The sequence below is a fragment of the uncultured Hymenobacter sp. genome (assembly GCF_964243305.1).
Classification (GTDB): domain Bacteria; phylum Bacteroidota; class Bacteroidia; order Cytophagales; family Hymenobacteraceae; genus Hymenobacter.
In genome coordinates this window covers 171,607-226,846 of the sequence record NZ_CAXTEF010000003.1, presented here as the reverse complement: position 1 = coordinate 226,846, position 55,240 = coordinate 171,607, and the positions used below count along the sequence as shown (strand labels likewise).

General features: G+C 61.4%; 42 protein-coding genes (1 of these 42 cut by a window edge). 16 read left to right on the top strand and 26 right to left on the bottom strand.

Annotated features, from left to right (window positions below; genetic code table 11):
• The first annotated feature begins 574 nt into the window (after positions 1–574).
• The 3 genes from ACFE70_RS03790 to ACFE70_RS03780 all read left to right on the top strand — a co-directional run bounded on the left by ACFE70_RS03790 (position 575) and on the right by ACFE70_RS03780 (position 5,679).
• A complete protein-coding gene (locus tag ACFE70_RS03790; RefSeq protein WP_375416384.1) occupies positions 575–1,261 on the top strand; it encodes a hypothetical protein in 687 nt (228 codons plus the stop codon).
• A 112-nt stretch (positions 1,262–1,373) separates the two neighbouring features.
• The gene (locus tag ACFE70_RS03785; protein WP_375416383.1) at positions 1,374–3,329 is read left to right on the top strand and encodes a site-specific DNA-methyltransferase; all 1,956 of its coding nucleotides are present in this window, start codon (positions 1,374–1,376) and stop codon (positions 3,327–3,329) included.
• A gap of 10 nt (positions 3,330–3,339) precedes the next feature.
• Positions 3,340–5,679, top strand: a complete 2,340-nt coding sequence (locus tag ACFE70_RS03780) for a hypothetical protein (protein WP_375416382.1) — start codon at positions 3,340–3,342, stop codon at positions 5,677–5,679.
• A gap of 30 nt (positions 5,680–5,709) precedes the next feature.
• On the opposite strand, the gene ACFE70_RS03775 is transcribed toward ACFE70_RS03780, so the two are convergent.
• The gene (locus tag ACFE70_RS03775; RefSeq protein ID WP_375416381.1) at positions 5,710–6,342 is read right to left on the bottom strand and encodes a DUF1684 domain-containing protein; all 633 of its coding nucleotides are present in this window, start codon (positions 6,340–6,342) and stop codon (positions 5,710–5,712) included.
• A 237-nt stretch (positions 6,343–6,579) separates the two neighbouring features.
• Here ACFE70_RS03775 and ACFE70_RS03770 point away from each other — a divergent pair, with 237 nt between their 5' ends.
• Positions 6,580–7,179 (top strand): transposase, encoded by a 600-nt coding sequence (locus tag ACFE70_RS03770; RefSeq protein ID WP_375416380.1) that lies wholly within the window; start codon positions 6,580–6,582, stop codon positions 7,177–7,179.
• A gap of 103 nt (positions 7,180–7,282) precedes the next feature.
• On the opposite strand, the gene ACFE70_RS03765 is transcribed toward ACFE70_RS03770, so the two are convergent.
• The 4 genes from ACFE70_RS03765 to dusB form a co-directional block, all read right to left on the bottom strand.
• Entirely contained in the window at positions 7,283–8,296 is a 1,014-nt protein-coding gene (locus tag ACFE70_RS03765; RefSeq protein ID WP_375416379.1) for a DMT family transporter, read from the bottom strand.
• A gap of 77 nt (positions 8,297–8,373) precedes the next feature.
• Positions 8,374–8,706: a PIN domain-containing protein gene (locus ACFE70_RS03760; RefSeq protein WP_375416378.1), complete on the bottom strand. Its 333-nt coding sequence runs from the start codon at positions 8,704–8,706 to the stop codon at positions 8,374–8,376.
• Entirely contained in the window at positions 8,703–8,987 is a 285-nt protein-coding gene (locus ACFE70_RS03755; RefSeq protein ID WP_375416377.1) for a hypothetical protein, read from the bottom strand. Before ACFE70_RS03755 ends, ACFE70_RS03760 begins: the two co-directional genes overlap by 4 nt.
• 27 nt (positions 8,988–9,014) lie before the next feature.
• The gene (gene dusB / locus ACFE70_RS03750; RefSeq protein ID WP_375416376.1) at positions 9,015–10,004 is read right to left on the bottom strand and encodes a tRNA dihydrouridine synthase DusB; all 990 of its coding nucleotides are present in this window, start codon (positions 10,002–10,004) and stop codon (positions 9,015–9,017) included.
• Between the two features lie 160 nt (positions 10,005–10,164).
• On the opposite strand from dusB, the gene ACFE70_RS03745 reads away from it, so the two are divergent.
• The 4 genes from ACFE70_RS03745 to ACFE70_RS03730 all read left to right on the top strand — a co-directional run bounded on the left by ACFE70_RS03745 (position 10,165) and on the right by ACFE70_RS03730 (position 14,739).
• Positions 10,165–11,184: a lysostaphin resistance A-like protein gene (locus ACFE70_RS03745; protein WP_375416375.1), complete on the top strand. Its 1,020-nt coding sequence runs from the start codon at positions 10,165–10,167 to the stop codon at positions 11,182–11,184.
• A gap of 24 nt (positions 11,185–11,208) precedes the next feature.
• A complete protein-coding gene (locus ACFE70_RS03740; RefSeq protein ID WP_375416374.1) occupies positions 11,209–12,213 on the top strand; it encodes a phosphatidate cytidylyltransferase in 1,005 nt (334 codons plus the stop codon).
• 198 nt (positions 12,214–12,411) lie between these two features.
• Complete coding sequence (locus ACFE70_RS03735; RefSeq protein ID WP_375416373.1) at positions 12,412–13,704, top strand: Glu/Leu/Phe/Val dehydrogenase; 1,293 nt, start codon at positions 12,412–12,414, stop codon at positions 13,702–13,704.
• A gap of 375 nt (positions 13,705–14,079) precedes the next feature.
• Positions 14,080–14,739, top strand: coding sequence for a phosphatidylserine decarboxylase family protein (locus tag ACFE70_RS03730; protein WP_375416372.1), 660 nt, complete (start codon positions 14,080–14,082; stop codon positions 14,737–14,739).
• A gap of 180 nt (positions 14,740–14,919) precedes the next feature.
• On the opposite strand, the gene ACFE70_RS03725 is transcribed toward ACFE70_RS03730, so the two are convergent.
• From ACFE70_RS03725 to ribD, 4 genes are all read right to left on the bottom strand, one after another.
• Entirely contained in the window at positions 14,920–16,101 is a 1,182-nt protein-coding gene (locus ACFE70_RS03725; RefSeq protein WP_375416371.1) for a glutathionylspermidine synthase family protein, read from the bottom strand.
• Positions 16,102–16,330: 229 nt separating this feature from the next.
• Positions 16,331–17,038 carry a hypothetical protein gene (locus ACFE70_RS03720; RefSeq protein ID WP_375416370.1) on the bottom strand — a complete coding sequence of 236 codons (708 nt, stop codon included), beginning with the start codon at positions 17,036–17,038 and terminating at the stop codon, positions 16,331–16,333.
• 217 nt (positions 17,039–17,255) lie between these two features.
• Complete coding sequence (locus ACFE70_RS03715; protein ID WP_375416369.1) at positions 17,256–17,738, bottom strand: GAF domain-containing protein; 483 nt, start codon at positions 17,736–17,738, stop codon at positions 17,256–17,258.
• Between the two features lie 108 nt (positions 17,739–17,846).
• Positions 17,847–18,920 carry a bifunctional diaminohydroxyphosphoribosylaminopyrimidine deaminase/5-amino-6-(5-phosphoribosylamino)uracil reductase RibD gene (gene ribD, locus ACFE70_RS03710; protein WP_375416368.1) on the bottom strand — a complete coding sequence of 358 codons (1,074 nt, stop codon included), beginning with the start codon at positions 18,918–18,920 and terminating at the stop codon, positions 17,847–17,849.
• A 213-nt stretch (positions 18,921–19,133) separates the two neighbouring features.
• On the opposite strand from ribD, the gene prmC reads away from it, so the two are divergent.
• Together prmC and ACFE70_RS03700 are read left to right on the top strand one after the other, a co-directional pair.
• The gene (prmC, locus tag ACFE70_RS03705; RefSeq protein WP_375416367.1) at positions 19,134–19,991 is read left to right on the top strand and encodes a peptide chain release factor N(5)-glutamine methyltransferase; all 858 of its coding nucleotides are present in this window, start codon (positions 19,134–19,136) and stop codon (positions 19,989–19,991) included.
• A 21-nt stretch (positions 19,992–20,012) separates the two neighbouring features.
• On the top strand, positions 20,013–20,108 hold the full coding sequence (locus ACFE70_RS03700) for a hypothetical protein (RefSeq protein WP_375416366.1): 96 nt from the start codon (positions 20,013–20,015) through the stop codon (positions 20,106–20,108).
• A gap of 221 nt (positions 20,109–20,329) precedes the next feature.
• On the opposite strand, the gene ACFE70_RS03695 is transcribed toward ACFE70_RS03700, so the two are convergent.
• From ACFE70_RS03695 to ACFE70_RS03685, 3 genes are all read right to left on the bottom strand, one after another.
• Complete coding sequence (locus ACFE70_RS03695; RefSeq protein ID WP_375416365.1) at positions 20,330–21,124, bottom strand: hypothetical protein; 795 nt, start codon at positions 21,122–21,124, stop codon at positions 20,330–20,332.
• Between the two features lie 3 nt (positions 21,125–21,127).
• Complete coding sequence (locus ACFE70_RS03690) at positions 21,128–22,276, bottom strand: DUF3103 family protein (protein ID WP_375416364.1); 1,149 nt, start codon at positions 22,274–22,276, stop codon at positions 21,128–21,130.
• Between the two features lie 286 nt (positions 22,277–22,562).
• On the bottom strand, positions 22,563–24,785 hold the full coding sequence (locus tag ACFE70_RS03685; RefSeq protein WP_375416363.1) for a S9 family peptidase: 2,223 nt from the start codon (positions 24,783–24,785) through the stop codon (positions 22,563–22,565).
• Between the two features lie 222 nt (positions 24,786–25,007).
• Here ACFE70_RS03685 and ACFE70_RS03680 point away from each other — a divergent pair, with 222 nt between their 5' ends.
• A complete protein-coding gene (locus tag ACFE70_RS03680) occupies positions 25,008–25,919 on the top strand; it encodes a hypothetical protein (protein WP_375416362.1) in 912 nt (303 codons plus the stop codon).
• 184 nt (positions 25,920–26,103) lie between these two features.
• Here the strand turns inward: ACFE70_RS03680 and ACFE70_RS03675 are convergent, their stop codons facing one another.
• Positions 26,104–27,699 (bottom strand): hypothetical protein, encoded by a 1,596-nt coding sequence (locus ACFE70_RS03675; protein WP_375416361.1) that lies wholly within the window; start codon positions 27,697–27,699, stop codon positions 26,104–26,106.
• A gap of 119 nt (positions 27,700–27,818) precedes the next feature.
• Positions 27,819–29,318, bottom strand: a complete 1,500-nt coding sequence (locus ACFE70_RS03670; RefSeq protein WP_375416360.1) for a hypothetical protein — start codon at positions 29,316–29,318, stop codon at positions 27,819–27,821.
• A 443-nt stretch (positions 29,319–29,761) separates the two neighbouring features.
• Here ACFE70_RS03670 and proS point away from each other — a divergent pair, with 443 nt between their 5' ends.
• Entirely contained in the window at positions 29,762–31,237 is a 1,476-nt protein-coding gene (proS, locus tag ACFE70_RS03665) for a proline--tRNA ligase (protein WP_375416359.1), read from the top strand.
• A 139-nt stretch (positions 31,238–31,376) separates the two neighbouring features.
• Here proS and ACFE70_RS03660 read toward each other — a convergent pair whose 3' ends face one another.
• On the bottom strand, positions 31,377–33,443 hold the full coding sequence (locus ACFE70_RS03660) for an OmpA family protein (protein ID WP_375416358.1): 2,067 nt from the start codon (positions 33,441–33,443) through the stop codon (positions 31,377–31,379).
• A gap of 472 nt (positions 33,444–33,915) precedes the next feature.
• Complete coding sequence (locus ACFE70_RS03655) at positions 33,916–34,977, bottom strand: LacI family DNA-binding transcriptional regulator (RefSeq protein ID WP_375416357.1); 1,062 nt, start codon at positions 34,975–34,977, stop codon at positions 33,916–33,918.
• A gap of 192 nt (positions 34,978–35,169) precedes the next feature.
• Here ACFE70_RS03655 and ACFE70_RS03650 point away from each other — a divergent pair, with 192 nt between their 5' ends.
• The gene (locus ACFE70_RS03650) at positions 35,170–37,986 is read left to right on the top strand and encodes a bifunctional transaldolase/phosoglucose isomerase (protein ID WP_375416356.1); all 2,817 of its coding nucleotides are present in this window, start codon (positions 35,170–35,172) and stop codon (positions 37,984–37,986) included.
• Between the two features lie 335 nt (positions 37,987–38,321).
• Entirely contained in the window at positions 38,322–39,494 is a 1,173-nt protein-coding gene (locus ACFE70_RS03645) for an MFS transporter (RefSeq protein WP_375416355.1), read from the top strand.
• A 168-nt stretch (positions 39,495–39,662) separates the two neighbouring features.
• On the opposite strand, the gene araA is transcribed toward ACFE70_RS03645, so the two are convergent.
• From araA to ACFE70_RS03620, 5 genes are all read right to left on the bottom strand, one after another.
• Positions 39,663–41,147, bottom strand: coding sequence for an L-arabinose isomerase (araA, locus tag ACFE70_RS03640; protein WP_375416354.1), 1,485 nt, complete (start codon positions 41,145–41,147; stop codon positions 39,663–39,665).
• A gap of 135 nt (positions 41,148–41,282) precedes the next feature.
• The gene (locus tag ACFE70_RS03635) at positions 41,283–41,984 is read right to left on the bottom strand and encodes an L-ribulose-5-phosphate 4-epimerase (protein WP_375416353.1); all 702 of its coding nucleotides are present in this window, start codon (positions 41,982–41,984) and stop codon (positions 41,283–41,285) included.
• Positions 41,981–43,720, bottom strand: a complete 1,740-nt coding sequence (locus tag ACFE70_RS03630) for a ribulokinase (RefSeq protein WP_375416352.1) — start codon at positions 43,718–43,720, stop codon at positions 41,981–41,983. The genes ACFE70_RS03635 and ACFE70_RS03630 overlap by 4 nt, the downstream gene beginning before the upstream one ends.
• Positions 43,721–44,198: 478 nt before the next feature.
• Positions 44,199–44,942 carry a LytR/AlgR family response regulator transcription factor gene (locus ACFE70_RS03625; RefSeq protein ID WP_375416351.1) on the bottom strand — a complete coding sequence of 248 codons (744 nt, stop codon included), beginning with the start codon at positions 44,940–44,942 and terminating at the stop codon, positions 44,199–44,201.
• Between the two features lie 299 nt (positions 44,943–45,241).
• Positions 45,242–46,639 (bottom strand): FAD-dependent oxidoreductase, encoded by a 1,398-nt coding sequence (locus ACFE70_RS03620; RefSeq protein WP_375416350.1) that lies wholly within the window; start codon positions 46,637–46,639, stop codon positions 45,242–45,244.
• Positions 46,640–46,866: 227 nt separating this feature from the next.
• On the opposite strand from ACFE70_RS03620, the gene ACFE70_RS03615 reads away from it, so the two are divergent.
• Positions 46,867–47,325 (top strand): lipocalin family protein, encoded by a 459-nt coding sequence (locus tag ACFE70_RS03615; protein WP_375416349.1) that lies wholly within the window; start codon positions 46,867–46,869, stop codon positions 47,323–47,325.
• A gap of 96 nt (positions 47,326–47,421) precedes the next feature.
• Here the strand turns inward: ACFE70_RS03615 and ACFE70_RS03610 are convergent, their stop codons facing one another.
• The 5 genes from ACFE70_RS03610 to ACFE70_RS03590 all read right to left on the bottom strand — a co-directional run bounded on the left by ACFE70_RS03610 (position 47,422) and on the right by ACFE70_RS03590 (position 53,997).
• Positions 47,422–47,850, bottom strand: a complete 429-nt coding sequence (locus ACFE70_RS03610) for a T9SS type A sorting domain-containing protein (protein WP_375416348.1) — start codon at positions 47,848–47,850, stop codon at positions 47,422–47,424.
• Between the two features lie 1,531 nt (positions 47,851–49,381).
• Positions 49,382–50,248, bottom strand: a complete 867-nt coding sequence (locus ACFE70_RS03605) for a porin family protein (RefSeq protein ID WP_375416347.1) — start codon at positions 50,246–50,248, stop codon at positions 49,382–49,384.
• A gap of 744 nt (positions 50,249–50,992) precedes the next feature.
• Positions 50,993–51,691: a hypothetical protein gene (locus ACFE70_RS03600; RefSeq protein ID WP_375416346.1), complete on the bottom strand. Its 699-nt coding sequence runs from the start codon at positions 51,689–51,691 to the stop codon at positions 50,993–50,995.
• Between the two features lie 170 nt (positions 51,692–51,861).
• Positions 51,862–53,151, bottom strand: a complete 1,290-nt coding sequence (kynU, locus tag ACFE70_RS03595; protein ID WP_375416345.1) for a kynureninase — start codon at positions 53,149–53,151, stop codon at positions 51,862–51,864.
• Between the two features lie 324 nt (positions 53,152–53,475).
• Complete coding sequence (locus ACFE70_RS03590; RefSeq protein WP_375416344.1) at positions 53,476–53,997, bottom strand: 3-hydroxyanthranilate 3,4-dioxygenase; 522 nt, start codon at positions 53,995–53,997, stop codon at positions 53,476–53,478.
• Between the two features lie 662 nt (positions 53,998–54,659).
• On the opposite strand from ACFE70_RS03590, the gene ACFE70_RS03585 reads away from it, so the two are divergent.
• Positions 54,660–55,240 carry the 5' portion of a glycosyltransferase family 2 protein gene (locus tag ACFE70_RS03585; protein ID WP_375416343.1) on the top strand. It continues 145 nt past the right edge of the window, so 581 of the gene's 726 nt are visible here — the first part of the coding sequence; the start codon lies at positions 54,660–54,662; the stop codon falls past the right edge of the window.

The window sequence follows — 55,240 nt, the reverse complement described above, 5'->3', positions numbered from 1 at the left end:
CGGACTTGGAAACGCTAGGCATTCTGCGCGAGATAACGGGGTATAAGCGCAACCGCATGTTTGTGTTTTCGGAGTATTTGGCCCTGTTTCAGGAGTAAGCGCAAGGATTTGCTGGCCTGAGTGGGGGCTGGGCCTGCTGCTCGGCTGCTTGGGCTAGGTTTGGGTAGGGCTACGCCAACTCCAAGCTGAACCGGGCCATAGGGTGCGGGGCTTGTCCTCGCCCAGCGTCGAACAGTGGTCGTCGAATTGGCGCGGATGCCGGGTGGGGGTGAGCCCCGCACCCTACGTCGCTGGGAAAGGCTGGTTGGTAAGGCGAAAATACCCCTTCGCCCCACGCAACCCCTTCTTCGCTCCGCGAAATTCATACGCGCTCTGGCGAAATTTATACTTTGGGCGCCGAAACCGCCCGCCGACCCGCCCGCCAGCGGGCGCGGGGCCGCGAAACGGCTCTCAACTGCTCCGAAACCGCCATTGAGCTTCCCGCAACTCCGCAGCCGGCCGCTTGCGGGCGCGTAGGCGGCGCAGTAGCTTTAACCCGTCAACTTCAATTCCCTTCCATTACTTATTTATCTCTATGACCGACCAAGAACTCAACTACTACACGATGGCCCGCCAGACCGAGCGCCAGCTAGCCGCCAGCCGCCCGACCTGGGAAGCCGAAGCTCCGCGCCTACTGCCCGACTTCGAGCAGCTCACGGCCCAGCTCGCCGCCTTCGACCAAGTGGCTGGCCAGCGCCAGGGCCTCAGCAGCCAGGGCTACACCGATGCCAAAGACGCTGCCGAGGCCACGGCCGTAGCGGCGGCCCTGCGCGTGATTAAGGGCCTGCGGGCCGTGCAGCTCGACCATCCCCGCCCGGAGTTGGCCGCCGTGGCGGTGCTCACCAAATCGGGCCTGGACAAGCTGCGCGACTCGGCCCTGGCCGATACCCTCGACGCGGTGCGCGCCGCGGCCCAGCCGCTGGCCGCCGAGCTGGCCCCGGAGCGCGTCACGGCCCAGCACCTGGCCGAGCTTGACACGGCTGCCGCCGCCTACCGCCCGCTCATCGGCACCGCCCGCGGCCAGCAGATTGCCGGCTCCACACTACGCACCACCGCCAAAAAGCTGGTCACGGAGCTGCGCGCCACCCTCGACCGCCTCGATACCCGCCTCGACACGCTCGAAGACGACTTCCCGGAGCTGGTCGCCGCCTACCGCCAGGCCCGCCGCCAAGTGGCCGCCGGCCGCGGCGGCGCTGCCGCCCCGGCCGAGGCAGGGGGGTAGGGAGTCGTTTCGGAAAACGCAAAAAGCTCCGGCTGCTATGGCGGCCGGGGCTTTTTGCGTTTGCTAGCTTTAATAGCATCAAGTACCTTTGAGAACAACTCGACTGTACCCGATGAAGACTAAAAACACTACTGATTTTCCTATTCTACAAACGCTTGAGAAGGACCAACTCATTCAGATGGTGGAAGAGTTGCAAGAGGAAAAACGTCTGACTACTGCCTTCGGCCATATTGCTGAAACAGGCTCCAATGATGCGGCGCTGATGTGGCGGGGGCGCAACCGCTTCTTGGCCGAGATTGTGAAGCCGGTGAAATTGCAGCGGGATGACGCGCGCAGCTACCCGGTGGGAGAGGGCGGTGAGCATCGCATTATTGATGGCGACAATTTGGCCGTGATGCGCTCCTTGCTCACGGAGTTTCGCGGTGGGCCGACGACGGGATTTGATGTTGTATACATCGACCCGCCCTATAATACCGGCAAGGATACGTTTATCTATAACGACAACTACCGCTTTAGCCGCGCCGAAGAAGCCCGCTTGAAGAAAACGGCCAACTACGTAGAGAAAGGCGTGAGCCTGGATGATGCCTCGAAGCACACCAAATGGATAAACCACATGGCTCCGCGTCTGTGGGCCGCGCGCAAGCTGATGAAACACACGGGCGTACTCATTGTGAGTATTGATGAGCACGAACTGCCCCGCCTCTGGATGCTGCTGGAAGAAATGTTCGGCGAAAAAAATCGTTTGGCAACGTTGATTTGGGAACGGTCGCGCAAGAATGACGCGAGCTACATCTCCGAAGGCCACGAATATATGCTGGTCTGGGCGCGGGATAAAGAAGCTCTCGACCAGATAATAAAGCAGAAGGGAAAATGGCGTGAGCCGAAGCCAGGGCTAGCGCCATTCCTAAATGAATTTCACCGTTTATGTGAGCTTTATAAAAATAACACTGCTGAAATCTCCAAGGGACTCAAAGACTTTGTTCGAGGAATTGATAAAAACAGTCCTCTCTGGACAATCAGACAATATGTTCATGTGGACAGCAGGCACGTTGAGTTAGGCCCTTTCGTGGAGGAGGATGCTACATACCCTAAACCGGGTGGCCCAAAATTTAGAGTGGAACACGCTGAGACTGGAGAAGTAGTCCGAACACCAGACAAAGGTTGGAGAGCTGCAAATCTAGAGGCATTCCAGAAGCTAGTCGATGATGACTTAGTTGTTTGGAAGGGGGCAGGAACCCCAAAAATCAAAAAATACCTATTTGGAGGACGTGAGAATGATGTGATTACTTCCGTTCTTCAAAAAGACGCCCGGCAGTCGGTGATGACCCTAAAATCCTTGTTGGGATTTGACGATGCTATCAATCATCCCAAAGACCATCTAATTCTAAAACGCTTGTTTGCGCTAGCAACGTGGGATAACCCCGAAGCTAAAATTTTTGACCCCTACGGAGGCAGTGGCACGACGGGCCACGCGGTGCTGGCTATGAATGCCGAAGATGGGGGTAGGCGGCGGTTTGTCATGGTAGAAAACGGTGACCCTACGAACAAGAAATTACCCCGTGACGAGTACACGGACCGGCTCACGGCGGAGCGCATCCGGCGGCTGCTGGCCGGGCGCTGGGCCGATGGCAAAGAGCACCCCGCTTTGCCGGGCGGCTTCACATTCTTCGAGGCCAAGCGCACGGTAGATAAGAAGATGCTGATGGAATCGGACCGGGAAAACCTGGCTGATATCATTCTGCAAATCGTGGAGGAAGATTCTAACCGGCAGGACTGCCGCATGGACGGCTACGAATACCTAATTGGCAAAACCCGGCTGGGCTTTGGGATTGCACTGGTCTGGGAGCGGGGCCCGATACGCGGACATCAGGCATTAACAAAGGAAATTCGGTCTAAAATCATGGAAGAGGCCCGGCAAGCCGGTGTGAGCAAGCCCGTGTACATCTATGCCGTGGCGAACGTGTCGCCGCTGAACGACAATCTGTACCGGTTTCAGCAAATTCCAGATTCGCTGCTAGCTCGCCTCAACCTGCTGGAAGAAGAAATTGACGCTACCGACGACTACTAAGTTTATTCTTGTGCAACTGACCCGCGACACTCTCAAACCTTTCCAGCTCAGAGCCGCTGGCGAGCTGACTCGGATGCTGACCTCATTTCCGTCAGACGAGTTTAAGCCTCATTATGATTCGGATACGGCGGAGCTATACCCGTTCCTGTGCCGGCTAAACGCCATCACAGGCAGCGGCAAGACGCCGATGCTGGCCGTAGCCGCAGCCGCGCTGGGCGATGCCATCATTTTGTGGACGACCAACCGCGGCGCCGTCATCTCCCAAACGGCCACTAACCTAAGCGCGGGCGGTAGCTACGCTGCCCTGCTGCCCGAAAACGCCGAAGTACGCGAGCTAGGGCGCCTAACCGAAACCGAGTGGAGCAGCATCGTGGAGGCTAAAAGCGGCCTCACCATTTTGCTGGCTACGGTCGCCTTGTTCAACCAGGACCCGGCCGGCGAAAGCCTGAATGTGCATCGGGAGCGGGGCGGCACCTCATACTGGGAAATGTTGGCTGGCCGGGGGCCGCAGGCCCGGCACCGGCCATTGTACGTGGTATATGATGAGGCCCACGGCGCGACCAATAATCAATTTACGCGCCTGACTGAGTTGCGGCCGCGCGCCTTCGTGTTGGCTTCGGCTTCGCCTTTGCCTCCGGCGTTAGTTGAGTTGATGCCGGGCAAAACCGGTCCCGAAAAAGCCGCCGCCCAGGCCCGGCAGACGGTAAAGGTGAACACGACGGAAGTAGTAGAAGCTGGCTTGCTAAAGACGCGGCTCTACTTGGTGGACTGCAACACGACCCGGAGCGATGCCGTGAAGGATTCCAACGATAAATGGGTAGAGTTGAGCCGCAAGCTACCGGCCAGTGCATCGCAAAGCCCCATCTGGTGCGGCGTGGTAAATTCGACCTTGGCCGGGTTGGAGGTCTGGGAGATTCTGACCCGCGACCTGGGGGTAGGGCCGGAGCGCATTGCGGTTCATCTCTCGTCCATTGATAAAGCGATGCGGGATGCGAATCCTAGCGTGAACTGGAATCCGCTCATCGACACGCACAAGGCGAAGAAAACGCCCGAAAGCTTGCGGGCTGATGGCTACACGCATATCATCTGGAATTTGTCGCTACGCGAAGGTTGGGACGAGCCGTGGGCTTACGTGGCCTACCTGGACGGTATTGGCAAGTCGATGGTTGATATATCGCAGAAAATCGGGCGCTTTGTGCGTCAACCAAATGCTACGCCTTTTGCTGACGGCGATTTAAACTCTGCTTACTTCTACTTTAATGTCCCTGACGAAGACTTTACCTCACTGGTAAGGGCTACGCAGCAGGAGATGGAACGGGAGGGCTACGAAATTATCGCGCTGAATAACCGAGGCGGTAAAGTCCCGCCTTCGCGCTTGGTGCCGACGCGGGAAGAACGAAAGATTCCGCAGGTGCTTGAATCATTCGGCCAAGATTTAGCGGCGCTGGATAAAGTACTGACCGACCATGTGCCGCTGTTTGCCCCGGAAGACTTGCGGGCCCCTGGCCGGGTGAAAACTCGCGTGTTTGACATGCACCGCAATGCGGAAGATGGGAGCCTGCAAAAAGAGGAGAAGCGTACCGACAACGCCGAGATTCGGGTCTGGAATTACTTGCTTGAACGCCTCAATGCCACTGATGGGCGAATCGTGAGACCCAATAGTACGTGCTTCTCACACGATATAAAAGACGAAAAAGCCTTAAAGCAGAAGATGCAATATGGCTCACGAGCTATGCTCACAATTAATCGAAACCTAAGCCTAGTTGAGCAGGAATTGAATGGCTATTTCCGCTTGGAATACGAGCCTGACGACCCGTATGAATTAAAACCGTTCAACTTGGTCGCTCCTAACTTAGCAGTAGATGATACCGCTAAGCGGGCAAAATACCAGGTGCGAACCTACCAAAACGCCCTTCATGCTGAGTACAACGGCTTGAACCGGTTTGAAGTGTTAGTAGCTGACGCATTGGATAATCTGGGACTGGATTGGTGCCGTAATCCGGCGCAAACCGGCTACTACATTCCCATTGCTGAAATCGGTGAAGGCACGACTAAGTTTTTCCCAGACTTCTTACTGTGGACTAAAAAATGCCTGTGGGCCATTGACCCTAAAGGGCCTCATATCACCAACGATGCTATTCATAATAAGCTACTAGGCGTGTCGGATGTGGACGGGATGCCGCTGAAAGTCCGGGTAGCATTGATATTAGAAGGTCGGTACGTGCTGGGACATAACTATCGGCCTCATAGGCAGGGCAGCGACGGTTACACATTGATTATTAAAGAAGGTGGGATGCCAAGGTCCAACCGCTATGATTCTCTAGATTCTTTGGTGGCAGCTTTAAAGTAGGCTATGAGTTCTACCTATTCTATATTTTTCCTAATCTCTCACGCCCGCTGGCACGGCCACGCGCAGCCGGTTTTCCGCCGGTGGCACGGGGCAGGAATAGGCGTGGTTGTAGGCGCACGACGGATTGTAGGCCCGGTTGAAATCCAGCAGCAGGATGGTGCTGCCGGCGGGGGGTAGGCGCAGGTCGAGGTAGCGGCCGCCGCCGTAGCTGCCGTGGGCATTGGTGAGGTCGGTGAAGGGCACCATCAGGTAGTCTTCCAGGCCGGGGCGCTGGAGCAGGTCCAGGCTTTGGTAGACGCTCAGCTGCTGCGGCTGGCCAGCGAGGATGAAGTAGAGCGTGCCATATTTGCGGTAGAGCGGGCGCCGGTCGGTGCTCGTGACCATCGTGAAAGGCGCTGCCGTGGAGTCGCGCACGAGCCGGGCCACCACGTAGTAGCCGTAGCCGACGGGGTAGTAGGACAGGGACTGGAAGGCCTGTCGCTCCGCTGCCGACAGCGGCGACTCCTTGGGGTCGCTGAACTCGTGGTTCAGATTGCGCTGAAACTCGGCCACGCTCAGGGCGTGGGCGGCGGAGTCGAGGCGGGCAGGAGGGGGTAGGGAATTTTGGGCGACGGCGAGGCGGCTGAGAAGCAGCAGCGCCAGCAAGGGTCGGAGCATCGGCATGAGGCAAAGCTAGTTGTCTGGTCAGGCAGAGATTCAGCTTGGCCGAGTGCTCAGGCTGAAACTCGATAATTTTCAGGTCCGGGTGTTATCAGCAACTACTGCAACCGCTGGTTGCAGTAGTTGCTGGCGGAAAATTCTCCAACCACTGGTTGGAGTAATTCTCGCACCAGCTGTGCGAGAATTGACTTTGAGTAGTCGTCCTTGAAATGCGACCGAACAGTTTAACCTTAGAAACCCGTGGCTTTAACCGGCGAAACCATCTTCACGACCCTGCGCCTGGCCCGCAGCCTGAGTGCCACGCAGGGCCGCGCCCTGCGCGCCGCCCAGCTCGAAGCTCAGCAGCAACTGCGCGAGCAAAGCAACGCTGGCGCAACCGCCGACGAGCTGGCCGCCGCCCAGCGCCGCGCCCAGAAGCAGTTTTTCGCGCAGTTTGACGCGGCGCTCGACCGGCCCACGGTTGGCCCGGCCTGGTTTGCAGAATACGAGCCGATGGCCGAAACCCTGGCCGGCGAAATTATGATGCTGGAAGAGAGCGGCTTTCAGGTGCCGGGCTTCGCCATTTTGCCCAACCACGTGCACGCCGTGGTGCACTGCCCAGCCAGCAACCGGCTTTCGCTCTCCAAGGCCCTGGAGCTGCTGCATCTGCGCACGGGGCAGCTCTGCCGCCGCTTCGTGCGCCCCCGGCTGCCGCCCGAAGCCGATTTCTGGCAGACGGGCGCCTACGACTACGTGGTGCACGATGCGGCTGAGCTGCGCCGGCTGGTGGCGTATGTGCAGCGCAACAGCTTGAAAGCCGGGCTGCCGCCGAAGTTTCAGCAGTGGCCTTATGTGAGTTAAAAGTTGACAGTTAAAAGTCCCTACCCCCTCATTCAGCTTCAAGCCAAGCGAGGGGGTAGGGACTTTTAACTTTTAACTGTCAACTTTTAACTTCTCTTTCAACTCACTTCGCCCGGTGAATAATCAGCACACCAAGTAATATAATGAGCATCCCTACCCCATGCCAGAGGTTGAAGGCCTCGCCATCGAGCACGCCCCAGCCCAGGGCCACGATGGGAATCAAATAGGTGCTGGACGCGGCAAACAGGGCCGTGGACTGCTTGATGAGGCGATTGAAAAGCACCATGGCCAGGGCCGTGCTCAGGGCGGCCAGCAGGGCAACGTAGCTGAAAGCCGCCCAGGCGCCGGGCACCGCGGCCAGCTTGTGCAGAAACGCCGTGCCTACCAGCAGATAGGCCAGCGCCGGCCCGCCGATGAGCAGCAGCATGACGGCCGTCATGGTGACGGGCGCCAGGCCGGTGAGGTGCTTCTTGATAACATTGACGCTCAGCCCATAGCCCAGCGTGGCAGCCACGATGAACAGGCCGTACCAGGCGTTGCCCTCGCCGGTGGGGGTGGCCGCGCCGCCGCTGCCGCCCAGCAGCATCAAGACCACCGTGCCGGCCAGGCCCAGCCCGATGCCCAGCACCCGCGGTCCCGTCAGGCGCTGCCCGAACAGCAGCGCGCCGACCAGCAGCGTGAACACCGCCGTGAGGGCATTGAGCACGCCCGCCAGCCCCGAGGCCAGCTTGGTTTCGGCGTAGGCAAACAGGAATGCCGGCACCAGCGTCCCGACCACGCCGCTCAGCGTCAGCCACTTGAAGCGGCTGCGCTCCACTTTCCGTACTTCGCGCAGCGCGAACGGCAAGAGCAGCAGCGCCGCCACGCTCACCCGCGCCGCACCCAGTTCCAGGGCCGAAAACACGAGCAGGCCCTTCTTCATCAGGATGAACGACGTGCCCCAGATAAGCGCCAGTGTGAGCAGCAAGGCCCAGGCCAGCGGCGTGGTGGGGTTGGCGGGCGAAGGGGGGGTAGGGATTTTGGCGGGCTTGAATTTCCCTACCCCCTCCGCTTGGGCCGAAGGCTCCGTGCGCGTGGAAGAAGCGGAAGCGGCCGGCACCGTGGTAGAATCAGCCATGAATAGAGGAAAAATGCCCGGCTATAAATCAGCCAGGCGCAGCAAGCGCACCTGCGGGTCGAGGCCGCCGAAATCGCTCAGGTTTTCGGTGAGCAGGTCGCGCCGGCCGCACGGGCCGTGGCCAGGATGGCGGCGTCGGGCAGCTTGATTTTGCGCTGCGGATGCCGTCGGTATTGCACGACAAACTGCGCCTCCGCCATCGTGAAAGGGCGCACCTCCAGGCCACGCAGGAAAAGCTCCATCCGGCCCTGTTCAGCCGGAGTTGGAAAAGCAAACCCCAGGGCTTCCGCCCAGCACACTACCGAAGTCAGAACGACCTCGTAGTGCTGGCCCAGAATCGCTGGATTAAACTGCTGCTTGGACACGGCAACCAGAATATTAGTGTCCAATACCACCACGCGTTGACTCATGGCTGGGGCGTTTCGTCCCGGTCCCACTCACCCCGTATCTCCCGTTGCCAGGCTACCGGGTCCGTAACGGTCGGGTACGGGTCATGGCCTTCAAATGCTTCGTAGGCTTTGCGCAGCGCCTCCCAATCAGTGGGCTTGAAGCGGGTAGGGGGGGTAGGGGCCGGCACATACGGCACCAGCAAAACTAAAAACTCAGCGTTGGCTAAATTCAAATGTTCGGCCGGCAAATCAACCGAGATTTTACCAGCTTCAGCGCGGGCGTGCAGTTGAATAGCTTCCATAGTTGCGAAGGTACAAGAATCAGAATCCTACCCCACCAGCACGGCCTCACTCGCCGCAATTTCCGCCAGAATCTCCCGCACCACCTCCGGCGTTTCGGCATCGACCAGGCGCGTGCGCCACTGTTTGGCGCCTTCCAGCCCGCGGAAATAGTGCGCGTAGTGGCGGCGCATCTCGAAGATGCCGGCGCGCGGGCCTTTCCATTGCAGGCTTTTCTCAAAGTGCAGCTGGCAGGCCGCTACGCGCTCTTCCAGCGTGGGCGGGGCCAGCTTCTGGCCGGTGGCCAGGTAGTGCTTGATTTCGCGGAACACCCAGGGGTAGCCGATGCTGGCGCGCCCCACCATGATGCCATCGACGCCGAAGCGGTTTTTGTAGTCCGCCGCCTTTTCTACGGAGTCGATGTCGCCGTTGCCGAAAATGGGAATTCTGATGCGCGGGTTGTTCTTGATAGCCGCAATCAGGGTCCAGTCGGCGTCGCCCTTGTACATCTGCACGCGGGTGCGGCCGTGCACGGTGAGCGCCTGAATGCCAATGTCTTGCAGGCGTTCGGCCACGTCGCCCACGTTTTTGGTTGTTTCGTCCCAGCCCAGGCGGGTTTTCACCGTCACCGGCAAGTGCGTGGCCTGCACCACGGCGCTGGTCATCTGCACCATCTTCGGAATGTCGCGCAGCAGGGCCGCGCCCGCGCCCCGGCAGGCCACTTGCTTGACCGGGCAGCCGTAGTTAATATCAATCAAATCGGGGCCGGCGGCCGTGCTGATGCGGGCGCACTCGCCCATCGTCGCCACGTCGGAGCCGAAGAGTTGGATGCCGATGGGGCGCTCATAATCAAACACATCCAGCTTCTGCCGGCTCTTGGCCGCGTCCCGAATCAGGCCTTCCGAGGAGATGAACTCGGTGTACATCAAATCGGCGCCGTTGGCCTTGCACACGGCCCGGAACGGCGGGTCCGACACGTCCTCCATCGGGGCGAGCAGTAGGGGGAAATCAGAGAGTTGAATGTTACCGATAGAAACCATAAAGTAGGGTGCGGGGCTCGCCCCCGCCCGGCGTTGAACGGCGGGGGTTGCAGTCAAACAGGGGGGTAGGCGCGGGCGGCGGGCGAGGACGAGCCCCGCGCCCTACCCCCACTCAACTAATTTTACGCAAATTTACGCCCTTCGCAACCAGCCGCCACCCATGAAAGGTTCTGTCCCGCCGCCCACCGCCCGCCACCCGGCCCTGAACCTGCTGCTGCTCGTCGGGCTGATGCTGGGCGCCTTTTGCGTGGGCGTTTTTCTGGTTTCCCTCTACGCCAAGCTCACGCTGGGCGGCGCCAGCATGAGCGCCGTGATGGCGAATCCGGCCAGCTTCCGGCAGGGCTGGGACTTCACGATGGTCTCGCAGGGCATGCTGCTGCTGGTGGGGTTTGGCGGCGCGGCCTCGGCACTGGCGCTGCTTTCGGGCGGCCGCTGGGTTGATTATTTCGCGCCGCGCCGGCCGGTGCCGGCCTGGGCGCTGCTGGCGGCGGGGCTGCTCATCATTCTGATGCTGCCGGTCATGTCGGCGCTGGTCGAGTGGAACGCCAAGACGCATTTTCCGGCCGTGCTGCGCGATTTCGAGGGTTGGGCGCGCGCCAGCGAGGACCGGGCCCAGACCCTGACCAAGTACCTGACGCAGTTCTCGTCGCCGGGCCGGTTTCTGGTAGGGGTGCTGGTCGTGGCCGTGGTGCCGGCCATTGCCGAGGAGCTGTTTTTCCGCGGCGTCATCCAGCGCAACCTGGGGCAGTGGTTTTCGCCGCACGTGGGTGTCTGGCTGGCGGCGGCCATCTTCAGTGCCATCCACTTTCAGTTTTTCGGGTTTTTCCCGCGCTTCGTGCTCGGGCTGGTGCTGGGCTACCTGTATCAGTGGAGCGGCAACATTCTGGTGCCGATGGCCGCGCACTTCACCCAGAACGGCTTCCAGCTCCTGCTGCTTTATCTACAGCAGCAGGGCAAGCTTGGCGCCGACTTCAACCCCGACAACACCGAGTCGCTGCCCTGGCCGCTGGTCGTGGTTTCGGCCGTGCTCAGCGCTGGTTTGCTCTTTGAGCTATATCGGCGCCTGCGTCCCGCCGCGGTTGCCGAAGCGCACATCATCAGCCGCGGGGACGAGACCGGAAAATTAGCGCCGCCCGCTGTTCACAACGTCGGCCCGGCCGTGGAAAATAAGCGCTCCTGACGGCAACAGCCCCCGACTTTACGTTTGCCGTTCGCTAAAATCATTTTTCTATTGGCGCCAATCCCTACCCCCCCTCCCCCGGCTAAAGCCGCCCCCAGCAACCTGCGCCTGCGCCTTATCTACGGCGTCATCGGCGCGGTCGGGCTGCTGGGCTGCGTCTGGTTCGGGCCGGTCACGTTCGGGCTGTTCTTCGCCGCCACGCAGGCCGTGATGCTCAAGGAGTTCTACCGCATCATGCGGGCGTGTGGGTATAAGCCAGCGGCTTGGATTGGAATTATAGCAAGCATAATAGTTTTCGCAACCATTCATTTGACTGCTGGAAATTGGTATTACAGCCAGCTTTTCAATTGGACAAATAACTCAACTATTTATCCGCAGTTAAGCGAATCACAACCGGCTGTGCTGTTGCCTTCAGGATTGTGGCTGCTTCAAGCTGGCTCAACCTTTTTCTTGTGGCTGATAGCTGGGGCGTTGCTGGCCGTGGTGTTAGTTCTTAATGAAATTTTACGCTGGCCGAACAATGGGCAGCCTTTCATTAATATCGGCGCCACGCTGGGAGGTATTTTTTACGTGAGCTTGTCCATGAGCTTACTTAATATTCTGCCCTTTACACAAGCAAACGGCTACGACTACCGCCGCGTGTTCTGCTTGCTCTTCCTTATCTGGGCGTCCGACATCGGCGCCTACGCGGCCGGCAAAACCTGGGGCAAGCACAAGCTGGCGCCTAACATCTCGCCCGCCAAAACCTGGGAAGGTTGGGCCGGCGGAGCGTTGCTCACGCTCATTATCGCCTGGGTGCTGGGCAGCTTCATCCCCGATTTGTCGCTCACGCACCGGCTGGTAGCGGCGGGCGTCGTGGCCATCTTCGGTCCGCTCGGCGACTTAGCCGAGTCCATGCTCAAGCGTAGCGCGGGCGTGAAGGATTCGGGCACGTTTCTGCCCGGCCACGGCGGGCTGCTCGACCGGTTCGACGCGTTTCTGCTGGTCTTGCCAGTGCTGGCACTCTTGCAGCTGCTGGCCGGGCAGTAAGGCCGCAAGAGAGGGGGTAGGGATTAACTGAAACAGGCGGTTGATTGCCACATAGTGGCGGCGGGCGACGCGAAAAAGAAAGAAATGTGGCCAGCGTGGCCCTGTTTTTGCCGCCGCGCGCCGCCAAACGGCCGGCCCCTGCGTAGTATGTTATTATACCTTTGATTCCCCATTCCCACCCTTAACCACCCGCTGCTTATGGCTACCGCCACCGCCGTTTATAAAGAGCCAGCCCCGAAGCTGGACCGCGAAAACCCGCTCGAATCGATGATGTCGCGCTTCGACTCGGCGGCCGACATCCTCGGCCTCGACGACGAAACTTACGAAGTGCTCAAAGCCGCTGACAAGCAGGTGATTGTGCATATTCCCGTGACGATGGACAACGGCAAGGTGCGCGTGTTCGAGGGCTACCGCGTCATTCACAACACCATCCTGGGGCCCAGCAAGGGTGGCATCCGCTACGACCAGCACGTGCACCTGGATGAGGTAAAAGCCCTGGCCGCCTGGATGACGTGGAAGTGCGCCGTGGTCGATATTCCCTACGGTGGGGCCAAGGGCGGCATTATCTGCAACCCGCTGGAGATGAGTGCTGGCGAAGTCGAGCGCCTCACCCGCGCCTACACCGTGGCGCTGAAGGACGTGTTTGGCCCCGACCGCGACATTCCAGCCCCCGACATGGGCACCGGCCCGCGCGAAATGGCTTGGCTGATGGACGAGTTCTCGAAAACTGTGGGCATGACCTCGCCGGCCGTGGTCACGGGCAAGCCGCTGGTGATGGGCGGCTCTTTGGGCCGCACCGAAGCCACCGGCCGCGGCGTGATGACTTCGACGCTGGCCGCGCTGGCCAAGCTCAACATGCAGCCCGAAAACACGTCGGTGGCCGTGCAGGGTTTCGGCAACGTGGGCTCCTGGGCTGCCAAGCTGTTGTTTGACAAGGGTCTGAAAATCAAAGCGGTATCGGATATCTCCGGCGCCTACTGGAATGCTGACGGCATCAACATCGACGAAGCGCTGGCTTACAAAAACGCCCATAATGGCCGCCTCGAAGGCTTCAGCGGCGCCACGCTCATGCCCGACCCGAGCGAGCTGCTCATCTGCGACGTGGACGTGCTGGTGCCTGCCGCCGTGGAGGATGTGATTACCGAGCACAACGCCGCTGACATCAAGGCCAAGCTCATCGTGGAGGGCGCCAACGGCCCGACTTCGGCCTCGGCCGACCCCATTATCAATGACAAAGGCATCCTCGTAGTGCCTGATATCCTGGCCAACTCCGGCGGCGTCACGGTGTCGTACTTCGAGTGGGTGCAGAACAAGCAGGGCTTCAAGTGGAGCCTCGACATGGTGACCGAGCGCGCCGACCGCATCATGACCGACGCCTTCAATAAGGTGTATGATACAAGCCAGAAATATAAAATCCCGATGCGCATCGCCGCCTACGTGGTGGCTATTGACAAGGTCGCCCAGACGTACAAGTACCGCGGGGGCTTCTAGAAGCGCAGATGTTGTGGACTTCAAGGATTAACGCGGATGATGTTCGGATGTCAGATGACTGACGGCAGGGATGTCCCGCGCTGGTTTGCGGTGATTGCGGTTCGGCCGGCCTGGCAGGCGCGGGTAACGCCGAGATACTCACATTAAAAGATTAGCAGACGGGAGAAATAATGGCTGGTTCGCTGTTGTTTTGCTTGAACGAAAAGGCACGAGCCGGTTGGCTAGTGCCTTTTTTGGTATCAGCCAGCAGCCGTTTGCGGCTAGCGGCCGTAATTTGCCCTGTTGGCTTACTGGCCGGCCATTTCAGTTCTAGCTACTTAACCGCGCCGCTTGCGTCCGCGATATTCGCTGCTCCATCTGCTCCATCTGCGATTAATGAAGATTCATAAAGAAGGCCGCCGCATCCTGTTCGTCACGATTCTGGTGCTGGTAGCCACCAACCTACTCTTGTTTCAGTACAACGCTTCCCGGCTGTTCAACCAGATTTTCGCGGTCTGCTCGGCGCTGGCGTTTCTGCTGCTGCTCCAGTTCTTCCGCAGCCCATTCCGGCGCCGCTTCACCAATGAAGACTTGCTTATCGCGCCCGCCGACGGTAAAGTGGTCGTGATTGAGGAGGTGCAGGAGCCGGAATACTTCGGCGACGCGCGGCGGCAAATCAGCATTTTCATGTCGCCCATCAACGTGCACATCACCCGCAATCCGGTGTCGGGCATCGTCAAATATTTCAAATACCACCCCGGCAACTACCTCGTGGCCTGGCACCCCAAGAGCAGCACCCAGAATGAGCGCACCACGGTGGTGGTGGAAAGCGAAGCCGGGCCGCTGGTCCTGTTCCGGCAGATTGCCGGCGCGATGGCCCGCCGCATTGTGTGGTATGTGAACGAGGGCGACGAGGTCAGTCAGGGCGACGAGTTCGGCTTCATCAAGTTCGGCTCGCGCGTCGATTTGTTTATCCCACTCGACGCCGAGGTGAAAGTTGAGTTGGGCCAGAAAGTGAAGGGCGGCGAAACAGTAGTATGCCAGTTTAAAGTCTGAACCACGGATTTATCGGATTGGTCGGATTTCGAGGACGATTTGGCTCGTAAGACGATTTTTAAGGAAAGAGCAAAGGCCACTCGCATGGGTGGCCTTTGCTCTTTCAGAGGGGGTAGGAAATTCAGATAGAGCTGACGCGAAATCGTCCTCGAAATCCGACCAATCCGACCAATCCGTGGTTCAGACAAGCAAATGCGGCACGAACTCCGAGAGGTTGGTGATTAGCCCGGCTTCGCGGCGGAAGCCTAGCGCGCAGGCCTCGCCGGCCCAGAACACGCCGGCCTGGTAGCGGCGGCCTTGCGCGTCGGTGGGCAGCTCGGCCCAACGCTGGTAAAGCTGTGGCTGCTGGCCGAAGTCGCCGGACACTTCGGCTTTGGGTTCGGGCGCGTCGGCCGTTTCGATTTCGGCCACGTTCTGCCCTTCGCGTCCGAAGAACGGCTTGCGCACATGGTGGCCGGGCAGGGGCTGAAGGCTGGCTTCGAGCAGCAGCGGGTGGTGCGGAAACGTGTCCCAGAGGTGGGCCAGCAGGCCTTTGCTTTGAAACAGCAGGCTGTACGCCGGGTTGGCGATGACGACGGTGCGCGAAAGGGTAAGCTGAACAAGGTCGGCGGTGAGGTCGGGCTCTTCCTCGGCCAGAATCTCCCAAGGCACGAGCTTGAAGAGAAAGTCGAACTTCTGCCACTGCTCAGGGCCGGTTTCGGCCCACACGCCGCGGTCGGCGCCCTCGACGGTGACGCGCATATCGTCGATGGGACAGAGGTGGGGGGTAGGAAAGCCAGCGGCGCGGGCGGCTTCGGCCAGCACGGCGCAGTTGGCTTCGTCCTCGGCGCTGCCGGGCAGATAAACCAGCAAGAGACTGTCCGCCAAATCGTTGTTGAGCGCGCGCCAGTGGCGAAACTGGTCTTCGAGCCCCTCGAAGAGGCCGTTGGCCTGGCGCCCTTCCTCCGACTGACCAGCTGCCACCAGGCTGGCCCACTGCACCACGGCGGTTTCGGGCAGGCTGGTGGCAGTGTCGGCGTTAAATTCCAGCAGCTTGGGGCCGTCGGCGGTCAGGGCCAGGTCGAAGCGGCCGTAGAGGTGCCAGTGGCGCTCGTCTTCCCAGGAGTGGCGCACGGCCGCCCACAGGTTCTCGGGAATGGCCAGCTTGCGCAGAAACTCCTCTGAAATCGGATCTGGGATGGCCTGCACCAGCATGTCGTAGAGCGTGTCGGCGGCTTCGAGCAGGCTTTCGGCCTCACGCTCGGTGAGTTGCACGGCTTCGCGGGCCACGTAGTTCTGACAGGCTTCCTCGATGGCCCAGTCCCAACCCAGCGCGCGCACGGCGGGGGTTGCGTCACCGGGCAGGGGTAGGAGGTTTATCATTTTTTAGTTATCAGTTAACAGTGAGCAGTTATCAGTGAATAGTAAGCCGTGAGACGTTCAGCCCCAGTGGGGCAGCATATTAGTAGTACAACCAGTATATAGACGGTCGGAGCCCCAGCGGGGCGACACCATCGTCTGCGGGTGCCAGCGGGGCCATCGGCGCCCGCAGCCAGCAAGGAAGTTGAACAACACTGCTCACTGTTCACTGCCAACTGCTCACTGAAACTCCCTACCCCCCAAACCCGCCGCCACCCGACCGGCCGCGGCTGCCGAAGCCGGAACTGCGGCCGGCCGGCGCGCTGCTGCGGAAGCTGGGCCGCGGCGAGCTGCGCACCGTCGAGCGGCTCTCGGCGATGCCGGCGTTGCCGGCGGCGCGGGGGCCGCTGAAGCCACGGCCGAAGAAGCTGCGGCCCTGGTTCTGGCGCTCCTGAGCCACGTTGGCGCGCCAGCCCTGGTTGCGCTGCAAAACGCCGGGGTTGGCGTAGTAGCCGGGATTGGGCGTGAGGAAGCGGCCGGCCATGTAGCCGATGCCGCCCCACATGAGCACGTTCATCATGCTGAAGTTGCCGCTGCGGTTTTCGGGATTGGCGCGGCTGTAGTCCTGCATCTGGCGCTGCAGGGCCTGGCCTTGCAGCGTATCAACTTTGCCATCGAAGTGGCGCAGGATAGCGGCCACTTCCTCCTTGCCGGCGGGGCGCTCGGCCGTGATTTTCCACTGGCCCGGCTGCACCTCAGTCAGTTCGCTGATAACGCCCTGGCTGTAGGTCTGGGCGGCCTGGGTGGCGGGTTGGTCGCCCCAGTCGGCGCCGGTGCCGCTGCTGGTCGTGCTGCTGTCGTTGCCGGAGCAGGCGGGCAAGGTCAGGCCCAGGCTGCCGGCGGCGGCCACCAGCAGCACGTTGCGGCGCCAGTCGCCGAGGAGGTGGAAGTGCTTTTTCATGGGCTGTTAGCTGTTAATTACTGGTTGTCAGGTATGGAAGCGGCTTATAGAATGTCATGCTCATCTGGCGTCCGCAAAGCGAAGCATCTCGCGGGCGGCACTAACTACATCGTCGTTTAGTCGTTTAGATTACTTCCCCGCGCGAGATGCTTCGCTTTGCGGACGCCAGATGAGCATGACATTCTCTTAACTCGACCGACAACTAGGCATTAGGCATTTAAAACCAGCTGGCCACGAGCGGCGCCAGCGCTTCCAGCGCCTCTTGATCGTCGGCGTCGAAGTCGTTCAACTTGTCGCTGTCAACATCGAGCACGGCCACAACGTTGCCGGCTCCCCGGATGATGGGCACCACGATTTCCGATTTCGAGGCGCTGCTGCACGCGATGTGGCCGGGGAACTGCTCGACATCGGGCACGAGCAGCGTTTGGGCCCGCGCCCAGCTGGCGCCGCACACGCCCCGTCCGCGCCGGATGCGGGTGCAGGCCACCGGTCCCTGAAACGGGCCCAGCACCAACTCATCTTCTTTTACGAGGTAAAAACCCACCCAAAAAAAGCCAAATGCTTCCTTGAGGGCGGCGGCGGTGTTGGCCAGGTTGGCGGTCAGGTCGGGCTCGCCGGTAGTGAGCGCTTCGATTTGGGGGCGCAGCTCGGCGTAGCGGGCGGCTTTGGTGGTGGCGGTGAGGGTGAGGTCTTCGGCCATAGTTGGGTTCGAGCGGGAGTTATTCAGCGCAAAGTTTAACTGCGTTGTCCTTCGGTTCGCGGAGTCAGCAAAGTTTCGCGAGGTCAGAAGCCGGCAGAATTCTGTGCTCTAGGAGTTCAGCCAAGTTAACAGCTCATCGTCGCCGGCGTTTTCCAGACCCTGCAAGCCGCTCAGGCCGGGCTTGGGCGCGGCAATGCCGGCGCCGAGCTGCCTGGCCCGGCTGCGAAACACGCGCATCTCATCCCACAAGTCGTGGGCCAGCAGGGAGTTGAGCACCGTCGGGCCGCCCTCGACCAGCACCGACTGCAAGCCGCGCCGGTGCAAATCGGCCAGCATCTGGGGCAGCAAATCCACCACTTGGCCGGGGCCGTGTCCGGGCTCCGTGAGGGTGATGTATTCGACGTTTTCGCAGGGAGCACGCTGGCGGTAAGTGTACACTAGCGTGGGCTGCGACTGGTCGAACAGGTGGTGGGTGGGCGGCAAACTCAGGTTTTTGTCGATAACGGCGCGCACGGGCTGGGGGCCCGGCCACTCGCGGGCGTTGAGGCGGGGGTTGTCGTGCAGGGCCGTGCGGGTACCGACCAGGATGGCCGCTTCCTCGGTGCGCCACTTATGAGTGAGCAGCCGGGCCTGCTCGCCGCTAATTTGTACCGGCTGGAAGTAAGGCCCGGCCAGAAAGCCATCGGCGGTTTCGGCCCACTTGAGCACCAGGTAGGGCCGCTGCTTTTCCTGCATCGTGAAAAAGCGCCGATTGAGCCAGCGTCCTTCGGTTTCCAGCAGCCCGGTTTCAACTTGAATGTCGGCGGCGCGCAGCCGGCCGATGCCCTGGCCGGCGACCAGCGGGTTGGGGTCGCGGTTGCAAATCACCACTTCGCCTACCCCCTCGCGGATGAGCAGGTCGGCGCAGGGCGGCGTCTTGCCGTGGTGGGCGCAGGGCTCCAGCGTGACGTAGATGCGGCTCTGGGGCAGCCACTGGCGGTCGGCAGCGGGCACGGCGGCCAGCGCGTTCACCTCGGCGTGGGGCCCGCCGAACCGCTCGTGCCAGCCCTCGCCGAGGCAGCGACCCTGGTGCGTCACGACGCAGCCAACCAGCGGATTGGGACGGGTGGCCTGGCCGCCGCGCAGCGCCAGGTCGAGGGCGCGGCGCATGAAAAAGTGGTCGGAGTCGGTGAAGTTGGGCACGGGGTGGGAGGAGATAGGGTAGCTTTGGAGGAATGATACGCAGACGCGGCCGGCCAGGCTGTCCGAGCAATTCCCTACCCCCTCTCTTCCAGCTGAAGGCTACCCCGCCTCCCCATTTAACATGCGCAGTGACCCGATGACGGGACGAGGGAAGTCGCCGGGCTACTTCGTGGCGGCGCCGGACGGCCATAATTAGTACAAAGCCCGCTTCCATTGCCCACGACTCTCCGCCAGCTCACCGCCGACCTTGCCGCCGCGCTCCAGGCCATCTACCCGGCCCCGGAAGCCGACGCCATTGCCGACTTGGTTGGGGAGCATCTGTTGCAACTCAGCCCCTTGCAGCGCCGGATGCGGGCCGCCGCCTTGGTGCCAGAAGAAGTAGTCCGGCAGTTGCCGGCCCTCACCGCCCGCCTGCTGGCGCACGAGCCGGTGCAGTATGTGCTCGGCACCGCGCACTTCGCCGGCCTGGAGCTGGAGGTCACTTCCGCCACGCTCATCCCGCGCCCCGAAACCGAGGAGCTGGCCCGCCTCATCGAAACCGAGCTGCGGGGCCGGCCCGGCCTGCGCGTGCTGGACGTGGGCACTGGCTCCGGCTGCCTGGCCCTGGCGCTGGCCCGTGCCCTACCCCGCTCGCAGGTGCTGGCCGTCGATATTTCGGCCGAAGCGCTGGCCGTGGCCCGCCGCAACGCCGCCAGGTATGCGCCGCAAGTCCAGTTTCAGTTGCTCGACATTCTAAATGAAACGCCCGCCCTCGCGCCCGGCACGCTCGACGTGCTGGCGAGCAACCCGCCCTACGTGCGCGAGTCGGAACGGGCGCTGATGCGCGATAATGTGCTGGCCTGGGAGCCCGCCACGGCCCTGTTCGTGCCCGACGACGACCCGCTGCTCTTCTACCGCCGGCTGGCCGCGCTGGGCCGGGCGCTGCTGCGGCCGGGCGGCGGCCTCTACCTGGAAATCAACGAGGCGTTCAGCGCCGAAACCGTGGCGCTCCTGACTCAGCAGGGTTTCACGGACGTAAGGGGGGTAGGGGATATGTTTGGCCGGGCGCGCATGGTGCGGGCGTCGGCCTAGCGCAGCCAGGCGGCACTGCTGGTGTTCTACGGCGTCGTGGCGACGCGGCAGGAGCTGAGCTTCGGCAAAACCTACGCCATGTACGGGGCCGTCTTCATCCTAATGTTGGTGGCCTGAGCGAAGTATTTCGACGGCTTTAAGCCCGACTGGCTGGTCCTGATTGGATGCTTGGTTGTGCTGGTGGAGGTAGGGATTATGCTGTTCTGTCTGCGAAGATGAGGATGAAAATTTAGGGGTAGGAAATATGCTTAACCTGATGCAAGGAAAGCGGTGGTGACACACTTGAAAAAAGCCGACTACGAGTAGTAGTCGGCTTTTTAAATCATAATTCGCCGCAGCTATGACTTTTTCTTGTATGCAAGAAAGCCAACAGTAAAAATACCCTGCCGAAGGTGCTGCCGGTAGGGATAAACGTTGTTCTCGAAGAGAAAACGCCGCGAATAAGGCGTCAGACTCTGCTCATAGCGTAGGTTGAAATCGAAACGTCCGGCAACAAATCCCACCCCTACCTGACCCAGCACCTGTAATCGCTCTACACTCTGATTCAGGCTATTGTAGATGGTGGCTGTGGGAGGATCAGGAGGAGAAGTAGGCCGAACTTCCAGCAGAGCATCACGCCGATTAACGACCAGCACCGGACCCGCCAGCACGTAGGTGCGCCGGCTGGTACGCAGCCCGCCGAGAGCCGCTGCTTCCCAGCGCCATATCCGGTGCCCAAAGGTAGAATAAGACGGGCCAATTGGACCATTTAAATCATATAGCACCAAATAGGATTGCCCACGCGTGGAGGTATAAGCTAACTCCGGCTGCGCGAAAAAGCGGGAGTCTCCTACCTGCCAGCGTGCATAGGCGCTCAGCCGATAGCCAACTTCGTCGTAGCGCGAAAGGTCCTCGTCCGTCGCCAGCGCGTAGGGCAGTATGGGAATAACCTTCGGCGTAGCCAGGGTTTGCGTAACGTTGCCACTGACAGCGGCCCCAACTGCTTCCAACTGCTGGCCAGCCGCGGCTAGTGGAGAGGCCAGCAAGGCCAGTGTACAACCGGCCAGCCAGCTAACCACCGGGCCGCGGTTTCGGCTAGGCACAATTGGTAGACAACCGGCAACCACCGCTGAGAAAATAGCTCTGGTGCTCATTGACTAGAGATTTTCAAGAACCCAGCGAAATTCTCTAATGCCACCGGTGCCACCAGTGTAATAGCCGCCTGCCGACGGCTCAAAGTCAAAATGCATGGAACTTACACTAATTCTGTCGTCGTCATTTGCGATTTTGAAAGTAACCTCCCTGGTAGCTTTCACCCCAAGCAGTTCGAAGCCAATTGATAATTTTACGTCGGCGATGGTGCCCCCGTCCTGTTCATACCATGCATATCCTACAGCATTGCTATATACAGCTTTATCCCATAGAAACAGGGCCGTGTTGGTGCGCCAAGTACTCTCTATCTCGCTTCGGGTCATGGTGTACATGACATCCAGAATAGAAGTGCCTCCGGCACCACCAGTGGGAGCCATAATCTGGAGCCGAATTTCAGGCTTGCCTAGAATGTAGGTCTCGTACTCACTAACGTCTTCCAGCCACAAAGACTTCAAGTACTCGGTCCGCTTGTCCACCCGTACGTAGGAGACAGGCGGTGTCCAACCTCCCCCACCTCCGCCCCCGCCATCGGGGTCACTAGGCAGGAGTATATCGGAAGGAGAACCTTGTTTGGGGTTCTGTAAGTTGCCACGGGCATCAACGGTGACCCGTTCGCTTGGACCAACGACGATAATTGGGAAATCAGGGGCATTATCGGCGTCGAGCCAATGAAGCTTACCATCCTTATCGTAAGCCTTCAACCGCTGCTTTTTCACGCGGTCATTATAGCCAGCCGGAATGAATACGACAAGCGGAGAGTAGCTTGCAACATCCCATTTGTCGATGTTAATCGGAACGGAGATATTTAGGTTAGGAACATCCCGCAACGTAGGAGCCATTCCGGAAACCACCTGCCCTTCGATTTCGGTCTTGACGGTTTTCTCCATCTGTTGCCCAAACGCCGGCACTTGTTTCACAAGTTCGGCGTAGAGTACGTCGTAATCACCGTCAAATTGCTTTAAAGCTTCTTTCTTCAGAAGCCCCCGCGCGGAAGCGTTTTCACCAAGGCTTTTAGCGAGTGCTCTGGCTACGTTCTCGAGCTTGGCGTTGGCACTTGCGTTGGCGTTAGCGCTTACGTCGGCGCTTGTGTTGGAGGCCGATGGTTGAGGAAGTTCGCTAGCTAACTTATCACGGTCGCAGCTTATTAAAAACATCGTTGTTCATAAAGTTAATAGACTACCTAGCCGAGAGAGAGGAGATAAGTTGGTTTTCATGGGAAAGTGAGAAATGATGAGTGGTTTATTGCGGAGGTTAATGAAGTAGACACATCCTCATTAACTTTCCCTAACTGTGTCTGCTTGTAAATGTATGATGTCAATGTTGATAAATAATATCATTTTCCTAAAATAACAATAAAATAATTATCATTAAAATATTACTGTTCAGTTGCTTTACCAGATATGAGATGTTCGTAGCCTAGCTAACACCATTGTTCTCACCCTACAGGTTCGCCAGCACGAAATTCATCATCTGCCGGTACAAGTGCAGCGTGGTGTTGCCGCCCGAAATGCCGTGGTTGCGGTTGGGATAGTAGAGCGTCTGGTAGTCCTTGTTGGCTTTCACCATCGCATCGACCCAGGCGATGGAGTTCTGGAAATGCACATTGTCGTCGCCGGTGCCGTGGACGAGCAGGTACTTGCCCTTCAGGTTCTGGGCGAACTGCACGGGCGAGTTGTCGTCGTAGCCGGCGGCGTTGAGCTGGGGCGTTTTGAGGTAGCGCTCGGTGTAGATGCTGTCGTAGTAGCGCCAGTTGGTGACCGGCGCCACGGAGATGCCCAGCTTGAAGAGGTCGGCGTTCTTCGTCATCGCCAGCGCCGTCATGTAGCCGCCGAAGCTCCAGCCCCAGATGCCGATGCGGCTTTTGTCGACGTAGGGCAAGGTGCCCAGGTACTTGGCGGCTTCGCCCTGGTCGATGGTTTCGAGCTTGCCCAGGTTGGCGTAGGTCGTCTTGCGGAAGGCGCCGCCGCGGGCGCCGGTACCGCGGTTATCGACCGACACCACGAGGTAGCCGTTCTGCGCTAAGAGCTGATGGTAGAGGTAGTTGCGAAACGAGACGCCCGCGCCGGTGTTGTCGGCCACAGTCTGCGAGCCGGGGCCGCCGTAGACGTACATCAGCACCGGGTATTTCTTGCTGGGGTCGAAGTTGGCGGGCTTGAGCATGGAGCCGTTCAGCTGTACGCCCTCGCTGGTTTTGAAGGAGATAAATTCCAGCGCGCCCAGGTTGTACTGGCTCAGCGTCTGGCGCAGCGGGGCGTTGTCCTCCAGGGTTTTAACCAGCTTGCCGGTGGCACCCTCGCGCAGGCTTACCACGGCCGGGACGCCCGCGCTGCTGTGGGTGTTGAGGAAGTAGCGGCAGTCGGGGCTCATGTTCACGGCGTCGGTGCCGGCCCCCGGCTCGCTTAGGCGCTGGGTTTTGCCACCTTTCAAGCTCACCCGAAACAGGTGCCGCTGCAACGGCGACGGGTCGGGGCTGGTGTAATAGACGAAGCCGTTCTTCTCATCCACGCCCACGACCTCGCTCACGTCGAAGCGGCCCTTGGTGAGCTGGCGCGTGAGCTTGCCGCTCATGTTATACAGGTACAGATTGCGGAAACCGTCCCGCTCGCTGGCAAACAGAAATTCCCTACCCCCCTGCAAGTAGCGCAAGTCATCATCGGCCACTTCCAGGTAGGCGGGGTCGGTTTCGGTCAGCACCCCGCGGCCCTGGCCGGTGGCGGCGTTGGCGTGGATGACTTCGAGCTTGTTTTGCAGGCGGTTGAGGCGGCGGATGCTGAGCTGGCCGGGCGTCTGCGTCCAGGTCACGCGCGGGAGGTACTGGTCGGGCTCCGGGCCCACGTCCATCTTCTGAGTGCGGCCGGCGGCCACGTCGTAGGTGCTCACGCCGACGGCCGAGTTTTTCTCGCCCGCCTTGGGGTACTTGAAGCGGTATTCCTTCGGATATAAATTGCCCCAGAGCTGCATGTCGTACTCCGGCACCTGGCTTTCATCGAAGGTGTAGTAAGCCAAATACTTGCTGTCGGGCGACCAGAAAAAGCCCTGCGCAAAGCTGAATTCCTCCTCGTACACCCAGTCAGTGCTGCCGTTGATGCGCTGGTTTTTAATCCCATCCGTGGTCACGGCCTTTTCCTGCATCGTCGCCAAGTCAGTCAGAAGCACGTTGTTGTCGCGCACGAAGGCCACGCGCAGGCCGTCTGGCGAGAACGTGGCGTAGCTCTGCTTGCCGCCCGCGCTCAGCGGCGTGAGCTTCTTACTGGCGCGGTCGTAGACGTAGTAGCTGGCCTTGGAGCTGTGGCGGTAGATGGGCTCGGTGTCGGTCGTGAACAGGATTTTCTGCTCGTCGGCGTTGAAGCGGTAGCCGTCCACGGCCAGCGGCTTGCCGTCTAGTTTCAGGTCGGCGGCCGGCACCAGGGTTTGCACGGCTTTGCCGGTCGCCACTTCGTGCTGCACGAGGCTGCCCTCGTCCAGGGCGGCGTAGTAACGGCCGTCGCGCATCCAGTCGAAGCCCGGCACGGCCGCGGCGCGGAACGTGGGCTTGGCGAAGACGTCCTCCAGGGTCAGGGGCAGCTTTTGCTGGGCGGCGGCGGGCGCGGTGGTGAGGCCGGGCAGCAGGGCGGGGCCGTTGGCGGCCAGCAGCAGGGCCAGCGTCAGGGAGGATAATTTCATGGAGAAAAGAGACGGGAGAAAGACGAGGGCGGGCTGTTGTCGCGTTAAAGGTAAACGGCGGTTGGAAGTTTCCTGCTTGCCTGGAGACATTAGCTTCCTGGCGTTGACCACCCGGCAACTTTAGCCCGCCGAGGACGCGGAAGAAAAGCGCAGAAGTCGCAGAAGTCGCAGAAGCCGGCGGTGCGCGGCCGGCGCCCGACCTTTGACGTTCGTTTACTCGCTATGCGCCTTTCTCTTTCACTATTCCTAGCTGCCCTCACCGGGCTCACGGCCTGCACCAAGGAGCCGCGGCCGGTGCGGCTCGACTTCATCGGCTCGTCGCGCTTCACCTCCAGCGACCGCACGGCTGGCCCCGGCGACACGCTCAGTTCCCGCCTTTATGCCTCGGTCGATACCACGAGCGAGCTGGCCCTGACCCACTTTCGCGTCACGGTGCGGTATGAGCCGACCCCGGTGCCACAGGTGTACGCCACCCCGGCCCTGCCGCTACGCAACGTGCCTGGAGACTCCCTCGTCTACCTCGATTCCACGTTCACCGCGGCGGCAGCCCGGCGCCAGCTTGTCTATCAAAATTCCTTTGGCACCCGCACTACTTCGGGCAGGGAGCGCTGGGAGTTTACGGTTTCCGACGGTAACAACATGTCCACGCGCACTTTCCGGGTGCGCGTAATCAACCGTGACTCAACGGCCGACTATCATCAGTACACGCTGCGCATTCCCACGGCGCCGGCCCGGCCGGCGCGTCCTTTCGTGGCGTTGCTACCAGGGCTGGCGCTGCCGGCGTCGGCCATCCGGGCCAGCGCGCCTGGCCGCCAGCTTATTGACCTCGTGTACCGCCCCGGTGCAACTTCCCTGGTCGTGTATGAAAACCCGGACCGGACCGCCCGCGCCGTGTTGCGTCGCACTGCGCTCGACAGTGTCGCCTTCGTGCGGCTCGCCACGCCGACGCTCATTGCTGGGGCTTTCACTCAGGCTGCCGCGCCGGCCCCATCCACCGGCGTGCTCGCCCGGAACGACGTGATAGCCTTCCGCACGGTCGATAATCACGTGGGCGTGTTCACCGTGCGCCGCCTCGCCCTGACGCCCTATCCCGTGCTGGAGCTGCTGGTGCGAGTGCTGAAAACGCCGGGCTAGGCTGAACTGCTGATTCCCTACCCCCCCCGTAGGGCAAAGGGGGGGTAGGGAAGTACCCATTGTTTAAAAGCAAAAAGCCGCCTTGCAGCACTGCAAGGCGGCTTTTTGCTTTTCGGTAACACGCTTGCCCAACGTCTGGCGCTGGCTTCGCACCCGGCGAGGGGGGTAGGGAAGTGGCGCGGCTTTAGAACGTCAGGCCCGCGGTTAGCGTCGTGGTGAAACGCTTGTTGGTCACGTCGATAACCGGCTCCCGAACGACTTGCGGCTGGCGAGGGTCTCGAGCCAGCGCGTAGGATGAATGCTGCTGGTTGTAGGTGCTATAGACGCCGGCCACATCCAAAAAGAAATTGCCCTGGCGTAGGCCGGCGCCGGCCGTATAGAACCGCTGGGCCCGCCCGATGTAGCCGTTGCGGTAGGGGTCGCCGTAGTGGGCAAAGCCAGCTCGCAGCCGAAAGATATCGAAACGGCCCTCAGCGCCCAGGCGCACATTCACGGTGCTTTTATAAAAGTCGTTGATGTCAGCGTTTTCGCCTTGAAAAGAATAGTCGTCGCCGTCAGCATCATTGGGGTTGCTGCTGTAGCGGGCCTGCGAGTAGCCCACGTACTCTATATCGCCAGTCAGAAAGCCGTACTTGTTTACCAGGACTGCTACCCCCCCGTTGGCGCGGAAGGGCGTCACAAGGCTGTAATTATAAGTGCCGGGCACGGTGCTCAGCGAGTTGCCCAGGCCGGAGCCGGGCGGCAGAAAGTCGTTATTGACCGTAAGGGAGGTAGAGTAGGTATCGGTCAGCCGGATGTAGGTCGGCGTCTGCACCGAGGCGCCGAGGCGCACGAAGTCGCTGAGCCGGTAGATAATGCCCAGGCGGGCGTTGATGCCGGCGCCGGTCGTTTTCACCCGGTCGCGGGTCTCAAAATCCTGCGCCCCTTCCGAGTCTTCGCTGAAGATGCTGGTGCGCTCGTGGTTGAGCGACACAATCCCTACCCCCCCGCCCACGTAAACCCGGTCGCGGTAGCTACCGCCATACGCCAAGTCGAACTGCGACAACGAGCCACTGCTTATCACCGACTCGTTCTGGGTGATGGGGCCGGAACGGCGCACTGCATCCAGCACCAGCACCGAGTCGCCGACGGGCCCGCCGGGACGACGTATTCGCTCAATATTCGTGAGATAATTGCCGTAGGCCAGGCCTTCGAGGGAAGTGTACGTTTCGTCGTCGTACTGCGTGGCAATGTCCGCCACGGCCTGCTGGTAGTCGGGGCTGTTGATATCGCTGTAACCGCCCGGCTCATTCAAATACTGAAAAAACGACCGGTCGTCGCTGGTCGAGTTCGTGTAGCGGAAGGCCTTGTTGAAGTCGGCCTGCCGGGTGAAGCCCAGCCCGAAGGAGCCGCCGCGCCAGCCGTTGCCGGCGGCGTCGCCGTCGGGGCGGCGGTTGGTGAGCACCACGCCGGCGCTGCCGATGTGAAAGCTATTCTGGTCGGCGGTCCGGGGGCCGCCGTTGCCGCGCCCCTCCCCGGAACCCAGGCCGAGGCCGGGCGCCAAGTGCAGCTCCGACTTCTGGTAGAGGCCCAGGCCGGCGGGGTTGCTGCTCAGGTTGCCGAAGTCGGCGCCCAGCGCCACGTTGGCGCCGGCCAGGCCCTGGGTGCGGGCCGGGCCGCCAAACTGCAGGCGCGAATAATCCAGGGCCTGGCCCACGTAGGGGCTTTGCGCCTGCGCGCTGAGGGCGCCAACCGTAGTCAGCACCAAGGCCAGCGCGGGCCGAAAAGCGAGAAGTTTCATAGAAAAAAGGGCAGAAGAAGGCTGAAGAAAAGGGCAGGGAAAGGGCAAAAAAGAGCCGGCCGTGGGGCCGGCTCTGAGGTTAATCAGGAAGAAAGCTGGTCAGGCCAAGTTGCCGGGGCCTAGAAGCGGCCCCCACGCCGGCCGCCACTATTGCCCCCGCCGCCACCACTATTGCCGCCGCTGGAGGACGGCGCCGAATACGAAGGCTGGGAAGGCCGCTCATAGGTGCGCTCCTGCTGCGCGGGGCGCTCGTACGTGCGCTGCGGCTGCTCGGCGGGCCGCTCATACGTCCGGCGGGGCTGGGGTTGCTCGGCAGGCCGCTCGTAGGTGCGGGTGGTCTGGCCCTGCCTGTTGTCGGGCGCCGATTCGTAGATGCGGGTCCGGCGCGCTGGGCGCTGCTCCATTGGCTGCACATCGGCTGGCTGGCTGCGCTCATACACGCGGCCGGCTTCGTTACCAGTGGTAGTACTACCCTCGCTCACGCCACGCAAGCGACGCCGCGAACGGCTCTCGACGTTGGCTTCAGCGGGGGGGGTAGAAAGGGTAGCTTCGGTGCGGCTCAGGCGCGCGGCAGCGTCCTCACTGCGGCGGCCGGTAACCGCGGGCTGGTCGCGGTCGGTGATGGCTGTGGGGCGGTTAGGAGCGGTGCCATCGCTGCTCACCCGGCGGCGGCCATAGCTGGCGTCGCCCACGGCCGAGGAGGCCGGCGCAGCCGGCGCGGTCAGACCACCAAGCGGGGCGTCCGGGCTGGCTACTATTCCGCCGCGCCGGCCGCGGCCAGCTGTGGGGGCCGGCGTACTGCCCGGCGCGGCTACCGCGTTGCCGCGACCGGCCAGCACGTCGCCCCCGCGGCCCCGGCGCGGGCCCACGAGCACGGGGTTGCTGGTGTTGGCGTAGCTGCTGCCATTAGGGCGAATCACTTGCCGGCTACCCCCGTAGTAGGCGCCATAGCCGTCGTTGCCGTAGCCCCGGCCATAGCCGCCGCCGTAGTAGGGGTCGTAGGCGTAGGCGCCGTAGCCACCGTAGTAGGGCCGGCCGTAGCCATAGCCCCCCCAGGGCCGGCCAAAGCCGATATTAATGCTCACGAAAGAGGCGCCATAGCCGTAACCGTAAGGGCTGAGGAAGGGGTCGTAGAACGCGTAAGGGCTATAGAATGGGCTCGCGAAGGACGAATAGTACGGGTCGTAGAAAGCGCCGCCGTAGCCGCCGTAGGCCGGAAAGCCATAGCTGACAACGGCAGGCGCGAACACCACCGGCGGGCTGTAGTAACCCAGGCCCACGGTCGGGCCGGCGTAGGGCCGGCGGAAGCGCGAGTCATTATCATACGACGAGCTGGAATAGCCATCGTCGTAGTATTCGGGCGCGTTGCGGGCCTGGCGCCGGGTGTCGGCGGCCTGGTAGTCGGGGTTGGCAGCCTCGCCATCGTTATCAATTTCGGACGCGGCCGGGGCAGTCTCCGCCGACGCGGCGGGCGCCGGGCGCACCACAGCCGTGGTACGGTCTTTCGAGGAGTAATACACACCGTCATCTTCCGTCGTGGCGACGGAGCGAGTGGCGGAGCAGCCGCCCAGCGCAAGCAGGGCCAGCGCGGGCAATGAGGCGGTGAGCAGCTTTTTCATGATAAAAAACAAAGGAAAAGTGACAGGCAACGGTAAAGAAACAACCGACAAATGCGGGCCGGCACGAGAGCAGTTGACAGACTTGTAGCGGACCTGATTCGAGCGCGAAGGTTTAACCGAGCGGGGCAGAATCGGCAAGCTGTTTTGCCAGCGCGACGGCAGCTATTCCCTAAACAACGAGCACCCGGCAAACAGTTGCGAGCAAACAAATAAACTGGTCCCTAAACCTGCTCGCCCTTAACGGAATTTCGGCCGGTTCCGATGCCTGGCCGCGAACTGATTTATTGGGTTGGTCCTGCCCGGCTTAAACCCGGTTGCGGCAGCGGTCTATCTTTGAGCCCGGAAGACGACAACTTTATCTTCTTTCTTGTTAAAATCAAAACCCGTACCAGGTTTGGGAACTATTTCCCCGCGCCTGTTCCGCCTTTTAGTAGATGCCCGTTATGAGCAAAAAGTTGCCTACCCGCCAGGAAGATTATTCGCTTTGGTACAATGACTTAGTGAAGCGCGCCGGCCTGGCTGAGAACTCGGCCGTGCGCGGCTGCATGGTGATTAAGCCTTACGGCTACGCCATCTGGGAGAAGATGCAGCGGCAGCTCGATGATATGTTCAAGCGCACCGGCCACGAGAATGCCTACTTTCCGCTGTTCGTGCCCAAAAGCCTGTTTGAGGCCGAGGAGAAGAACGCCGAGGGCTTCGCCAAGGAGTGCGCGGTGGTGACGCACTACCGCCTGCAATCGGACCCCGACAACCCCGGCAAGCTGCGCGTCGACCCGGCCGCCAAGCTGGAGGAAGAACTGGTGGTGCGCCCGACCTCGGAGGCCATCATCTGGAGCACCTACAAAAACTGGATTCAGAGCTACCGCGACCTGCCGCTGCTCATAAATCAGTGGGCCAACGTGGTGCGCTGGGAGATGCGCACGCGCCTGTTTCTGCGCACGGCCGAGTTCTTGTGGCAGGAAGGCCACACCGCCCACGCCACCGCCCCCGAGGCCCTGGCCGAAACCCGGCAGATGCTCGACGTCTACGCCGAGTTCGTGGAAGAGCACATGGCCCTGCCGGTGGTGAAGGGCGCCAAAACCGAGAACGAGCGCTTCGCCGGCGCCGAGGAAACCTACTGCATCGAGGCGCTGATGCAGGATGGCAAGGCCCTGCAAGCGGGCACCAGCCATTTTTTAGGTCAAAATTTCGCCAAGGCCTTCGACGTGCAGTTCCAAACCAAGGAGGGGGGTAGGGAATTCGTGTGGGGCACGAGTTGGGGCGTGAGCACCCGCCTGATGGGCGCGCTGGTCATGGCGCACTCCGACGACGAGGGGCTGGTCCTACCCCCCCGCCTGGCGCCCATCCAGGTCGTCATCGTGCCCATCTACAAAACCGGCGAGTTGGACGCGCTATTGGAGCGCATCCGCCCCATTCAGATGGGGCTGATTGCGCGCGGCATCTCGGTGAAAGTGGACAGCCGCGACACCGAGCGGCCGGGCTTCAAGTTTGCCGAGTGGGAGTTGAAGGGCGTGCCCGTGCGCCTGGCCATCGGCGCCCGCGACCTCGACGCCGGCCTCATCGAAACCGTGCGCCGCGACACCAAAGAAAAGCTGCACCTGCCCCTGGCCGACATCGTGCAGAGCGTCGACCAGCTGCTGGCTGATATTCAAACCAGCATCTACCAGAAAGCCAGGCGCTTCCGTGCCGCGCACACCCACCGCGTCGAAACCTACGACGAATTTAAGGCCGCGCTGGAGGGTGAGGGCGGCTTCGTGCTGGCCCACTACGACGGCACTTCCGAAACCGAAGAGCAGATTAAAACCGAAACCAAGGCCACCGTGCGCTGCCTGGCCTTCGGCGAACCGGACGAGGATGGCGTGTGCATCGTGACAGGCCGGCCGAGTGCGCGGCGGGCGTATTTCGCCAGGGCCTATTGAGTTTGAGAAGCAGCTTTAACACAAAAACCCCGTGCCGGCCTGGCACGGGGTTTTTTGTGGCGTCCGGAGACCTGGTTGCCGGGCAGGGGGGTAGGGAAGGCACCGCTCCGGCTTCGGGATTCATACTGCTTCCTACCCCCTACTTCTTGGTGATGGTGAACTCCACCCGCCGGTTCTGGCGACGGGTTTCCTCTTGCTCGTTGCTGGCCAGGGGCTTGGAGCCGCCGTAGCCCTCGGTGGTGATGCGGGCGCCGCTGATGCCCTTGCTGATGAGGTAGCGCTTCACCTCGGTCACGCGGTCCACGCTCAGCTTCAGGTTCAGGGCCTCGTCGCCCTGGTTGTCGGTGTGGCCTGAGATTTTGATTTCCACCCCTGGGTATTCCTTCAAAATGCGAATCAGGCGGGCCAGCTCGGGGTAGGAGCTGGGCGAGAGGTAGTAGCGGCTCTGCTGGAAGAAGATGTTGTTGAGCTTGATGGTCTGGCCCACGGCGAACGGAATCAGGAACAAGTCCTGCTGCTGCTCGGTGTACTGGTCCTTGTTGGTGGCGTCGAGGCTGGCGTTTTCGGCCAGGTAGCTCTCGGCCTCGGCGCGGTAGCCGTACTGCACGCCGCTGGGCAGCACGATGGTGTAGGAGCCGTCCACCGGGTTGGTTTCGGCCACCCCGATTTCCTCGCCCGTGAGCAGGTTTTCGTAGATAATCTTGGCTTTCACCGGCTTGCCGGTCGAAGAATCCAGCACCCGGCCCGTGACCAGCGTCACGACTTCGGGCTTGAACTTGGGCGCCAGGGCAATGCGGAAAATGTCCTTCGAGCCGTCGGTGCCGTTGCGGGCCGACACCAAATAAGCATCATCGCCGGCCGCTGACACGGTGTAGTAAGCATCAAAATCGGGCGAGTTTACGGCCGAGCCCAGGTTGCGCGGCGGGCTCCAGTTGGTCCAGGAGTCATCGAGGCGCTTGGAGTAAAAGATGTCGGACTTGCCGTAGCCGCCGCGGCCCTCCGTAGCGAAGTAAAGGGTTTTTTCATCGGCCGCCAGGAAGGGCGCGAAGTCGGCTTTCTTGGTGTTGACTTCTGGCCCCAGGTTGCGGGGCTTGCTCCAGCTTTTGCCGTCGGCATTGGGGAAGCTGACGTACAAATCCTGCCCGCCCAGGCCGTCGTTGCGCTCCACGGCCATCAGCAGGGCCCGGCCCGAAGTCGAAAGAAAGGCGTCGATGTGCTCTTTGTCCTTATTATAGAAGTCGTCGATGTTCATCTTCTCCGGCCGGCTCCAGCCAATGGGCGTGCGCCGGGTCAGGCTGAAGCCGCTGGGCTCGATGGGCCCCTCGGGCGTGTAGACGCCGATAAGGATGGCCGAGCGCCCATCGGCCGACACTGAGGCCAGGCCATTAGGGTCGTCGGCGGTGTTGATGGGGCCGCCCAGATTGCGGGCCGGGCCCCAGGATTTCTTGGCCGCATCGCGCAGCGGCGCGGCCCACACGTCCTGCGGGTCGTCGGCGCCGCCCACGTCGAGCGGGTGGCCCTGGCGGGCAAAAAACAGGGTGCGGCCGTCGGGCGAAATCACCGGGTGGGTGTCCACGGCGCGGGTGTTCACGTTCGGGCCCAGGTTCACCAGCGTCGAGTCGAACGTGGCCAGGTCGGCGGCGGTGGGCGCGGCGGGCTTGAAGTCCTGGCGCACCATGTCGGCGGTCACGTCGGCGATGCCGATGGCATCGAGCTGGTTGATGCCCTCCACCTTGGCCGTGTTCATGGTCACCACCACCCCAATGGTGCGGTAGGTGGCGGCTGGAAACCGCACTTGCAGCGTGCGGAAGGTTTCGGGCAGCGGGCCGGGCTCCTCGTTCTTGTAAACCTCATGCCGCTCGCCGCGGGTATCAACCACCTCAATTCTGGTGATGGCGCCGGGGTTGAAGTTCTCTACCACCGTCACCTGCTGGGCCAGCAGGGAGCGGGCGAAGCGCACCTCGATAAACTCCTTTGGCCCTTCCTTCTTCGGAATCCAGCCCTGGTCACTGATTTGGCCCAGCGGCAAAGCGTTGGGCGTGCCCAGCACTTTTTCGGGCGAGTAGGCTTCCTTGCCCTGCGCTTTCTGCGACGACACGGCCACTACTTTCGCCGCCCAGATGGCGTGCTGCGCCCGCGCCGCCGGCCCGGCCGCCAAGGTCAGGCCCAGACTAAAAATAGCTTGATAACACGTGGTAACCTTCATAATTAACCCGGCCAAAAAATAGAAAAATTATAGTTACCCTACGATAAAGCCTGCCTATACTGCGGCCGGTCAGTTCGAGCTACTAACGTAAGAAGAAACAATAGCTTGTGCCGCCGCCTCAGCCCAGGAGCAAACCCCACACGGCGGCCCGGTCAACCGCCACCAGACATTTTCGGCGCGCGGCGGTGGTGCAGCAAGCCCGGCTGGGTGGCCGCGCGCGGCGGGGCGCTCGCCTCCACAGATGAGCTGCCGCCCGGTGCCACCGCCGCCCAAAGCAGCAGTGTGCAACTCACAAATTCATCTTAAAATCATACTTCCCTACCCCCCTGTCGCCGGTTAAGCTCCCGTTCCGGCAAGCGCAGAACTCAATTTTAGCTAAGCAATTCGCGCAGCTTTTTGGTTCGGCACCGGCGCCTGGTCGGCGCCCGGTCGGCGGGGAAGTCAGCCGGAGCCTAAACGGAAGTGGGCTGCTCTACCCCCTCTTATGCAGCGAAGACTCGCGGATAAAGAGCTGGGGCTGAAGCACCACCTGGCGGGCCGCGAACGTGCCGGCTTCGGCCCGAAACAGCTCCAGAAACAGCCGCACCGCCGCCTGCCCCATCTCCTCGGTGCGCTGGTCGACCGACGTAAGCATGGGCTCGGTGATGGCCGTGAAGCCCTCGTTGCTGAAGCCGGCGAGCGCCACGTCCTGGGGCACATGCCGGCCGCGCCGCTTCAGCTCCTGCAAGGCGCCGAGCACCGCCGAGTCGCCGGCCGCAAACACCGCGTCGGGCGGCTGAGGCAGGGCCAGCAGGCGCGCCATGCCTCCGGCCCCTTCGGCCACGCTCATGTTGCTGTACACAATCAGGTCCTCGTCGGGGCTGAGGCCGGCTTCCCGCAGCGCGTCGAGGTAGCCCTGGCGGCGGTTTTTGTAGATGTTCAGGTGCTGCGGCCCGGCAAAGTGCGCCACGCGGCGGCAGCCCTGCTCCAGCAGGTGCCGGGTCGAGCGGTAGCCGCCCTCGCGGTCGTTGAGCACTACGGCGTTTACGTGGTCGCCCTCCAGCGTGCGGTCGAAAAACACCAGCGGAATGCCGCGCTTGCGCACTTTCTCGAAGTGCTGAGCATCGGCCGTGGTGCGGGCCAGCGAAACCAGAATGCCGGCCACCTGCGCGCTGAGCAGCGTCTCCACGTTGCGCCGCTCGTGGGCGGCGTCCTCATTGCTCTGGCAGATGATGACGCTGAAGCCGGCCTTGCTGGCTTCGGTTTCGATGCCGTGCACGACGGAAGCAAAAAACCGGCCCTCGATGTAGGGCACAATCACGCCCAGCAGCTTGCTTTTGCCCTTGCGCAAAGCCGCCGCCAGGTGATTGGGCTGGTAGTTGAGCTTCTTGGCCAGCTTGAGCACCGTCTGCTTCATGGCCGGCCCGATGCTGTGGTGGTCGCTCAGGGCCCGCGAAATAGTCGTCATCGACACGCCCAGCTCCCGCGCCAAGTCGGCCATCGAAACCGGGCTGCCGGGCGCGGCGGGCTTGTTCTTTTTAGCGCTGGGGGGCATAGGCGAAAGCAGAATTTAACGGGTAAACACCGCAAAGCTACGCGGCCGGCCCGCCCAATAATTACCCCCGCTCCTGGCCAAATCGGCCTTAGGCCCGCGCCGTGCGGCGCGGGTCTAAGGCCGAAGCAGCGCCCAAAGAAGTTCTTTCCTGACCTTTGGGCCGGCTTCGTTTCCCTACCCCCCTCTTCCCGCATGAACCCACTCGCCGACATCCGCCAGTTCGACCAGAGCATCTGGCTTGACTTTATTCGCCGCAAGATTCTGATTAACGGGGAGTTGCAGCGCCGCATCAGCCAGGAAAGCCTGCGCGGTGTCACGTCCAACCCCGCCATTTTCGAGAAAGCCATTGCCGGCTCCGACGACTACGACGCGGCCATTCGCAGCCTGGCCTTGCAAGGCAAAACGGCCGATGAGATTTATACCACGCTGGCCGTGGCCGACGTGCAGCACGCCTGCGACCTGTTCCGCCCGCTCTACGACAGCACCGACAACGCCGGCGACGGCTACGTGAGCCTGGAAGTGAGCCCGGCCCTGGTCAACGACACCGAGGGCACCATCGCCGAGGGCATCCACTTCTGGCAAACCGTGAACCGGCCCAACGTGATGATAAAGGTGCCGGCCACGCTCGAAGGCCTGCCCGCCATTCGTCGCCTCATCGCCGAGGGCATCAACGTCAACGTGACCCTGATTTTCAGCCTGGACCGCTACCGCCTCGTGGCCGAAGCCTTCCTGGCGGGCCTCGAAGACCGGCTGCACGCGGGCCTGCCGGTGGCCGACATCGACTCGGTAGCCAGCTTTTTCCTGAGCCGCATCGACGTGCTGATTGACCCGCTGCTGGAGAAGCTGGCGGCCGAAGGCGGCGGGCGGGGCGAGCTGGCCCACAGCCTGGTGGGCGAAGTGGCGCTGGCCAGCGCCAAGCAGGCGTATCAGATTTATAAAGAGCTGTTTAGCGGCCCGCGCTGGGCGAAGCTGGCCGAAAAAGGCGCCGACTCGCAGCGCCTGCTGTGGGCCAGCACGGGCAACAAGAATCCGAAGTACGACGACCTCAAATACGTCGAAAACCTCATCGGCCCCAAGACCGTGAACACCGTGCCGGTCGAGACGCTCGATATATTTCAGCAGCGCGGCCGGCCCGCCAACCGCCTTGAAGAAGGCCTGGAAAAAGCGGCGGAAGTCTTGCGCCGCCTGCCGGAATTGGGCCTGAACCTGGCGGAGCTGACCGACCATCTGGAAGTCGATGGCGCCAAAAAATTTACAGAGCCCTTCGGCAAGCTCATGGACTCGCTGGAAGCGAAGCGGCAGCAGGCCCTGGCCGAAACCGCGGCCCCGGCGACTATGCAGCTGGGGCAGTATCAGGACGTGGTGCAAGCGAAGGTTGAGGAGCTTAACAACCAGGAATTTACCGCCGGCTTCTGGAAAAAAGACGCCACTTTGTGGACCCAGGACCCGGAAGCGCAGCAGAGCATCCGCAGCTTCATGGGCTGGCTGCGCGTGGCCGAGACGATGGTGGGGGCGGTACCGGCCATTGAGATGTTCGTGAACGAGGTGAAGGCGGCCGGCTTCCGGCACGTGGTGGTGATGGGCATGGGCGGCAGCACGATGACGCCGCTCGTGTTCCGGGCCGCGTTGGAGCCGGGCGAAAACGGGCTGCCGCTCTCCGTGCTCGACACCACCAACCCCGGCACGGTGCGCGAAATTGAAGCCGCCGGGCCGCTGGCCGAAACGCTGTTTATTGTGGCCAGCAAATCGGGCACCACGGCCGAGCCGCTGGCGTTCGGCGACTATTTCTACGACCGGGTTCGGCAACTCAAGGGGACGCGGGCCGGCGAAAACTTCGTCGCCATCACCGACCCCGGCTCGAAGTTCGTGGCCGCGGCCACCGAGCAGGGCTACCGCCGCGTCTTCCTCAACTTCGCCGATGTGGGCGGGCGCTTCTCGGCCCTGTCGTACTTCGGCCTGGTGCCGGCCGCGCTCTATGGCCTGCCCATCGGCGAGCTGCTGGCCCGCGCCATAGCCATGATGCGCGCCTGCGGCGCCTACGGCCCGGTGAGTGAAAATCCGGGCCTGGAACTGGGCGTCGCGCTGGGCGTGCTGGCTCAGCAGGGCCGCGACAAGCTCACGCTCGTGGTGCCCGATAAGCTGGCCGACTTGGGCTTGTGGCTGGAACAGCTCATCGCCGAAAGCACCGGCAAGGAAGGCAAGGGTATTCTGCCGGTGGCGGGCGAGCCGCTGGGCGAAGCTGACGTTTACGGCGCCGACCGGGTGTTTGTGTACGTGGGCTTTGAGGGCCAGGTGGATGCCGAGAACGAGGCCAAGCTGAACGCATTGGTCGAAGCCGGCCATCCGGTTATCAGCATCAAAATGAAGGATGCGCTGGACCTGGGCGCTGAGTTTTTCCGCTGGGAAGTGGCGACGGCCGTCGCCAGCGCGGTGTTCCAAATCAACCCCTTCGACCAGCCCAACGTGCAGGCTGCCAAAACGGCCACCGACCAGCTGATGAAGGAAGTCGAAGCGCAGGGTCATCTGCCGGAGGGCGAGGCGCCCAAAGTGACCGAAAGCGGCGTGGCCTACTACGCCAGCGTCGGGGGCGGTAGCGCGGCGGAGCTGCTGCGCGCCTTTTTCGCTCAAGCCGGGCCGGGCGCGTTCCTCAACATTCAGGCCTACCTGACGGAAAGCCCAGCCCTGAATGAGAGCCTGCAAGCCTTGCGCCGACGGGTGCAAACCCAGCACCGCATCGCCACAACCTCCGGCTACGGCCCGCGCTTCCTGCACTCGACCGGGCAATACCACAAGGGCGGGCCGAATACGGGCCTGTTCGTGCAGTTCACCCAGGACCACCCGCAGGACGTGGTCCTGCCGGGCCGCTCCTATACCTTCGGCACCTTCCAGAACGCGCAGGCCGCCGGCGACTTGCTGGCCTTGCAGGACGCCGGCCGCCGCACGCTGCACGTGCACCTGGGCGCCGATGCGGAGGCGGGATTGAAGGCGGTGTTGGCGGCGCTGGCGTGAGCCACCCCCCGGCCCCCTTTCCTGCGGAGAGGGAGAGCCGGTGGGGAGGTCCGCCTCGGAGGGCGACCACCTGATTGCTTATCGGGGCGAGAGATAATTTTAGTCAATCCATTATACTCTTCACCAGATAGTCTCTAAGTCATTGATAGTATGTGCTATAACAAGAGCGGCACGCTGAAGCGCGTAGTGATGACAAGTGGGGGGGTAGGGGCCACGAAGTGAAGAGTTCGCCGACAGCGCGGGCGTATTAAAAGGGCGCAGTCAGTACCCTCCTTGCCAAAGCAGCCGTACAAGCGGGCGCTTGCGCCGCCTTTCCGCCCTGCCGGCAATTGTATATGGTGTCCGATTCTCCCGCTAAAATCCGTTTGGCCGTCAGCGCCTTTTTCTTTCTGCCGGGCTTGTGCTTCGCCAGCTGGGCCTCGCGCATCCCCGACATCAGCCAGAAGCTGGGCTTGAACGCCGGGCAGCTGGGGCAGCTGCTGCTGGCCATCCCGGCCGGCTCGCTGGTGTCGCTGCCGCTGGCAGGCTGGCTGGTTTCGAGCTGGGGCAGCCGGCGCACGGTGCTGCTGGCGTCGGGGCTCTACGCCGGCTTCCTACCCCTGCTGGGTTGGGCGGACTCGTTCTGGCCGCTGGCGGGCGCGCTGGCCTTGTTCGGCTTCGCCGGCAACCTGCTCAACATCTCCGTTAATACGCAAGCCATTGGCGTGCAGCAGTTTTACCCTAAGCCCATCATGGGCACGTTTCACGGGCTCTGGAGTCTGGCGGGGTTTCTAGGCGGCGCGTTGGGCACCTTACTCATCAGCTGGGGGCAGCCGCCGCTACGGCATTTTCTGCTGGTGCTGGGCTTGTGCTTGGCCTTAGCGGCCTGGGCGCAGGCCCACACGCTGCGCCAGGATGTGGGCCCGGCCGAGGGCGAAACCGGCGGCTTCTCGCTCACCCGCCCCGACCCCTACCTGCTGCGCATCGGCCTGATTGCCTTCTGCGGAATGCTCAGCGAGGGCGCCATGTTCGACTGGGCGGGCGTATACTTTCAGAAAGTGGTGCAACCCGATGCGGCACTGGTCACGGCCGGCTACGTGGCGTGCATGAGCACGATGGCGCTGGGCCGGTTTCTGTCCGATTATTTCACCCATCGCTACGGCCCGACGCGGATGCTGCAATTCAGCAGTGGCCTGATAGTCATGGGGTTGCTGCTGGTTGTGGGCCTGCCCTATCTGGTGCCGGCCGTGCTGGGCTTCCTGCTGATTGGCTTCGGCATTGCCTCCGTGGTGCCGCTGTCCTACAGCGCGGCGGGCCGCTCCACGGCGGTTTCGCCGGGTGTGGCGCTGGCCCTGGTCTCCACCATTGGCTTCCTGGGCTTTCTGCTGGGGCCGCCGCTGATTGGCTTCCTGGCCCAGATATCCAGCCTGCGGCTGGCGATGGCGGCGGTGGCCGTCGTGGCGATGGGCGTCGGAGTGCTGGCCTCGCTGCCCACGCCGGAGCAGCAGACGATGCCGGCCGCCACGTAAGGTGCGGGACCCGCCCCCGCCCGGCATTCAGGCCAGCCGGGGGGGGGTAGGGAAAATAGCGTTAGTTAACGGTCTTTCAACAGGACGTTCTTTCGACTTCCTAAACAGCTTCAAAAATGGGAATCTGGTAGTGAGTTAATTTAAGGTAATCCGCGCCAGAGACACCGCCTACCCCCGGAACGCCACCTCATTGTAGCGCAGCTCATTCCGGAACGTGCGCAGCCGGGTGTCGTCGTCGATGAGCACGAACTCGATGCCGGCCATCTCGGCGAAGTCTTCCAGGTGCTGGGCCGTCAGGTTCTGGCTGAAGCCGGTGTGGTGGGCGCCGCCGGCTAATATCCAGGCGGCGGCGCCGGTGGCCAGGTCGGGCTTGACGCGCCAGAGCACGCGGGCCACGGGCAGCTTGGGCAAATCCTGCTCCGGCGCCACGGCTTCTACCTCGTTCACAATCAGGCGAAAGCGGCTGCCCAAATCCACGATGGTGGCGTTCAGGGCCGGGCCGGCGGGGCAGTTGAACACCAGCCGCACCGGGTCGGCCTTGCCGCCGATGCCCAGCGGGTGCACTTCGCACTTCACCTTGCCCTCGGCGATGCTGGGGCAGATTTCGAGCATGTGCGAGCCCAGCACCTGGTTATTACCGGGCGCGAAGTGGTAGGTGTAGTCCTCCATAAAGGAGTTGCCGCCGGGCAGGCCGGTGCCCATCACCTTGAGGGCCCGCACCAGGGCCGCCGTTTTCCAGTCGCCCTCGCCGCCGAAGCCGTAGCCCTCGGCCATGAGCCGCTGCGTGGCGATGCCCGGCAACTGCGCCAGGCCGTGCAAGTCCTCGAACGTGTCGGTAAAGCCCTTGGCGCCGGTGTCCTGCAAGAACTGGCGCATCCCGGCCTCGATGCGGGCGGCCTCGCGCAGTGAGGCGCGCTGGGCGCCGCCGTTTTTCACCGCCTCGGCCAGCTCGTATTCCTGCTCATAAATGCCAATCAACTCGTCAATCTGGCCTTCGCTCACCTCGTTAATTACCGCGGCCAAATCGCCGACGCCGTAGGTATTTACCGAGTAGCCAAACTTGATTTCGGCTTCGACCTTGTCGCCTTCGGTCACGGCCACGTAGCGCATATTGTCGCCGAAGCGGATGAACTTGGCGCCCTGCCAGTCGGCCCAGGCCGCCGCCACGCGAACCCAGCCGTCGAGCTGCTGCACTACGGCCGCGTCCTGCCAGTGGCCCACCACGACCTTGCGGCGCACGTGCATCCGGGTGTTGATGAACCCAAACTCGCGGTCGCCGTGCGCCGACTGGTTCGTGTTCATAAAGTCCATGTCGATGTCGGCCCACGGAATGTCGCGGTTGAACTGCGTGTGCAGGTGCAGCAGCGGCTTGTGCAGAATATTCAGGCCCCGAATCCACATCTTGGCCGGCGAGAAGGTGTGCATCCAGGCCACCAGGCCGAGGCAGTTTTCGGTCGTGTTGGCTTCCTGCACCAGCTTGTAAATCTCGTCCGGGCCGGTCAGCACGGGCTTAAACACAATTTTGATGGGCAGCCGGGTGTCCAGCTCCTGGGCAATCTGCCGGGAGTGCCGGGCAACTTGCTCCAGGGTTTCAGGGCCGTAGAGGTGCTGGCTGCCGGTGATAAACCAGGCTTCGTAGTGGGAGATTAGCATGGGAAGGAATGTAGCGTGGATGCTGCGAGTCCGCGAAGGGGTAGGAAGTAGCGTGGACGCTGCGAGTCCGCGCGTAGGTAGTTTGGTATCGGGCGGGTGTCGTTTCCGCGCGGACTCGCAGCGTCCACGCTACGGTTACGACTGCCCGTAGTAGGAATTGGCGCCGTGCTTGCGCTCGTAGTGCTTCTGAATTAGGGCGTCCTTGAGGCGCGGCACCTCCGGCCGCAGCGTGCAGCTCAGGTAAGCCAGGCGGGCCAGCTCTTCTAGTACGGCGCTGTTATAGACGGCTTTCTCCACGGTTTTGCCCCAGGTGAAAGGCGCGTGGTTGCCGAGCAAAACCATCTCGACCTCGCTTGGCGAGAAACCGCGGCGCTCGAACTCATGGAGGATTTGCCAGCCGGTTTGCTGCTCGTAGTCTCCCTGAATCAGCTCGTCGCTCATGGGCGGGGCGCAGGGCACGTCGGTGGTGAGGTGGTCGGCGTGGGTGGTGCCCAGGATGGGAATATCGAGCTGCGCCTGGGCCCAGGCCGTGGCGTAGGTGCTGTGGGTGTGCACGATGCCGCCGATGCCTTCCCACTGCGCGTAGAGCACACCGTGGGTTTTAGTGTCGGACGAAGGCCGCCGGGCGCCTTCCACGGCCTGGCCCTCAAAATCGACGATGACGATGTCTTCGGGCCGCAGGGTGGGGTAGGGAACGCCGCTGGGCTTGATGGCAAACACGCCCTTTTCGCGGTCTACCACGCTGGCGTTGCCGAAGGTGAAGAGCACCAATCCGAGCTGCGGCAGCTGCAGGTTGGCTTCGTAGCACTCGCGCTTTAGTTCTAGATAGGGGCTCATGCGTGGGCGGCGAAAATGGGTTGATTGGTGGCGGAAGGGGGGGTAGGGATTTCGGCCGAGCCCAGCGTGGCCTGCTCCACAAACTGCCCGAACGCCTGATACTGCCGGTAGCGCGCCTGATAATCGGCTACGCGCGCCGGGTTGGGCAGGTAGGTTTCGGCGAAGCCGCTGCCCATACCGCGTTGGGCCGCGAGCACGTCGGGGTAGATGCCCGCCGCCACGGCCGCGTACATGGCCGAGCCCAGCGCGGGCGCCTGCTCGGATTTGGCAATTTTGATGGGCCGGTCAAGTACGTCAGCCAGCGTTTGCATCACGAACTGCGACTTTTTGGCCACGCCGCCGATACCGATGACCTGCTTAATCGGGATGCCCTCGGCCTCGAAGCGCTCCACAATCTGTTTCGAGCCGTAGCAGATGGCCTCGACCAGCGCCCGGAATACCTGCGGGGCCGACGTGCCCATTGTCAGGTTCATCAGGGCGCCTTTTAATGCTTGGTTCGCATCCGGCGTGCGGCGGCCGTTCACCCAGTCCAGAGCCAGCACGCCCGATTCGGCCGGGTCCACCAGGGCGGCGGCTTTGCTTAATTCAACCAAGAGATTCTCGCTCATCTCGGCCCGGAAAGCCGCCTGCTGCTCGGCGCTGAGCACTTTCGACTGCGGCAGCACGGCCGTCAAAGGCCACTCCACCAGCTGCCGGAACCAGGCCAGCAAATCGCCGAACGCCGACTGCCCCGCCTCCAGCCCCAGCATCCCCGGAATGACCGAGCCATCGACCTGCCCGCAGATGCCGGCCACGAGGTGGTCGCCGACTTCGGCCGTGGGCGCCACCACGATGTCGCAGGTGCTGGTGCCCATCACCTTGACTAGCGAATAGGCCTCGATTTCGCCGGCCACGGCGCCCGCGTGAGCGTCGAACGTCCCTACCCCCACTACCGTGGCCGAAGTCAGCCCCAGGCGCTCGGCCCACGCCGGGCTGAGCGTGCCAGCCGCCTGGTCGGCCGTGAACGTGTCCTGGTAAAGCCGGGCGCGCAGGCCGGCGAGCCGGGGTTCGAGCCGGGTCAGAAACTCCTCCGAGGGTAGGCCGCCCCAGCGTTCGTGCCACATGGCCTTGTGGCCGGCGGCGCAGCGGCTGCGCTTGAAGGTGGTCAGCTCGCCGCCCGTGAGTTGCAAGGTCAGCCAGTCGCAGTGCTCCAGCCAGGAGTGCGCGGCTGCGGCCACGGCCGCATCCTGGCGGTACACGTGGGCGATTTTAGCCCAAAACCACTCCGAGGAGTAGATGCCCCCGGAAAACTGCGTGTAGTCCTGGCCGCCCCAGCTGCGCGCCAGCGCGTTGATTTCGGCGGCTTCGGCTAGGGCGGTGTGGTCTTTCCAGAGCACGAACATGGCGTTCGGATTGTCCTCGAAGCCGGGCGTGAGAGCCAGCAGCTGACCCCGCGCATCCACCGGGCCGGGTGTCGAGCCGGTCGTGTCCACGGCCAGGCCCACGATGTGCGCGGCCGGCACGTGCCGGGCTACGTTGCGCACGGTCGTTTCCAGGCCTTCGAGGTGGTCCAAAGGGTGCTGGCGAAACTGGTTGCGGGCGGCGTGGCAGTACTGGAGCGTTTGCCAGCGCGGGTAGTAGTAAACGTCCTGCGCCACTTCGGCACCGGTGCGCGCGTCCACGAGCAGCGCCCGCACCGAGTCGGTGCCGTAATCGACGCCGATGACGTAGGCCGGCGCGGCGGGTTGGTTTTCCATAGTGCTGAAGGAGGAATAAGCAGGGGGCAAGTCGCGCGTCAAGCCTCATCTGGTGTTCGCTCAGCGAAGCATCTCGCCAGGGAAAGTAACGCAATCGTTGCAAAAGCTGATTACCGCCGCCCGCAACCTGCTTCGGCCAGCGAACGCCAGCGGACGCAGGACGAGCGGTTTGCTTTGGTGAAAAAGCTGCTTACGCCCCCAAACCGGTACACGGCAGCTGATTGCAGCGCCTGGCCGGGGGCCGGTGGCATTTCTGCCCGAAGCGCCGCCGGATAATTCAGGTTATAGTCTTGTAGCCGGCCGGTACGAAAAAGCTTCTGCCAGTCTGTGTCAATAGCCTCGCTATGAGCTGGCGCTCTGCTCCCCAGCGAAGCTGGCGAAAGGTCTGCTGGCAGCAAACGCTTTTAATCAGCAAGGTCCGGGCACCGCTCTGAAAAGCGGTGCCCGGACCTTGCTGCCTACTGGGAATGGGCCGGAGTTAAATCCGCTGCAAACCCTTGTAAAATCCTTCCTGGTACGACTTGCCAATCGGCACGTGGAACCCGCCGCGCAGCAGGGCGGTGTTGTCCTCAATGGCCTCAATAAGCTGCGTGTTAAGCAGATAGCTGCGGTGGACGCGCGCAAAATTCGAGAGCGTGGCCAGCCGGGCCTCCAGGGCCTTGAGGGTGGTGTAAACGATGTACTTGTGCTGCGGCGTGACGATGTTGACGTAGTCGGACAACGCCTCGACGTACACCACCTGGTCGAAATTGATGCGCACCATGCGGTTGTTAACTTTCACAAACAGGTCGGGCGAGCTGAGGGCGCCGGGCACCTCGGCGGCGGCGGGCGCGGCGGCCGAACGCGGCAACACCCGCTCGACGGCCCGGCTAAAGCGGGCGTAGTCGAAGGGCTTGACCAGGTAGTCGGTCACCCGCAGCTCGAAGGCATCGACGGCAAACTGCTCGCGGGCGGTGGTGATGATGACTTCGGGCGGGTTGGGCAGCACCCGCAGCATTTCAATGCCGTTGAGGTGGGGCATCTCCACGTCCAGAAATAGCACATCGACCCCGTGGCCTTCGCGAAAATATGCCAGGCCGGCCACGCCATCGACCAGCGAGGCCGTCAGGCTCAGGCCGGCGGTCAGGCTGATGTAGTGCTCGAGCGTGAGGCGGTTGATTTCGTCATCGTCGATGACCACGCAGCGCAGCGGAGCGGCCGGGGTAGCAGAGGCGGATAGCATAAGTAAAAGGATAGAATTGTGGATGGAAAATAAGCTGGTAACCGGGCAAAATTAGCTCCGCAGATTCCGAAAAACCAGGCCAATAGTCGGCGCGTCCGGCGGGCAAAAAACACAAACTGCCTTTAAATCAATGAGCCAGCGCTCCGCAGCTAAACGCTCCGCTCATTATCCAGCTTTTTAGCACTATTCTACTATGGCGGTGGGCTGCCTACCGAGCGGTTTCGTACCGGGCCGGCGTCGCCGCGCCCTACCCCCCCCTTGGGTCGCAAGGAGGGGGTAGGGCGCTACGGCGCCCAGCTTCAGGCCGTCGCTGGCGCGCCGCCGGCCAGCTTCTCGCGCAGCAGGGCCTGCACCTCGGGGCGCTCGTAGTCGGCTTCGGTCTGGATGTGGGCCATAAACTCGGCCATCAGCTGGTCCTGGCGCTGGCCATTGGCCCAGGCCTCGGCATAAGGCGTGTGCGAGAACGTGACCTGGGAGTAGAGCGGCGTCCAGTGCCCCGGAAACTGCTGGGCGATTTTGCCTTCAATCTTCTTTTGCAGCAGAAACCGCGGGTCGGCCACCCGGTCGCGCATCTCGGTGAAGTTGTACACGGCCAGGTCGGCCATCGCGTCGGCGTTGGGCTTGCGCCGGGTTTGAAACTCGTTGAATACCAGCGGCCAGGCAGCGTCGCCGTGCTCATCGAGCAGCTGGTTGAGCACGGTGCAGTCCTCGAAGCCGGCGTTCATGCCCTGCCCGTAGAAGGGCACGATGGCGTGCGAGGCGTCGCCGAGCAGGAGCACCTCGTCGCGGTAGGCCCACGGAAAGCAGCGCACCGTGACCAACGAAGAAGTTGGGTTGCGGAAAAACTCGCCGGTCAGGTCGGGCAGCAGGGGCAGCACATCGGGGAAAACGCGCTGGAAAAAATCGGTTACTTGCTGCGGCGTTTCGAGCGCGGCAAAGGAGTTGGAGCCTTCAAAAGGAAAGTAGAGCGTGCAGTTAAACGAGCCGTCGAGGTTGGGCAAAGCAATCATCATGAACTCGCCCCGCGGCCAGATGTGCAGCGCCTCTTTCTCCAGCAGCCACTCGCCATTGGGCCCGCCCTCGATGTTTAATTCCTTATAGCCATACTCTAAATAATGCTGCGAGTAGTCGTAGCGGTCGGTTTTCTGGAGAGCGGCGCGCACGGCCGAAAACGCGCCATCGGTGCCGAAGAGCCGGGTATAGGGCTCATCATGAGGCTGCTGCGTGGCCGTGTCGAGCAAATGCAGGCGGCGCTGCTCCAAGTCCAGGTGCCGGCATTGCTGCTGAAAGCGCAGGCTGATGCGCTCGTCGGCCTCGGCCAAATCCAGCAGCGCCTGATTGAGGCCGCCGCGCGACACCGAGTAGATGGCCTGCCCGTTTTGCCCGTAGGGCTGAAAGCTGAGCTGCCCTTGCGCGTCGTGTATCACGCGGCGGTACATGGGGATGCCCACGCGCCGGATGTCGTCGGCAATCCCTACCCCCTCCAGCGCCCGCCAACCCCGGTCCGAGAGGGCCAGGTTGATGCTGCGCCCCTCCTGAACGCCGGTGCGGCGCGGGTCGGCGCGGCGCTCGATTACCTGCACGGAGTGGCCGCGCCGGGCCAGGTACAGGCTCAGCAAGGAGCCGACCAGGCCGGCGCCCATCACGGTGAGGGGTTCGGCGGCAGCCGGGGGGGTAGGGAATTGGGGGGCAGGCATGGAAGCGGCAACCTGGAAAAGCAGCCCAAGGTTATTCGACGAAGCTATTACGGCGGGGCCGCTTCGCGGGCAAAGGAGTTGCAAAGTATATGCAGTGCGGTGAGTAGTATTCTGGTGTTGATGGCCCCAGCTAAAAGTTTAGCCCTTTTATTGGTGCAGTTACACACCAAAATTTCAGCCGCCTCTATCTTTATATTGCATCCACATCTACCTAATCAAAATGAGCAATGAAACACTATCCACTCTTTTTTTCGCTGATATTACTTAACCTACTCCCATCCTGTAAAGGGAAAAAGGAGGACCCGGCGCCTTTAACCCCGACTCAACTGCTGGTGGGGAAGCGGTGGGAGTTGCGCAGCAGCGTTGACAGCGGGCCGCTGTTTGGGACGGTCGACCAGTACGCGGCGGCCCCGCCCTGCGTCAGAGATAATTTTTTGCAGTTCACGGAACCCAACACCTGCGTTTACGACGAAGGCCCAACGCTATGCGACCCTTCCAACCCACAAACTGAATTGGGTACCTGGAGTTTAGCTAACGACGGGACGCAGCTGACGATTAGTGTGGGAGGATATACCGTCGCGAACACCGTGGACGAATTAACAGCGACCTCGTTGAAGCTAACGTGGACCCAAATGCAGGGCACGACGACCGCCGTCCGGAAGAACACCTACGTCGCCGTTCCCTAACCTTCTTCTAAGCGGAGCGCCTACTTACGGGTCCTAACGGAAGTCAGGACTCATAAGTAGGCGTTCTGGCTGAGAGCCGGCAGCGCTTAGTGTTCGTTAATGCTCGATAATCAACTGGGCTTTTTTCAGCGCTTTGTCTTTGGCCGAGATGTGTATGTAGTAGAGGCCGGCGGGCAACTCACGCAGGTTGACAACAGCTTGGGTATCCTGTCCGCCCGGTAAGGCCACAACCTTGCGGCACACGCCCTGGCTATCGTAGAAAGCAGCCTGGGCTTCCTGGGCACCGCCCCGTAGCGTTACTTGGTCGGTCGCGGGGTTTGGGTAGAGCAGGGCATCGACGTTTTCGTCAGGGGCAACTACGTACCCGCAGGTGCGGCCGGGTAGGCTTTGTGGTGAGCTAGTAGTCGGAGGCGAGGTGCCACCTGCACTGGTTGCCGTGACGCTGGCGTAAATACCTGATAGCGGCCCTACTATGTCAAAAGGAAAGTCCACATAATAGGCGTTCGGGTTAGCAGCGACCGTCATGGAGCGGCCCGTGTATACGTTACCGCCCTGTAAGGTTGCCGTATAGCTGGTGGCCCCTGGAGAAATGCCTGCCCTTACATTGAAGTGCTGTAAGCAAGTAGTACCGTAACTGTTGGGAACGAATGAAACATTAGATGGGGCTGGCGTAGAGCAATCAACAGCGACGTAAAAAACGGAGGAAGGAGAACTCAAACCACAGGGCCCGGTGGCATATACGTTGATAGTATACGAGGTGCCTTGGACCGCGCCGGCTGGTAAGGTTATCTGAACGCTTATACTAGCTGAAGTGTAGGGGGAGCCCCCCTGGCCATTAATTTTCACGCTTGGATTCGAGCAGTACCAAGTGTACGAAGCCGCATCTGGTGCTGGGTTGACAGCGACATCAACTGTACTCGTACCGCAAACATTATACCTGCCCTTGGCTGCGTATGGCGTTGATGCCGGAATCCGAATTGTTACTACATTGCTCGTGTACCAATGGGTTCGGCTTCCGCCAATCTCATAATCACGGTAGTGAGTAGACACCCTTCTAAAATACGTTGTTTGGCTAATGGTACCAGGTGAGTACGAGGCACTAGTTGCACCATTGATGTCGAACCAGTTGTATTGATTGTTGCTATACTGCCATTGAACCCACTCGTATTCAGTACCTTCGGCAAACTGGGTAGTCCCTGCTGCGACGGCTGACTTATAGTAGTCAGCCCAGTCAGTATTGGCAGGATAATAGTATCCACTATTGCGGTACCCCTTATCAGCTAGTATACGGCCTTTAATAATAGCAGGAACAGCTCCTTTGGCAACACACTGGTCACCGCAGATTGAAATATCTCGTCCACAAGGGGTAAAATCGCTCAGCGGGCGCGTTGGTGAGGATGGCGGTGGCGGTGGTGGGGTTGTCGGTGGCGGCGGCGTTGAGGAGGTGCATATCTTAATGGGAGCACTCACCGTTATCTGCTTAGCAACTCCTGAGACGGGAGAGAAAAACACAGCATACAGATTCACATCGCCTGCCAAAATATTCCGAGTGCGGAATATTCCACTGACATTGATCGTTGCGAAACTTTGGTTAACTGCTCCCCAAGAACGGTTGTTAGTATTACTCAAAGAAGTGTTTTGCGCACTAGTTGCTACATCCGCATCATCAATAAGCCGATGTAAGGGCCCAGTGACGCCAGAATAAATAACAACGTAGCCGTCCTGAATAAAAGTGATTGGCCTGTATAAGCTTACTTGAAAAGTAGCTACCCTATCGGGTAGCGTAGCTACACAACGTCCGTTGGAAATGGTAGCGCCATCCGTTACAAGGTCAAGACTAAAACCTTGAGTAGTGAACGTAACTGTGGTCTGTGCATGAGCCACATGGCACAAGCAAAAAATCATGAAGGCAATAAGGCAGGAGAAATAAACGTGCTTTTTCATGGGCAATGACGGGTTAGGCCACTTCATTGAGAAGTGACAGTGAAAAAATGAACCAGCGTAAGGAGAAATTTGCGGCTGCAAGTGAGTTGTCTCACCCACTGACACTGTCCACTTAATGCCCGCTTGGTTTAGCAGCGCCAACTAAGTAGCTTAAACTAGCTTGAAGCGTCCTACTGTAGTAGCTGGGCCGTCTTAGAGGGATGTTGTTTACAATAAATCTTGCGCCTAGATTAGCTAATCCCACACTATAAGATACCTGCATCAGCGCGTGGCCATACCGGTAGCCAGCACCTGCCTGTAGTCCAGCATCATAGCGCTGAGAGTAGTATGAGTCGTCTTTATATTTATTATACCGTCCAGCACGAATGGAGGATTCAAATTTATAAATGTTACGAGAAATTCCTACAACTCCCAGCACATTATCGTACTTCACTCGCCCTCCTAGTAGAATGCTTGCGTAGCCACCCGCAAATCCCTGAAAGCCTTGACTGTTGCTTTTTTGAGTATAAGCAATACTTACTGGCAGAGTCAGGTAGTTAAGAAAATACGTTTCGTGGAAAATGGCAAAGTCGATTTGATCTTTATAAGGTCTTTCGTAGCCACCGTTCAATTGGAATCCCTTTTGTGAATACAGCAAGGAAGCCTGTAATGCAACATGCTGGCGGCAAATGTTTGCTTGTAGTCCGGCCTCCAAACGCGGAACCGCAGCAGTAGAGAAGTGAGTTGGATAACCAGTATCATTATCAGCATACTTAGCGGTTGCCATATTTAGCCCCACGCGGGGCCCAATGCTGAAAACAGTTCGCGCCTGTGTAGCTCGCGCTTTTATATTATCTCTTTTTACTAGAGTCTGACGGCTAGTATCACCAATGCTAGGAGTGGCTTGCGCCTGGGCTTGGCAAATAGTGGCGGCTAGGGCAAGAGAGAAAAAAGTACGTGTCATAGGAGATGTCATGATTGGCTTTTGCTTTTCATCCATGATTTGTAATTGGCGTCCAGCTACTTTACAGAGGAGTACTACAACCGGTCATGATTTCAAAGCTGGGCATATTGAAAGTTCGGATGTTAAAAGGCGAAGTATTTTGAAAGAAAGTAGTTTGTGCTACGTTTTCTCAAATATATTCTTTAAATCTTCCCCTTTTAAGAATATTACACCAACGGGCTGATTCGAAGGACAAACGCCATTATTGAAGGGACAAGTCCTTGATAGTTTTCAATTTGGATGGTCCGCGTCAACGCTGGTGACTCTAAAGCGCGCAATGAACTTGTGAGCGTAATCAGCGAGTACAAACCCTGCTCACCGCACTCACTCAAGCGACGTTGCAAATGACGAATAGTGTTTTCTTGCACTGCACTTGTTGCAGGGTGTGAGAGATTTTGGGATGGGTTGGCAAAGCAGTTAGAGTGGGCAACTTAAAGATCGTAGCTCCCGCCGGAGGTCGGAGTAGGCAGCACTCGCATCGTCACACCAAACTGTCAGGCGTAGCTGCGGGTGGTGCTGGCCGAAAAGCTGAAGGTGGTGCTGCTTTGAGTTGACCAAATTGATTGGTTTCTGAAGCAGAATGCCGGCCTCGACAGAGAGTCAGGAAATGCGAGTCGAAGAGCACATCAATGCCTGAACAGCATGAGTGGTTGCAGCGGCGTAAGCGGACGCAGTGAGCAAACCAAAGACAGCGCTTTGAAGCTGGCTCTTGCCTCTTTGTTGTCCCGATTTATGAATGGCCTAATCAGGCATCAGGCGCTCAAACTGCTGCCGCACCTCCGGCGGCTGCCGCTTGATGAGGTAGCTGTTCAGGCGCTGGGCGCCCAGCAGCAATAGCAGGCAGACCAGCAGCGGCGGCAGCCAGGGCCGGCTCGGGAAGTTGCGGCGCCCCACGTAGCGCGGCCAGAACCAGAGCACGTAAGCCAGTATGGCCGGGAAGTTGAACAGGGGCCCGTACCAGGAGCGCAGGCCGTAGCGCGGCAGGGCCCATTGCAGGGCCAGCGCGGTGATAATCAGATAGATTACAATAAACGCTACTAGTCCCGCCAGCGCCCGCCAGCGCTTGAGCCGGCTCAGGTTCAGGCCCAGCAGCACGCCGCCGGCTATCATCGTAAAGGGCACCGAAAACAAGACAATAGTAGTGGGCGAGTACAGGGCCGGGCCATCGGCCGGGGCCGCCTCAGCGGCTTCGGCCGCGCCGGGGGGGGTAGGGCTGGGCTGGCTCAGCGGGGGCGCTTCCTCCTGGGTGCGGCGGGCGGCGGCGCCGGCTTCGAGGCCGGGGCGCAGGGCGGCTTCTTCGGGGGCGGGCTGGCCGCGGGCACGCAGCTCGGCCAGGGCCGCCAGCACGGCCTCCTCGCGGTACTGGTAGTGGCCCGTCACGTATTCGCGCAGCGCAGCATCGGTTTTGAGGGCCATCTTGGCCGCGTAATCCTCGGGCATAGTCAATGAGTAATTAATAATGAGCAATGAACAATTAGACAGGTCAGGCCAAGCTACCTTAAAATCCGCTGCTGCTTCGTGGTCGAACGATGCTTACGAAAAGCAGATTTAAAGGAGGCAATCCGCCGTTGCTCATTGTTAATTATTCATTGCTCATTGCTCATTGTTAATTAAAAAAATGACCGCAGCGCCGCGCCGGCCCGGTCCACGTCGGCGAAGGAGTTATAGAGCGGCACGGGCGCCAGGCGGATGACGTTGGGCTCGCGCCAGTCGGCCACCACGCCCTGGGCGGCCAGGTGGTCGAACAGCGCCCGCCCGCGCCGGTGCACCAGCACTGAAAGCTGGCAGCCGCGCTGCGCCGGGTCGGCGGGCGTGATGATTTCCAGCGCCGAGGGGGGTAGGGAAAGCGCCCGAATCTGCGCTTCAAGATAGGCCGTGAGCAGCTCGCTTTTGGCGCGCAGCGCGGCCATGCCGCCGGCCGCATCCACCAGCTCCAGGGCGGCGCGGTGGATGGCCATTGGGAAAATCTGGGCGTTGCTCAGCTGCCAGCCCGCCGCGCCGGGCATGGGCCGGAAGCCCTTTTTCATCTCAAATCTATCTGCCGGGTCGTGGCCCCACCAGCCGGCCAGCCGGGGCAGCTCCTGAAAGCTGCGGTGGGCGTGGCGCTCGTGCACGAACACGCCGGAGGTGCCGCCAGGGCCGGAGTTGAGGTATTTGTAGGAGCACCAGCAGGCAAAATCCACGTCCCAGTCGTGCAGGTGCAGCGCCAGGTTGCCGGCCGCGTGGGCCAAATCGAAGCCCACCGCAGCGCCCACCGCGTGCCCGGCCCGCGCGATGGCGGCCATGTCGAAGGCCTGCCCGGTGTAGTAGTTCACGCCGCCAATCAGAATGACGGCCAGCGACTCCCCCAGCGCTTGAATCTTCGCCTCGATATCGGCGGTGCGCAGCGTGTGCTCGCCGGGCCGGGGCCGCAGCTCCACGATGGCGGCGGCCGGGTTGAGGCCGTGCAGGCGGGCCTGGCTTTCGAGCGCGTACTGGTCCGAGGGGAAGGCGCCACCTTCCATCAGGATTTTGTAGCGGGTGGGGGTAGGGCGGTAGAACGAGGTCAGCAGCAGGTGCAGGTTCACCGTCAGCGAGTTCATCACCACCACTTCCAGGGGCCGGGCGCCCACGAGCCGGGCGGTGGGTTCGGTCAGGGTTTCGTGGTAGTGCAGCCAGGGCGAGGTGCCGTGGAAGTGGCCCTCCACACCGTGCTGCTCCCAGCCCCGAAACTCGGCCTCCACCGCCGCCCGCGCCCGCTTAGGCAAGAGCCCCAGCGAGTTGCCGCAGAAGTAGGCGCACTCCCCCGTGCCGTCGGGATTGGGCGGGATATGAAACTCCGAGCGGAAGCGGGCCAGCGGGTCGGCGGCATCCAGCTCGGCGGCGGGGGGTAGGGAATGGGAAATCTGAGGGGATGACATAAGCAAATTTAACGCGGCGCCCGCCGGCCCGCCGGAGCAGCGGCCACCTCGGGCCCGGCGAACCGCGCCCGGCTCAGCCCCAGCCAGTCCAGCGCATTCTGGCCCAGCATCCGGGATTCGGGCCAGTGCTACGGCAGCGCGTGGGTGTGGATGTCGATGGCGAGCACGGGCGGCGGAAGGGGGTAGGGACTAAAAAAGCGTCATGCTGAGCGCAGTGAAGCATCTCGCGGGCAGCAGTAATCAGCGATAAACAACGATTGAATTACTGCCCCGCGCGAGATGCTTCGCTGCGCTCAGCATGACGCTCTTTTTGCGCATCTGCCTTTATGCCACCGGCGCGGGCGCTGCCATGTAGGTGCCGCACTGCTGGCACGTGCGCAAGTCGTCATTCTGCCAAAACGCATTCATAATCGGCGGCAGCTGGGCCACGATGTCCGTGATTTCGGCAAATTCCTCATAGAGTTTATTCCCGCAGTTTTCGCAGTACCACTGGAAGCCGTCCCGCTCGCCGGCCGTGCGGTAGCGCTCCAGCACCAGGCCCACCGTGCCGGCCGGCCGCCGCGGCGAGTGCGGCACGCCGGGCGGCAAGAGGAACATATCACCCGCCTTTATCTCAATATCGACCGGCCGCCCGTCCTCGATAATCTTGACCGTCATCGCACCCTCGATTTGCAGGAACAGCTCCTCGCCCTCGTCCACGTGGTAGTCCTTGCGCGAGTTCGGCCCGCCGACAATCATGACGATGAAGTCCTGGTTATCCTTGAATACCTGCTGGTTGCCCACGGGCGGCTTCAGCAAGTGGCGGTGCTCAGCTATCCAGGCGGTGAGGTTGAAGGGGCGGGTCATGCTTTGAGTTATAAGTTAAAAGTCAGGAGTTATGAGTGGGCAAAGGCACCGGCTTTTGGCGCGAGCGGCTTGCGCGGGAAGGGGGGGTAGGGCCTTGAGCGGGGGCCAATTTCGCATTTTTGCGCGCAAGTTGCCGCCATTTGCAGCTACCCACTGGCCGCCCTCAACTCATAACTTTTAACCTATGACTCAAAGCAATGGCTGTTTCTTACCGTGCCCTGGTGGGCGGCACCACGCCGGGCACTGGTCGGGCCGTGGCCGCGGCGCTGGCCGCCCAGGGCCGCGCCATTACGCTGCTGGCCCGCGCCGAAACCTAGCTGCGTGAGGTAGTCAGTTCCCTACCCCCCCGCCCGCCGGCTGCCTCAGTGGCGTGCGCCTGCCAGTGAACGGCGGGCGCACGCCACTGAGGCAGCTGGTAGGCCCGAGCTGCGTCAAGCAGGAATGCGTGGTTGGTCCCGGCGAAGCGGCCCATCGGTAGGTTTCCTACCCCCTCGCCCAGTTGGAAGCCTCGCGGGGCATTGTTATTTTCTGTCCTGATTTGTAGCGATAGGTCGCCCCTACGGGGCTCGCCCGCGATTCTTTACTTCATATTCTTCACTGACGCACTTTATTTCTCGTTGCCGCCGCGCATTACTTTTACCCGCCGCTAACTGCTCTTTGCTTTGGTTAAAATCGACACGCTGTCCATCATCATTCCGGTTTACAACGAGGCCCGCACCATTGAGCAGATTCTGGATTTGCTGCGCGAGCTGTGCCTGGTGAATAATATTGGCAAGGAAATCATTCTGGTTAATGACTGCTCGACGGATGAGTCGGCCCACGTTATTCGGGCCTACGCCCGGCGCTACCCGGCGCTGGGCCTGCGTTTGCTGGAGCACGCCGTGAACCAAGGCAAGGGCGCCGCCCTGCACACGGGCATTCGCGAGGCGACCGGCGACTACCTCATTGTGCAGGACGCCGACCTCGAGTACGACCCGGATGAGTATAATGCCCTGCTCAAGCCCGTGCTCAAGGGCTCTGCCGACGTCGTGTTCGGCTCGCGCTTCATGGGCGGCAACCCCCACCGCATCCTGTTCTTCTGGCACAGCATCGGCAACGCCGTGCTCACGTTCTTGTCGAACATGACTGCGGACCTGAACCTAACCGACATGGAAACCTGCTACAAGCTCTTCCGGCGCGACATCATTCAGGGCCTCAAGCTGGAGGAAAAGCGCTTCGGCTTCGAGCCCGAAGTGACGGCCAA

What these genes read in the sequence shown, in the direction of transcription:
- ACFE70_RS03725 (WP_375416371.1), bottom strand. Translation starts at nt 16,101, where the DNA reads ATGATAAACCTCCTACCCCTGCCCGGTGACGCAACCCCCGCCGTGCGC.
- ACFE70_RS03650 (WP_375416356.1), top strand. Translation starts at nt 35,170, where the DNA reads ATGAACCCACTCGCCGACATCCGCCAGTTCGACCAGAGCATCTGGCTT.
- ACFE70_RS03620 (WP_375416350.1), bottom strand. Translation starts at nt 46,639, where the DNA reads ATGCCTGCCCCCCAATTCCCTACCCCCCCGGCTGCCGCCGAACCCCTC.
- ACFE70_RS03745 (WP_375416375.1), top strand. Translation starts at nt 10,165, where the DNA reads ATGAAAGGTTCTGTCCCGCCGCCCACCGCCCGCCACCCGGCCCTGAAC.
- ACFE70_RS03685 (WP_375416363.1), bottom strand. Translation starts at nt 24,785, where the DNA reads ATGAAATTATCCTCCCTGACGCTGGCCCTGCTGCTGGCCGCCAACGGC.
- ACFE70_RS03775 (WP_375416381.1), bottom strand. Translation starts at nt 6,342, where the DNA reads ATGCCGATGCTCCGACCCTTGCTGGCGCTGCTGCTTCTCAGCCGCCTC.
- ACFE70_RS03610 (WP_375416348.1), bottom strand. Translation starts at nt 47,850, where the DNA reads ATGACGGTCGCTGCTAACCCGAACGCCTATTATGTGGACTTTCCTTTT.
- ACFE70_RS03670 (WP_375416360.1), bottom strand. Translation starts at nt 29,318, where the DNA reads ATGAAAAAGCTGCTCACCGCCTCATTGCCCGCGCTGGCCCTGCTTGCG.
- proS (WP_375416359.1), top strand. Translation starts at nt 29,762, where the DNA reads ATGAGCAAAAAGTTGCCTACCCGCCAGGAAGATTATTCGCTTTGGTAC.
- ACFE70_RS03785 (WP_375416383.1), top strand. Translation starts at nt 1,374, where the DNA reads ATGAAGACTAAAAACACTACTGATTTTCCTATTCTACAAACGCTTGAG.
- ACFE70_RS03680 (WP_375416362.1), top strand. Translation starts at nt 25,008, where the DNA reads ATGCGCCTTTCTCTTTCACTATTCCTAGCTGCCCTCACCGGGCTCACG.
- ACFE70_RS03625 (WP_375416351.1), bottom strand. Translation starts at nt 44,942, where the DNA reads ATGCTATCCGCCTCTGCTACCCCGGCCGCTCCGCTGCGCTGCGTGGTC.
- ACFE70_RS03765 (WP_375416379.1), bottom strand. Translation starts at nt 8,296, where the DNA reads ATGGCTGATTCTACCACGGTGCCGGCCGCTTCCGCTTCTTCCACGCGC.
- ACFE70_RS03605 (WP_375416347.1), bottom strand. Translation starts at nt 50,248, where the DNA reads ATGGATGAAAAGCAAAAGCCAATCATGACATCTCCTATGACACGTACT.
- ACFE70_RS03600 (WP_375416346.1), bottom strand. Translation starts at nt 51,691, where the DNA reads ATGCCCGAGGATTACGCGGCCAAGATGGCCCTCAAAACCGATGCTGCG.
- araA (WP_375416354.1), bottom strand. Translation starts at nt 41,147, where the DNA reads ATGCTAATCTCCCACTACGAAGCCTGGTTTATCACCGGCAGCCAGCAC.
- kynU (WP_375416345.1), bottom strand. Translation starts at nt 53,151, where the DNA reads ATGTCATCCCCTCAGATTTCCCATTCCCTACCCCCCGCCGCCGAGCTG.
- ACFE70_RS03655 (WP_375416357.1), bottom strand. Translation starts at nt 34,977, where the DNA reads ATGCCCCCCAGCGCTAAAAAGAACAAGCCCGCCGCGCCCGGCAGCCCG.
- ACFE70_RS03635 (WP_375416353.1), bottom strand. Translation starts at nt 41,984, where the DNA reads ATGAGCCCCTATCTAGAACTAAAGCGCGAGTGCTACGAAGCCAACCTG.
- ACFE70_RS03695 (WP_375416365.1), bottom strand. Translation starts at nt 21,124, where the DNA reads ATGAGCACCAGAGCTATTTTCTCAGCGGTGGTTGCCGGTTGTCTACCA.
- ACFE70_RS03690 (WP_375416364.1), bottom strand. Translation starts at nt 22,276, where the DNA reads ATGTTTTTAATAAGCTGCGACCGTGATAAGTTAGCTAGCGAACTTCCT.
- ACFE70_RS03735 (WP_375416373.1), top strand. Translation starts at nt 12,412, where the DNA reads ATGGCTACCGCCACCGCCGTTTATAAAGAGCCAGCCCCGAAGCTGGAC.
- ACFE70_RS03645 (WP_375416355.1), top strand. Translation starts at nt 38,322, where the DNA reads ATGGTGTCCGATTCTCCCGCTAAAATCCGTTTGGCCGTCAGCGCCTTT.
- ACFE70_RS03630 (WP_375416352.1), bottom strand. Translation starts at nt 43,720, where the DNA reads ATGGAAAACCAACCCGCCGCGCCGGCCTACGTCATCGGCGTCGATTAC.
- ACFE70_RS03755 (WP_375416377.1), bottom strand. Translation starts at nt 8,987, where the DNA reads ATGGAAGCTATTCAACTGCACGCCCGCGCTGAAGCTGGTAAAATCTCG.
- ACFE70_RS03790 (WP_375416384.1), top strand. Translation starts at nt 575, where the DNA reads ATGACCGACCAAGAACTCAACTACTACACGATGGCCCGCCAGACCGAG.
- ACFE70_RS03660 (WP_375416358.1), bottom strand. Translation starts at nt 33,443, where the DNA reads ATGAAGGTTACCACGTGTTATCAAGCTATTTTTAGTCTGGGCCTGACC.
- dusB (WP_375416376.1), bottom strand. Translation starts at nt 10,004, where the DNA reads ATGGTTTCTATCGGTAACATTCAACTCTCTGATTTCCCCCTACTGCTC.
- ACFE70_RS03720 (WP_375416370.1), bottom strand. Translation starts at nt 17,038, where the DNA reads ATGAAAAAGCACTTCCACCTCCTCGGCGACTGGCGCCGCAACGTGCTG.
- ACFE70_RS03675 (WP_375416361.1), bottom strand. Translation starts at nt 27,699, where the DNA reads ATGAAACTTCTCGCTTTTCGGCCCGCGCTGGCCTTGGTGCTGACTACG.
- ACFE70_RS03615 (WP_375416349.1), top strand. Translation starts at nt 46,867, where the DNA reads ATGAAACACTATCCACTCTTTTTTTCGCTGATATTACTTAACCTACTC.
- ACFE70_RS03730 (WP_375416372.1), top strand. Translation starts at nt 14,080, where the DNA reads ATGAAGATTCATAAAGAAGGCCGCCGCATCCTGTTCGTCACGATTCTG.
- ACFE70_RS03760 (WP_375416378.1), bottom strand. Translation starts at nt 8,706, where the DNA reads ATGAGTCAACGCGTGGTGGTATTGGACACTAATATTCTGGTTGCCGTG.
- ACFE70_RS03590 (WP_375416344.1), bottom strand. Translation starts at nt 53,997, where the DNA reads ATGACCCGCCCCTTCAACCTCACCGCCTGGATAGCTGAGCACCGCCAC.
- ACFE70_RS03715 (WP_375416369.1), bottom strand. Translation starts at nt 17,738, where the DNA reads ATGGCCGAAGACCTCACCCTCACCGCCACCACCAAAGCCGCCCGCTAC.